General features: G+C 71.3%; 38 protein-coding genes and 2 riboswitches (1 of these 40 running past the window's edge). Of the genes, 25 read left to right on the forward strand and 13 right to left on the reverse strand.

The window, feature by feature from the left end; genetic code table 11:
* Positions 1–219: 219 nt before the first annotated feature.
* Genes Vqi01_RS07765 through ccsA (Vqi01_RS07785) form a run of 5 tightly spaced genes read right to left on the reverse strand, consistent with a single transcriptional unit; the run spans position 220 to position 4,828 of the window.
* Complete coding sequence (locus Vqi01_RS07765) at positions 220–1,188, reverse strand: cytochrome c-type biogenesis protein CcmH (RefSeq protein ID WP_204033919.1); 969 nt, start codon at positions 1,186–1,188, stop codon at positions 220–222.
* Complete coding sequence (locus Vqi01_RS07770; protein ID WP_204033920.1) at positions 1,188–1,736, reverse strand: TlpA family protein disulfide reductase; 549 nt, start codon at positions 1,734–1,736, stop codon at positions 1,188–1,190. Before Vqi01_RS07770 ends, Vqi01_RS07765 begins: the two co-directional genes overlap by 1 nt.
* Positions 1,733–3,652 (reverse strand): cytochrome c biogenesis protein CcsA, encoded by a 1,920-nt coding sequence (gene ccsA, locus Vqi01_RS07775; RefSeq protein WP_204033921.1) that lies wholly within the window; start codon positions 3,650–3,652, stop codon positions 1,733–1,735. The genes Vqi01_RS07770 and ccsA (Vqi01_RS07775) overlap by 4 nt, the downstream gene beginning before the upstream one ends.
* Complete coding sequence (locus Vqi01_RS07780) at positions 3,642–4,049, reverse strand: cytochrome c maturation protein CcmE (RefSeq protein ID WP_204033922.1); 408 nt, start codon at positions 4,047–4,049, stop codon at positions 3,642–3,644. The genes ccsA (Vqi01_RS07775) and Vqi01_RS07780 overlap by 11 nt, the downstream gene beginning before the upstream one ends.
* On the reverse strand, positions 4,046–4,828 hold the full coding sequence (ccsA, locus tag Vqi01_RS07785; protein ID WP_204033924.1) for a cytochrome c biogenesis protein CcsA: 783 nt from the start codon (positions 4,826–4,828) through the stop codon (positions 4,046–4,048). The genes Vqi01_RS07780 and ccsA (Vqi01_RS07785) overlap by 4 nt, the downstream gene beginning before the upstream one ends.
* Positions 4,829–4,955: 127 nt before the next feature.
* Between ccsA (Vqi01_RS07785) and coxB the strand changes: the two genes are divergently transcribed.
* The 12 genes from coxB to Vqi01_RS07845 all read left to right on the forward strand — a co-directional run bounded on the left by coxB (position 4,956) and on the right by Vqi01_RS07845 (position 19,715).
* Complete coding sequence (gene coxB, locus Vqi01_RS07790) at positions 4,956–5,972, forward strand: cytochrome c oxidase subunit II (protein ID WP_204033926.1); 1,017 nt, start codon at positions 4,956–4,958, stop codon at positions 5,970–5,972.
* A 16-nt stretch (positions 5,973–5,988) separates the two neighbouring features.
* A complete protein-coding gene (ctaD, locus tag Vqi01_RS07795) occupies positions 5,989–7,917 on the forward strand; it encodes a cytochrome c oxidase subunit I (protein ID WP_204033927.1) in 1,929 nt (642 codons plus the stop codon).
* On the forward strand, positions 7,914–8,534 hold the full coding sequence (locus Vqi01_RS07800) for a cytochrome c oxidase subunit 3 (RefSeq protein ID WP_204033928.1): 621 nt from the start codon (positions 7,914–7,916) through the stop codon (positions 8,532–8,534). The genes ctaD and Vqi01_RS07800 overlap by 4 nt, the downstream gene beginning before the upstream one ends.
* On the forward strand, positions 8,534–8,929 hold the full coding sequence (locus Vqi01_RS07805) for a hypothetical protein (protein WP_204033929.1): 396 nt from the start codon (positions 8,534–8,536) through the stop codon (positions 8,927–8,929). The genes Vqi01_RS07800 and Vqi01_RS07805 overlap by 1 nt, the downstream gene beginning before the upstream one ends.
* Positions 8,917–9,807, forward strand: a complete 891-nt coding sequence (locus Vqi01_RS07810; RefSeq protein WP_204033930.1) for a cytochrome c oxidase assembly protein — start codon at positions 8,917–8,919, stop codon at positions 9,805–9,807. The genes Vqi01_RS07805 and Vqi01_RS07810 overlap by 13 nt, the downstream gene beginning before the upstream one ends.
* A complete protein-coding gene (locus Vqi01_RS07815) occupies positions 9,804–10,193 on the forward strand; it encodes a c-type cytochrome (RefSeq protein WP_204033931.1) in 390 nt (129 codons plus the stop codon). Before Vqi01_RS07810 ends, Vqi01_RS07815 begins: the two co-directional genes overlap by 4 nt.
* A gap of 57 nt (positions 10,194–10,250) precedes the next feature.
* On the forward strand, positions 10,251–11,030 hold the full coding sequence (gene qcrC / locus Vqi01_RS07820) for a cytochrome bc1 complex diheme cytochrome c subunit (RefSeq protein ID WP_204033932.1): 780 nt from the start codon (positions 10,251–10,253) through the stop codon (positions 11,028–11,030).
* Positions 11,027–11,893: a QcrA and Rieske domain-containing protein gene (locus tag Vqi01_RS07825; protein ID WP_204033933.1), complete on the forward strand. Its 867-nt coding sequence runs from the start codon at positions 11,027–11,029 to the stop codon at positions 11,891–11,893. Before qcrC ends, Vqi01_RS07825 begins: the two co-directional genes overlap by 4 nt.
* Entirely contained in the window at positions 11,890–13,635 is a 1,746-nt protein-coding gene (qcrB, locus tag Vqi01_RS07830) for a cytochrome bc1 complex cytochrome b subunit (protein ID WP_204033934.1), read from the forward strand. The genes Vqi01_RS07825 and qcrB overlap by 4 nt, the downstream gene beginning before the upstream one ends.
* A gap of 154 nt (positions 13,636–13,789) precedes the next feature.
* Positions 13,790–15,556, forward strand: a complete 1,767-nt coding sequence (locus tag Vqi01_RS07835) for a thiamine pyrophosphate-binding protein (RefSeq protein WP_239098251.1) — start codon at positions 13,790–13,792, stop codon at positions 15,554–15,556.
* A complete protein-coding gene (locus tag Vqi01_RS07840; RefSeq protein WP_204033935.1) occupies positions 15,553–18,630 on the forward strand; it encodes an FAD-binding and (Fe-S)-binding domain-containing protein in 3,078 nt (1,025 codons plus the stop codon). Before Vqi01_RS07835 ends, Vqi01_RS07840 begins: the two co-directional genes overlap by 4 nt.
* Positions 18,627–19,715 carry an enolase C-terminal domain-like protein gene (locus Vqi01_RS07845; RefSeq protein ID WP_239098252.1) on the forward strand — a complete coding sequence of 363 codons (1,089 nt, stop codon included), beginning with the start codon at positions 18,627–18,629 and terminating at the stop codon, positions 19,713–19,715. Before Vqi01_RS07840 ends, Vqi01_RS07845 begins: the two co-directional genes overlap by 4 nt.
* Positions 19,716–19,726: 11 nt before the next feature.
* Here the strand turns inward: Vqi01_RS07845 and Vqi01_RS07850 are convergent, their stop codons facing one another.
* Positions 19,727–21,514, reverse strand: coding sequence for a glycoside hydrolase family 15 protein (locus Vqi01_RS07850; protein WP_204033937.1), 1,788 nt, complete (start codon positions 21,512–21,514; stop codon positions 19,727–19,729).
* Positions 21,515–21,712: 198 nt separating this feature from the next.
* On the opposite strand from Vqi01_RS07850, the gene Vqi01_RS07855 reads away from it, so the two are divergent.
* The 3 genes from Vqi01_RS07855 (at position 21,713) to Vqi01_RS07865 (ending at position 26,318) form a co-directional block, all read left to right on the forward strand.
* Complete coding sequence (locus Vqi01_RS07855) at positions 21,713–22,720, forward strand: SDR family oxidoreductase (protein WP_372444328.1); 1,008 nt, start codon at positions 21,713–21,715, stop codon at positions 22,718–22,720.
* A 596-nt stretch (positions 22,721–23,316) separates the two neighbouring features.
* The gene (locus tag Vqi01_RS07860) at positions 23,317–24,093 is read left to right on the forward strand and encodes a hypothetical protein (RefSeq protein WP_204033940.1); all 777 of its coding nucleotides are present in this window, start codon (positions 23,317–23,319) and stop codon (positions 24,091–24,093) included.
* A gap of 164 nt (positions 24,094–24,257) precedes the next feature.
* Positions 24,258–26,318: an NACHT domain-containing protein gene (locus Vqi01_RS07865; RefSeq protein WP_204033941.1), complete on the forward strand. Its 2,061-nt coding sequence runs from the start codon at positions 24,258–24,260 to the stop codon at positions 26,316–26,318.
* 12 nt (positions 26,319–26,330) lie between these two features.
* Here the strand turns inward: Vqi01_RS07865 and Vqi01_RS07870 are convergent, their stop codons facing one another.
* Entirely contained in the window at positions 26,331–27,098 is a 768-nt protein-coding gene (locus Vqi01_RS07870) for a hypothetical protein (protein ID WP_204033942.1), read from the reverse strand.
* A 171-nt stretch (positions 27,099–27,269) separates the two neighbouring features.
* Positions 27,270–28,268 (reverse strand): class 1 isoprenoid biosynthesis enzyme, encoded by a 999-nt coding sequence (locus Vqi01_RS07875; RefSeq protein WP_204033943.1) that lies wholly within the window; start codon positions 28,266–28,268, stop codon positions 27,270–27,272.
* A 173-nt stretch (positions 28,269–28,441) separates the two neighbouring features.
* Positions 28,442–28,649: riboswitch (cobalamin riboswitch) on the forward strand.
* A gap of 131 nt (positions 28,650–28,780) precedes the next feature.
* Here Vqi01_RS07875 and Vqi01_RS07880 point away from each other — a divergent pair.
* From Vqi01_RS07880 to metE, 3 genes are all read left to right on the forward strand, one after another.
* A complete protein-coding gene (locus Vqi01_RS07880; RefSeq protein ID WP_204033944.1) occupies positions 28,781–31,156 on the forward strand; it encodes a ribonucleoside-diphosphate reductase subunit alpha in 2,376 nt (791 codons plus the stop codon).
* The gene (locus tag Vqi01_RS07885) at positions 31,153–32,187 is read left to right on the forward strand and encodes a ribonucleotide-diphosphate reductase subunit beta (protein ID WP_204033945.1); all 1,035 of its coding nucleotides are present in this window, start codon (positions 31,153–31,155) and stop codon (positions 32,185–32,187) included. Before Vqi01_RS07880 ends, Vqi01_RS07885 begins: the two co-directional genes overlap by 4 nt.
* 106 nt (positions 32,188–32,293) lie before the next feature.
* A riboswitch (cobalamin riboswitch) is annotated at positions 32,294–32,504 on the forward strand.
* 111 nt (positions 32,505–32,615) lie between these two features.
* Positions 32,616–34,853, forward strand: coding sequence for a 5-methyltetrahydropteroyltriglutamate--homocysteine S-methyltransferase (metE, locus tag Vqi01_RS07890; RefSeq protein WP_204033946.1), 2,238 nt, complete (start codon positions 32,616–32,618; stop codon positions 34,851–34,853).
* An 82-nt stretch (positions 34,854–34,935) separates the two neighbouring features.
* Here metE and Vqi01_RS07895 read toward each other — a convergent pair whose 3' ends face one another.
* Together Vqi01_RS07895 and Vqi01_RS07900 are read right to left on the reverse strand one after the other, a co-directional pair.
* Entirely contained in the window at positions 34,936–35,127 is a 192-nt protein-coding gene (locus Vqi01_RS07895; RefSeq protein WP_204033947.1) for a DUF397 domain-containing protein, read from the reverse strand.
* Complete coding sequence (locus tag Vqi01_RS07900) at positions 35,120–36,001, reverse strand: helix-turn-helix domain-containing protein (RefSeq protein WP_204033948.1); 882 nt, start codon at positions 35,999–36,001, stop codon at positions 35,120–35,122. The genes Vqi01_RS07895 and Vqi01_RS07900 overlap by 8 nt, the downstream gene beginning before the upstream one ends.
* Positions 36,002–37,143: 1,142 nt before the next feature.
* On the opposite strand from Vqi01_RS07900, the gene Vqi01_RS07905 reads away from it, so the two are divergent.
* Positions 37,144–38,547, forward strand: a complete 1,404-nt coding sequence (locus Vqi01_RS07905; protein ID WP_204033949.1) for an alpha/beta hydrolase-fold protein — start codon at positions 37,144–37,146, stop codon at positions 38,545–38,547.
* A 106-nt stretch (positions 38,548–38,653) separates the two neighbouring features.
* On the opposite strand, the gene Vqi01_RS07910 is transcribed toward Vqi01_RS07905, so the two are convergent.
* Positions 38,654–39,412 carry an IclR family transcriptional regulator gene (locus Vqi01_RS07910; protein ID WP_204033950.1) on the reverse strand — a complete coding sequence of 253 codons (759 nt, stop codon included), beginning with the start codon at positions 39,410–39,412 and terminating at the stop codon, positions 38,654–38,656.
* Between the two features lie 146 nt (positions 39,413–39,558).
* On the opposite strand from Vqi01_RS07910, the gene Vqi01_RS07915 reads away from it, so the two are divergent.
* From Vqi01_RS07915 to Vqi01_RS07940, 6 genes are all read left to right on the forward strand, one after another.
* On the forward strand, positions 39,559–40,806 hold the full coding sequence (locus tag Vqi01_RS07915; protein ID WP_204033951.1) for an ABC transporter substrate-binding protein: 1,248 nt from the start codon (positions 39,559–39,561) through the stop codon (positions 40,804–40,806).
* A 66-nt stretch (positions 40,807–40,872) separates the two neighbouring features.
* Positions 40,873–41,832, forward strand: coding sequence for a carbohydrate ABC transporter permease (locus Vqi01_RS07920; RefSeq protein WP_204033952.1), 960 nt, complete (start codon positions 40,873–40,875; stop codon positions 41,830–41,832).
* Complete coding sequence (locus tag Vqi01_RS07925) at positions 41,829–42,659, forward strand: carbohydrate ABC transporter permease (protein ID WP_204033954.1); 831 nt, start codon at positions 41,829–41,831, stop codon at positions 42,657–42,659. The genes Vqi01_RS07920 and Vqi01_RS07925 overlap by 4 nt, the downstream gene beginning before the upstream one ends.
* Before the next feature lie 6 nt (positions 42,660–42,665).
* Positions 42,666–43,847 carry a mandelate racemase/muconate lactonizing enzyme family protein gene (locus Vqi01_RS07930; protein ID WP_204033955.1) on the forward strand — a complete coding sequence of 394 codons (1,182 nt, stop codon included), beginning with the start codon at positions 42,666–42,668 and terminating at the stop codon, positions 43,845–43,847.
* Positions 43,844–45,037, forward strand: a complete 1,194-nt coding sequence (locus tag Vqi01_RS07935; protein ID WP_204033956.1) for a fumarylacetoacetate hydrolase family protein — start codon at positions 43,844–43,846, stop codon at positions 45,035–45,037. Before Vqi01_RS07930 ends, Vqi01_RS07935 begins: the two co-directional genes overlap by 4 nt.
* On the forward strand, positions 45,034–46,551 hold the full coding sequence (locus Vqi01_RS07940) for an aldehyde dehydrogenase family protein (RefSeq protein ID WP_204033957.1): 1,518 nt from the start codon (positions 45,034–45,036) through the stop codon (positions 46,549–46,551). The genes Vqi01_RS07935 and Vqi01_RS07940 overlap by 4 nt, the downstream gene beginning before the upstream one ends.
* A 68-nt stretch (positions 46,552–46,619) precedes the next feature.
* On the opposite strand, the gene Vqi01_RS07945 is transcribed toward Vqi01_RS07940, so the two are convergent.
* Positions 46,620–49,994 (reverse strand): endo-1,4-beta-xylanase, encoded by a 3,375-nt coding sequence (locus tag Vqi01_RS07945; protein WP_204033959.1) that lies wholly within the window; start codon positions 49,992–49,994, stop codon positions 46,620–46,622.
* Positions 49,995–50,228: 234 nt separating this feature from the next.
* Positions 50,229–57,671 carry the 3' portion of a non-ribosomal peptide synthetase gene (locus Vqi01_RS07950; protein ID WP_204033960.1) on the reverse strand. 4,323 nt of this gene lie beyond the right edge of the window, so the window shows 7,443 of its 11,766 coding nt (coding positions 4,324–11,766); its start codon lies beyond the right edge, outside the window; the stop codon is at positions 50,229–50,231.

A 57,671-nucleotide genomic window follows, 5' to 3' on the forward strand; every position in this document is an offset into this window, starting at 1 on the left:
TCTCAACCGGCCCGGAAACCCCGATATGCGGGAACCCGTGCCACCCAAGGGGCCGGACACGGCAACATGCCGCAACCCGCGCCTGCCCTGGGCGCCCGAACAGCCCGACATGCCGTAACTCGCGCCGACCACATCCGCAGGCACCGAGCCCTCAGGCACCGGGCCCACCGCGCCTGTACCCACCCGCCTCGCTCCCTGTTGTCCGTTTCCCAAGGCTGATCAAGGGTCGAGCAGCCGGCGGATCTCCGTGGCGGCGGGGTGCGCCGGCGCGACGGCGAGGAACCGCCGCAGCGTCGCCGCCGCGTCCGCGGGCCGGGTGGTCCGCTGGGCCAGCCCCAGGACCAGCAGCCCGTCGGGTGACTCGGGCGCGTCGTCGAGGACCTCCCGGGCGATCTGCTCCGCACCGGCGGCGTCCGAGGAACGCAGCAGGGCGAAGGCGAGACGCAGCCGTACGCCGTCATCGGGCCGCTCCCGCAGCGCTTCCCGGTACATCTGGGCGGCGGCCTCGTAGTGTTGCCGTCCCTCCAGGTCCCGGGCCAGTCGCAGCGCGACGGCCGCCGGGTCGGCGGGCGGCCCAGCCGGTGGCGCCAGCCCGTCGGCGGCCACGGCCACCGTCGCCACCAGCGCGATCAGCCCGGCCGCGGTGAGCGAGCAGACCGGCCGTGGCGACCATCGCGAGGTCGCGCCAGCGACCCGTCGGGCGCTGCCGGCGTGCCCGGGTCGCTGGGCCTGCCTGCCGGACCGGCGGGCGCTGCCGGGGCGCCGAAGCCACAGGATCCGCCTGCCGGACCGTCGGGCGCTGCCGGGCAGCCCGGGCCGAAGGGTCCGCGCGGCGGCGACGCCGGCACCGAGCAGTGCGATCGCGGGCACCACCCACAGCAGGAGTCCCGGGCCCCGCACGGGCGGCTGTGCCAGCACCTCGTCGCCGTAGCGCGCGACGAACCACCGCCGGATCTCCTGCGGGCTGCGGCCCTGCGCCAGTTGGTCGGCGATCACCTGCCGCATGGAGGTGGCGATCGGGGAGCGGGAGTCGGCAACCGACTCCCCCTGGCAGGCGGGGCAGCGAAGCGCGGCGGCGGTGGCGGCGACCGGGTCCGTGCGTCCGGCCGGTCCGGTCGAGCGGAGCATGCCGGCGACCGCCAGCGCGAGTAGCGCGGCCAGACCCGGCAGGACGATCAGGCGTCGCATCAGGCCGCCGCCAGCAGGGGCGACAGCTGCTCCTGAAGCCACTGCCCAGTGACCACGCCGGGCTGGTACGCGACGATCCGCCCGTCGCGGTCCACCACGAAGGTCTCCGGCACGCCGCGTACGCCCCAGTCGATCGCCCGCGTGCCGTCCGGGTCGGGAAGCACGGTGAGCTGCTCGGCCTGCGTCTGTTTCAGCAGGGCACGTACCGCCTCCGGCCCGTCGCGCAGGTTGAGCCCGACGACCTGCAGCCCTTGCGGTGACCAGCGTCGGGCGGTCTCGGCCAGCAGTGGCAACTCGTCGCGGCAGGGACCGCACCACGAGGCGAAGACGTTGACCAGCACGACCTGCCCGCGCGCGGCCGCCAGGTCGAACCACGTGCCGTCGAGGGTGGCCCCGGCCAGCGCCGGTGCGGCCACCGCCGGCCGGCTGACGTCGCCCGGACCGGAGCGGTGTCCGGTGACGAGGACGGCCCCGAAGCCGACGGTCAGCAGCAGGACGGTTGCCGGGGCCAGCCGGACCCGCCGCCACCACGACCGCCGGGGGTTCATGCCGGCGTCCTGGTCGTCGCGGGGGCAGGCCGTGCGGCCGGTTGGGGTTGCCGCCGTCGACCTGCGCGGGCCGCCTCGGCCAAGGCGAGCAGCCCACCGGCCGTGCCGACCGCGCCGCCGGCCCAGACGAGACCGACGAGCGGGTTCACCGCCAGGCGTACGGTCGCGCTGTCGCCGTCGGCAGCCACCGAGAGCAGGGTGAGGTAGACGTCGCGGCGGAGGCCGGTGTCGATCGCCGGGACCGCGACGGCGATGTCCCGCACCGGGTCGTAGCGCATGGCCGGGGCAGCGGTGTGGGTGTCACCGGCCGAGGAGACCGCCAGGCGGGCGCGTACCGTCATCCGGCCGACGGGTGCGGCGCGGTGCACCGACTCCAACCGCGCCCAGACGTCGCCCACCCGGATCGTCTCGCCCACCCGCAAGGTCCGTTCGTCGACCTGCTGGTAACTCGCGGAGGCCGCGACGCCGACGGCGAGCAGCGCGAGCCCGGCGTGCCCGAGCGTGGCTGCCCAGCGTCGGGCCCGCCGGTGGCCGCCTCGGGCGCCCGCGGCGAACAGGCCGGTGAGGACGAAGGCCGCCGCTCCGAACGCGGTGAGCGCGGCCGGACCGGGCCGGCTGAGCAGGCCGACGGCCGCCACGGTGGCCAGCGCCGCCGCGCCGGGCAGGGCGAGCTGGCGTACTGCCTCGTGCCGGTTCCGGCTGCGCAGCGCCGGTGGCAGCCCGGCCAGCAGCAGCACCACCACGGCCAGCGGCACGGCGGTGCGCTGGTAGTAGCCGGGCCCGACGCCGATTCGGGCCCCGGTGAGCGGCTCGGCGAGCAGCGGCAGCACGGTGCCGATCAGCACGGCGGCGGCGACCGTGCCGAGCAGGACGGCGTTGACCAGCACAGCGGTGGGTCGGGACCACAGCGGCGGCGCGGTCGCCTGAGCGGCGGCCGGTCGGTGGCGGCCGGTGATGGCGGTGGCGGCCAGCGCGGCCAGCAGGACGAAGCCGAGCAGGAGCGGCCCGAGCGGCGATTCGGTGAAGGCGTGGACGCTGGCCACGGCACCGGACCGGGTCAGGAAGGTGCCGAGCAGCACCAGCAGGAATCCGGCGCAGGCCAGGACGCTGTTCCACCGCTCCCGGCCCCGGCCGCCGCCGAGGCTGGTGTGCAGGAAGGCGGTGGCGGTCAGCCAGGGCAGCAGGGAGGCGTTCTCCACCGGATCCCAGGCCCAGTAGCCACCCCAGCCGAGGACGGCGTACGACCACCAGGCGCCGAGGACGATGCCGGCGGTGAGCGTGGACCATGCCAGCAGTGCCCAGGGGCGGGCCAGGCGCAGCCACTGCCGTCCGGCCGGACCGGCCAGCGGGGCGGCCAGCGCCAGCGCGAACGGCACCACCATGCCGAGGTATCCGGCGTAGAGCAGCGGCGGGTGCACGCCCATCGCCGGATGCTCCTGCAGCAGCGGGTTCGGACCCGGCCCGTCGAACGGCACCGGGTCCACGGCCCGGAACGGGTTCGCCGCGAAGGTGGAGAGTGCGAAGAAGAACGTGGTGACCACACTGACCACGACCATCGCGTACGCCCGCAGCCGGTCCGGCCGTCCCCGCGCGAACAGAGCACCGTACCCGCCGAGGACGAGCAGCCAGAGCAGCAGCGACCCGTCCATGGCGGACCACAGGCTGGTCGCCGTGTAGTAGCCGGGTACGTGCCGGCCGCCGTTCTCGGCCACGAAGCGCACGCTGAAGTCGTGGCCGAGGAGCGCTGCCTCCAGCACCACGCAGGCCGCGGCGGCGGCGAGCAGCGCGCCGGTCGAGGCCAGCCGGGCGGGTCGGGCCGGTGCCCCGGCCAGGGCCACCCGCAGCCAGAGCAGCGCGGCGAGGGGCGCGGCGAGCAGCCCGACGGCGAGGCCGGCGGTACCGAGGTCACCGAGCATCCGACGGCTCCGGTGCGGGCGCGGAGGGCCGGTACTCGTTGCCGTGCCGCACCACCACCTGGTCGGCGTCGAACACCCCGTCGGTGCCGAGTCGCCCCTCGACGACCGCGTCCTCGCCCTCGCGGAAGGTTTCCGGCGGCATCCCGCGCTGCCGGACGGCCACCTCGTGGCCGCCGTCGCTGAGCCGGAACAGCACCAGCCCGCCGTCGTGGCGTACCGATCCGGGTACCACCTCGCCGCCGAGCCGGATGCGCTCGCCCGCGGCGGTCGGGTGAGTGAGCAGTTCACCGGGGGTGCGGTAATAGGTGAGGGTGTCGCGCAGGGCGCCGGTGATCAGCAGGCCGCCGCCGGCGAGCAGCAACACGAGCAGGGCCAGGCGGCCGGGACGCCGGATCATCCCACCGGCGCCGGCCGGCGCGGGTCCGAACGGACAGGTCGGCGCCCTTGCGCGGCGCGGGCCGCGTCGAGCCGACGCTGCAGCCGTACCACCCGGTGGGCCAGCAGCCAGGTCGCGCAGACACTCGCTGCCGCGACGGCCAGCAGTAACGCCAGCGCCATCCGGGGATCGATCGGCGGCTGTTCCGGTGCCAGGAAGGTGGCCTGCTGGTGCAGCGAACGCCACCAGCGCACCGAGAAGTGCACCACGGGGACGAGGACGAAGCCGCCGATCCCGACCACCGCCACGGGGCGGGTGACCCGTGGGTCGCCGTACGGCGGCACGCCGGCCCGCTCGGCGAGGGCCCGGCGCAGGGCCAGCGCGGCGGCGTACACCAGGAACAACAGTGCGGTCCCGACCAGCCGGGGGTCCCAGGCCCACCAGGTGCCCCAGACCAGGTGGCCCCAGAGCGAGCCGGTGGCGAGGGTGAGCGCGGTGAGGACGACACCGATCTCGGTGGCGGCCAGGGCGAAGCGGTCGCACCGGGCGTCGGCCCGCAGGAGGTGGGCGCCGCTGGCCACGAGGACGACGGCGAAGGCCAGGTAGGCCACCCAGGCGGCCGGTACGTGCAGGTACATGAGGCGTTGCGCCGGCCCCTGCATGGCGTCCGCCGGTGCGAGCAGGCCGCCGGCGAGGCCGGCCCCGGCGGCGAGCCCGGCCGCGGTCCAGCCGGTCGTGCGCCGGGCGGCGGCGCCCTGGGGGGAGTCCACGGTCAGTTCCACGATGGAGGTACGCATCATCGTCCCGTCCGCGCCATCGACGCTCGCCTACTACTGCCGGATCCGACTCTATCCGTCATATGGACGCAATGCCCTCAATTCGCCTAATAAGCCTCATGCCCTGCCGAAGTGGTTAGGGTCGGTTCCGGTGGACACGCGAGCTGACCCGACGACGCGCTCCCGGCGCCTCGCCCCGGTGGCGGTGCTGGGGGGCGTGCTGGCGCTCGCCGGCTGCTCCGGCCAGGCACCGTCCGCCCTCGACCCGGCCGGCTCCGGCGCCGGGCGGATCACCGACCTGTGGTGGGTGCTGTTCTGGATCTCCATGGCGGTCTTCGTCGAGGTCATGGTGCTGCTGGCCTGGGCACTGCTGTTCCGCCGCCGCCGGGACGCCCGGGTCCGGCACGGGCAGCCGCTGCGCTTCGTGGTCGTCGCCGGCGCCGGAGTGCCGCTGGTGATCCTGGTGACCGTCTACGCCCTCGGGCTGCGTGACCTCGCGGCGCTGGGTGACGGCCCGGAACCCGGGGCGACCACCATCGAGGTGACGGGCCACCAGTGGTGGTGGGAGGTGCGGGTGCCGGGTGTCGCCGGCGCCACCGCCAACGAGCTGCACATACCGGTGGGGGAGAAGGTCCGGATCCGGTTGCGTACCGCCGACGTGCTGCACAGCTTCTGGGTGCCGCAGCTGATGCCGAAGACCGACCTGATCGCCGGGGAGGTCCGGGAGACCTGGTTGCGGGCCGAGCGGGCCGGCACCTACCGGGGACAGTGCGCCGAGTACTGCGGCACCCAGCACGCCCACATGTCGTTCCTCGTGGTGGCCGAGCCCCGCCGCGACTTCGACGCCTGGCTGGCCCGGCTCGGCTCACCCGCCCCCGGACCGCAGACCGACGCGCAGCGACGCGGACAGCAGGCGTTCGTGCAGGGCAGCTGCGCCGGCTGCCACGCGGTCCGGGGCACCGGGGCGGACGGTCACATCGGCCCGGACCTGTCCGACGTCGGCGCCCGGTGGAGCATCGGCGCGGGAGCGGTGCCCAACGACGGCGGCCACCTGGGCGGCTGGATCGCTAACTCGCAGACGGTCAAGCCGGGCAACCGCATGCCGCCGCAACCGGTGCAGGCGGCCCAGTTGCCGGACCTGATCGCGTACCTGCAGTCGCTGAAGTGAGCGAGGGGAGGGAGGAATGTCCACAACCGCCGCACCGGTGCCCGGCGCCAGCCGGGAGCAACTCGGCCGGCTGGAGGAGCACTGGGGGGAACGGCCCTCGCTACGGGCCTGGTTGACCACGGTGGATCACAAGAAGATCGGCCGACGCTACCTGGTCACCGCGGGACTGTTCTTCGCCCTCGCCGGCCTGAGCGCGCTGGCGATGCGGACCCAGCTGGCCCGGCCGGAGTCGCGACTGCTCTCCCCACAGGAGTACAACCAGCTCTTCACCATGCACGGCACAGCGATGATCTTCCTGTTCGCCACCCCGATGCTCTTCGGGTTCGGCAACTTCCTGGTGCCGCTGCTGATCGGGGCACGGGACATGGCCTTTCCCAAGCTGAACGCGCTCGGCTACTGGATCTTCCTGTTCGCCGGCCTGTTCATGTGGGCGAGCCTGCCCTTCGGGGCCGCGCCGAACGCCGGCTGGTTCGCCTACGTGCCCCTGACCGGCCAGCAGCACACCCCGGGCCTGCACATGGACGTCTACAGCCTCGGGTTGCTGTTCCTCGGGATCGCCACCACGGCCGGCTCGATCAACTTCATCGTCACCGCGCTCAAGCTGCGGGCTCCGGGCATGTCGCTGAACCGGGTGCCGTTGTTCGTCTGGGCGATCGTCGCCACCGCCTTCATGGTGATCTTCGCGTTGCCGGCGCTGAACCTCGACAACGCCATGCTCTTCCTCGACCGCCGGTTCGGCACCCACTTCTTCGACCCCGCAGCCGGCGGCAACGTCCTGCTCTGGCAGCACCTGTTCTGGATCTTCGGTCACCCGGACGTCTACATCATCGTGATGCCGGCACTGGGCATCGTCTCGGCGGTGCTACCGGCGTTCACCCGGCGCGGCGTGGTCGGCTACGTGCTGGTCGTGTTCGCCATCGTAGCGATCTCGATCATCTCGTTCGGGGTGTGGGTGCACCACATGTTCGCCACCGGCCTACCCCGGCTGTCGTACAGCTTCTTCAGCGCGGCCAGCACCATCATCACGATCCCGTCCGGGATCCAGATCTTCGCCTGGCTGGCCACCATGCTGCTCGGCCGCCTGGTGGTCAGGGTCCCGCTGCTGTTCGTGATCGGCTTCATCGTCACTTTCGTGCTCGGCGGTTTCACCGGCACGATGTTCGCCCTGACCGCCTTCGACCAGCAGGTCACGGACTCCTACTTCGTCGTGGCCCATTTCCACTACGTGCTCATCGGCGGCGCGGTGTTCCCGATCCTCGCCGCCATCTACTACTGGCTGCCGAAGATCACTGGCCGGATGTACCACGAGGGCCTCGGCCGGTGGGCGTTCTGGCTGGTCTTCGCCGGCATGCATGTGACGTTTTTCCCGATGCACCTGTACGGCCTGTTCGGCATGCCGCGCCGCGTCTACACCTACCCGAGCGAGCCGGGCTGGGACGGCTGGAACCTGGTCAGCACCATCGGCTCGTACCTGTTGGCGGTCGGGTTGCTCCTGGTCGTTGTCGGGGTGGTGCACGCGATCCGGCGCGGTCGTCCGGCACCGCCGGACCCGTGGGGCGGCGACACCCTGGAGTGGTCCACCGACTCGCCGCCGAAGTCGTACAACTTCCCGGTCCTGCCGCAGGTGCACAGCCTGCACCCGAACTGGGACGAGTCGAGCCGCGAGTCGATGGGGGCCGGCGCCGAGGCCGATCGGATCCTGGCCGACGGCCGCACGACGCTGCTCACCAGCGAACTCGACGGCCGGCGGGAGCGGGAGGTGGAGATGCCGGGGTCCTCCTGGCAACCGTTGCTGCTCGCCCTGGTGATGCTGCTCTTCTTCACCGCGATGCTCTTCGCCTGGTACCCGGTGGCCGCCGTGGCCGCCGTCGCGGTGGCCGGCACTGTGGCGACCTGGCTCTGGCCGCCGCGCCGGCCCGACCGGGAACTGGGGGTGAGCGCGTGAGCGGCGGCGTGCGGGCGGCCACCGGTACGGCGGCCCTGACCACCGAACTGCCGGTCGGCCGGTCGACGGGCTGGTGGGGCATGGTGATGTTCGTCGTCACCGAGGCCACCCTCTTCGCCTGCCTGCTCGGCAGCTACTTCTACCTGCGCTTCCAGTCCGGCGACCAGTGGCCGCCACCGGGAATCGCGCCGCCGACGCTGCTGAAACCGCTGGTGATGACCGCCGTGCTGCTGCCCAGCAGCCTGCCCGTGATCTGGGCGGAGCACGGCATCCGCAAGGGGCAGCGCTGGCGGCTGCGCGCCGGGCTGACCGCCACACTCCTGCTCGGGTTGACGTTCCTGGCCCTGCAAGCCAGCGAGTACGCCGAGAAGCTGCACGAGTTCACCCTGACCACCAACGCCTACGGCTCCCTGTTCTACGTCATCACCGGCTTCCACGGCCTGCACGTGCTGGTCGGGTTGACCATGATCGGATGGCTGCTGGCCGCGTCCCTGCGCGGCGGCAGCTTCGGCGCCCACCGGCACGACCGGGTGCGCAACGCCGCCATCTACTGGCACTTCGTCGATCTGGTCTGGGCCGCCATCCTGTTCACCATCTACCTGTCCCCGAGGCTGTGATGAGCGCGCATCCCGGCCCTCGGGCCCGTCTCGCCGGCGGGCTGCTGTTCTGGTACGCCGTGCTCGGCGGCGCGGTCGCCTGGGCGGTGCACCTGTTGGCCGGATGGGGTGTCGACGAGCTGACCTGTGCCAGCGGGTCCGACCACATCGGCGGCGTCCCGTTGCGCGCCGCTGTCGGTGCCGCGGTGGCGCTGCCGGCACTGGCCACCGTCGGCGCCCTGCTGGCCGCCGTGCTGCTCTGGCGACGTACCCACCCGCCGTCCGAGGGCGAGGATCGGTCGGTGGGGCGGGGCCGGCTGCTCGCTGTCGTGGGCTTCTGGTCCAACCTGCTGTTCCTGACCATCATCGTGCTGGGCGGGGTCGCCCTGCTGGTGCTGCCGCCATGTCAGCGGTGACCGCCGTCGGTTCCGCCGGCGGAACAGACGTCGCCGACGGGATCGTCGCCATGCTGCTGGCCGCCGCACTGGCCCTGCTCGCCGCCGGCTACGGCCGGGGCGTGCACGAGTTGTGGGCCCGGCGCGGCGTCGGCGACGTCCTGCCGGGTCGGCGAGTGGCCGCCTTCGGAGCCGGCCTGCTCGCCGTGGTCGCCGCGCAGACCGGGCCGGTCATCGCGCTGGCGGAACGCGGACTCGCCGGGCACATGACCCAGCACATGCTGCTGCTGCTCGTCGCCGGACCGCTGCTCGCCGCCGGGGCCGCCGGCCTGCCGCTGACTCTCGCGTGCCCGGCGGCGCCGCGGCGGCGACTCGCTCGCCTGCGGGTCAGCGCGCCCGGCCGGTGGCTGCGCCGCCCCACCGTCGTCGCGCTGGCCGCCGGCGGCATCCAGACGGTCGTGCTCTGGTGCTGGCACCTGCCCGTGCCGTACCTCGCCGCCGAGCGGCACCCGGTCCTGCACGCGGCGCAGCACCTCTGCTTCGTCGGGTCGGCCTGGTTGCTCTGGGCGCCGCTGCTCGGTGCGGACCGGCACCGGTTGCCCGCGCCGGCGGGGATGCTGCTCCTGGTCGGCACCATGCTGCCGGCGTCCGCGCTGGGCGCCGTGCTCACCTTCGCGCCCCGGCCGGTCTACCCGGCCGAGGTCCTCGGCGTCGACCCGCTGGCCGATCAGCAACTGGCCGGGCTGCTGATGTGGGCCCCGATGGACGTGGTGGCGCTGCTCGCCACGCTCGCGATGTTCCTGCGCTGGCTGCTGGCCCTGCAGCGGCACCGCCCGGAGCGGGTGACCTCGCCGGATGCCGAGGGCCGGCGGGTGGCCACCGAGGGGGCGGCGCCATGAACCGTGGCATCCGGGGGCGGCTGGCCCTGCTGCTGGCGCTGCTGTCGCTGCTGACCGCGTCCGGCTGCGCCAGCACCGGTCCGCCTCCACCGCCGGAGGTGCGCACCGGGCAGCCGGAGCGCGGGGCGGCGCTCATCGCCCAGTACGGCTGCGGCTCCTGCCACACCATCCCCGGCATCGACCGCGCCGACGGGCTGGTGGGGCCCCCGCTGATCCGCTTCGGGTCCCGCTCCTACATCGCCGGGGAGTTGGTGAACAACGCCGACAACCTGCGGCACTGGATCTCCGACCCGCAGGCGGTCGAGCCCGGCACCGCCATGCCGAACCTGGGGGTCAGCCCGCTCGACGCGCAGGACATCGCGGCCTACCTGTACACCCTGGACTGACGCGTGCCTACCCGGGGGGACCGATGGAGCCACGTCACGCGGGCCGTGACGGTGGGAATGGTGGTCGCACTGGCCGCCGGACCCGCCGCCCTCGCCGCTCCCGCACCGAACGCCCCGCCGGGATCGAACGCCCCGTCAGGACCGGCCGCCCCGCCGGAAACGGCCGCCCCGAGCGCCGGGCCGAGCGCGTTGGCCGGGGCGACGCAGGGACGGGAACTGTACCGGCAGAACTGCGCGAGCTGCCACGGAGACCAGGGGCGGGGCAGCCAGCGCGGCCCCTCGCTCGTCGGGGTGGGTGCCGCGTCGGTGGATTTCCAGGTCGGCACCGGCCGGATGCCCATACCGGACGAGATGCAGCAGCCGCGCCGTGGCCGGCCGGTCTTCTCCGCCGACGAGATCGCCGCCCTGGTCGAGCATGTGACCAGCTTCGGCGGCGGCGGCCCGGGCATCCCCCGGGTGACCGAGGGCAGCCTCGGCACCGGACGGGAACTCTTCGCCGCGAACTGCGCCCCCTGCCACGGCGGCACCGGCGCGGGCGCGGCGCTGACCAACGGCTGGAACGCCCCGCCGCTGTACGAGGCGACCCCGGTGCAGGTCGCCGAGGCGATCCGGGTCGGCCCCGGGCTGATGCCGGTTTTTCCCAGTCAGGTTCTCACCGACCAGCAGGTGAGCGACCTGGCCACCTACGTGCAACGGCTGCGCAGCGAGCGCCTGGACCGCGGCGGGAACCCGCTCGGGCGGCTCGGCCCCCTGGCCGAGGGGGTCGCCGCCTGGGTGGTCGCCCTGGGCCTGCTCGTCGCCGCGGCCCGTTGGCTGGGGCGGAGGGCTGGCGAGTGAGCCGGCGGCCACGGGTGGCACCCGCCCCGTCCGGGGTCAACCGGCGGATCATCCTGTCCTTCCTGGTCAGCGCCGCCGGCGCGATCGGCTTCGCGGTCACCTACGGTCTCGGTGGGCACACCCAGTGGGAGGGGGCGTGTCTGGCGGTGGCTTTCGTCGGCCTGGCGACCGGCCTGGCGATCTGGGGCCGGCGGCTGGTTCCCGTCGGCGGCTACGTCGAGGAGCACGAGGGCTTCGTTCCGCCGCCGGACGAGCAGGCGCTGACCGCCGCCGCCCTGAGCGCGCCGGACAGCCCGATCCGCCGGCGTGGCCTGCTCGCCGCGCTCGGGCTGGCGCTGACCGCGCTCGGCGTCGCGGCCCTGTTCCCGCTCCGGTCCCTGCTTCCGTGGGACCGTGCCCGGCCCCTGCGGGCTCGCAGGGACACCCCCTGGGGGCCGGGGGTGCGGCTACTGACCGCCGGTGGCCAGCCGTTGCGCCCCGGTGATGTGCCGGCCGGCGCGCTGGTCGGCGTGTTTCCCGAGGGCGGGACCGACGCCGGGGACGCCCCGGCCTTCGCCGTGCGGCTGCAGCCGGAGCGGTTCACCCGGCCGCCGTCGGCCGGCCACCTCGACGGGCTGGTGGTCTACTCGCTGCTCTGCACCCACGCCGGCTGCCCGGTGCGGCTTTATCTGAAGGGCACCGGCCGGGTGCTCTGCCCGTGCCACCAGTCCTCCTTCAATCTGTTCGCCGACGCCGCGCCCGTCGCCGGTCCGGCCGCCCGGCGGCTGCCCGGCCTGCCGGTCGCGGTCGACGCCGACGGCTACCTGCGCGCGACCGGCGACTTCACCGCACCACCGGGCGCGGGTTTTTGGAGCCGGCCATGATCATGGACAGGCTGGCCCGCGCGTTCGACGACCGGTTGCGGCTGTCTCCGCTGACCCGCAGGGCGCTGGCGAAGGTCTTTCCGGACCACTGGTCGTTCATGCTCGGCGAGATCGCGCTCTACTCCTTCGTCGCGCTCGTGCTCACCGGCGTCTACCTGACCCTGTTCTTCGACCCGAGTTCCGCCGACCGGGTCTACCAGGGCTCGTACGCGCCGCTGGACGGCACCGCCACCTCGGCCGCGTACGCCTCGACGGTGCGGTTGAGCTGGGACGTACGGGCTGGCCTGCTGATCCGGCAGACCCACCACTGGGCGGCCCTGATCTTCGTCGCCGCGATCCTGGTGCACCTGGTACGGATCTTCTTCACCGGCGCGTTTCGCAAGCCCCGGGAGACGAACTGGCTGGTCGGTGTCACCATGCTGATGCTGGCCCTGGCCAACGGGTTCACCGGCTACTCCCTGCCCGACGACCTGCTCTCCGGCCTCGGGCTGCGGATCATCGTCTCGGTGGTGGAGTCGATCCCGCTGGTCGGCTCGTGGCTGGTCTTCCTCGGCCTCGGTGGCGAGTTCCCCTCCGACGAGATGATCCCGCGGATGTTCGTCAGCCATGTGCTGCTGGTGCCCGCGGTACTGGTCGCGCTCGTCTCGGTGCACCTGGCGATGATCGTGCGGCAGAAACATGCCCAGTTCCCCGGCCCCGGCCGCACCGAACACAACGTGGTCGGTTCCCGGCTTTACCCCAGCTACTCCCTGCGGTCGCTGGCGCTGTTCGCGTGGGTGCTGGCGGTGCTGTTCGCCCTCGGCGGGCTGGTGCAGATCAACCCGGTCTGGCTGTACGGCCCCTCCGCGCCCGGCCAGGCCACCTCGCCCGCCCAGCCGGACTGGTACGTCGCCTGGGGTGACGGAGCGCTGCGGCTGTTCCCGCCGTGGGAGATCCACATCGCCGGACACCTGGTGCCCGCACCGTTCTTCCCCGGGGTGGTGCTCGGCGGTGTCACCTTCCTCGCGCTGTACGCCTGGCCGTTCCTGGAGCGCTGGTGCACCGGCGATCGCCGCGCCCACCAACTGCTCGACCGGCCCCGTGACCACCCGGTTCGCATGGGCGTCGGGGTGATGGCGTTGACCTTCTTCGGGGTGCTGGTGGTGGCCGCCGGCGACGACATCATCGCCCGGCTGCTGCGGGTGCCGGTGTACGACGTGCTCTACGTCCTGCGCGTACTGGTGCTGGTCCTGCCGGTGCTCGCCGGTGCGTTGGCGTTCCTGCTGGCCCGGGCGTTGTGCCGCAGCGACGCGGCGCGCCTCGGCGAGCTGACCCGCGCCGATCTGCGCGCGGCCGGGCAGGGGGCCGACCGGCGCGCGGGTGGCCGGCGGGTGCGCGCCGGCGAGGCGCGGGCGGTCGACGAGCCGGAGCTGCCGACGCCAGACCGTCCGGGACAGCGGATCGAGCTGTGGCCGGACGGCGGGGTGTGGCGCTGGCGCTACCGCGACGAGCCGGCCGGCGTCACGCTCCTGAACAACCGGGCCATGCTGACCGAGCGGGAGGCGGTGGACTCCGCCCGACTTGCCTACCCCGGCGTCGACCATGTCGCGGTGCCGGGCCCGCCGCCGCCTGCGCCGCCCGGGCGGGTGCGCATCGCGCTGCGCCGCTGGGGCAACGCAGCCCTCGGTGTCTCGTTGCTGGTGGCGGCCCTGCGCCAGCGACGACAGCGGCATCCCGACGGAGACGGGCCACGGCCGGAATGAACGCCGGTACCCCACTCGGTTTGGCGGCCGGATGACCGGGTATTTGCCGGCCCGTCCAGCTCCGCCTTATATGTCCGTAAACTGCGGCGAGGTGAACAGCACAGGGGCATGAGCGAGACGAGGTCGGGCGAACCGGCGGAACGAGGAGGACGACGTGCAGGAGATCGTGGGCGAGAGCCTGGCCCGACGGCTGGTGGAGTGGGGGGTCGACACCGTGTTCGGCCTGCCCGGCGACGGCATCAACGGCCTGATGGAGGGGTTCCGCCGACAGCGGGAGAAGCTGCGGTTCGTGCTGGTGCACCACGAGGAGGCCGCGGCCTTCATGGCCACCGGCTACGCCAAGGCCACCGGCCGGCTCGGAGTGTGCGCGGCCACCTCGGGACCGGGGGCGATCCATCTGCTCAACGGGCTCTACGACGCCAAGCTCGACCACGTGCCGGTGCTGGCGATCACCGGCATGCAGGAGACTTCGGTGCTGGGCGCGCACTACCAGCAGGAGGTGCACACCACCCACCTCTACCAGGACGTGGCCGGGTACAACCTGATGATCACCAACCCGCAGCAGATGCCGGCGGTGGTGGACCTGGCGATCCGCCACGCGCTGAGCAAACGGACCGTGGCGCACCTGACCTTCCCCAACGACGTGCAGGTCGCACCCGCCGCGCAGGATCCGTACCGGCACGTCAGCCCGGGCAAACCGCCGATGAGCGCGGCGGAGATGTGCCAGCCGCCGCTGGCCCCGCACCAGCAGGAGCTGGTCAAGGCGGCCGAGGTGCTCAAGGCCGGCCGGAAGGTGGCCATGCTGGTCGGGATCGGTGCCCGCGGCGCCCGCGCGGAGGTGCTCGCGGTGGCCGAGGCCCTCGCCAGCCCGATCGTGAAGACGCTGCCGGGCAAGCAGGTGGTGCCCGACGAGCACCCGCTGACCACCGGCGGGCTCGGTCTGCTCGGCACCGCGCCGAGCGAGGAGCTGATGGAGGAGTGCGACACGCTGCTGATGGTCGGCACCTCGTTCCCGTACGGGAAGTACCTGCCTTCACCCGGGCAGGCGAAGGTGGTGCAGATCGAGGTCGACCCGAGCCTGCTCGGGATGCGGTTGCCGGTCGACGCGCCGGTCTGCGCGGACGCCCGCCTGGCGCTGCGTGAGTTGCTGCCGATGCTCACCCACCACCCGGACCGCTCGTTCCTTGAGAAGTACCAGCGCAAGATGGACGGCTGGCGCTCCGAGATGACCAGGCTGGTGGACCCGGAGCGGGTGCCGATCGCCCCGCAGTACCTGATCGGCTGCATCGACGCCGCCGCCGCCGACGACGCCATCCTGACCTGCGACTCGGGAACCATCGCCACCTGGTCCGCCCGGCATTGGACGATCCGCGGCGACCGGGAGTTCTACCTGTCCGGCAACCTGGCGACGATGGCGCCGGGTCTGCCGTACGCCATCGCCATGCAGCACGCCTACCCGGGCCGGCAGGTGATCGCGTACGTCGGTGACGGCGGCTTCGCCATGCTGATGGCCGAATTCCTCACCGCGGTCCGACACGAACTGCCGATCAAGGTGGTGATCAACAACAACAACTCGTACGGCCAGATCCTCTGGGAGCAGATCATCCTCGGCTACCCGGAGTACGCGGTGCGGCACCGGCAGCCGGAGGCGGACTTCTCCTCCTGGGCACGTGGCTGCGGCGCCTTCGCCATCAAGGTGACCGACGCGAAGGCCGTACCGGGTGCCATCCGGGGTGCCCTCGCGCACCCCGGCCCGGCGCTGGTGGACTGCGACGTCAACCCGAACGAGCCACCGATGCCCGGCAAGGTCAAGTACGAGCAGGCGAAGAACTTCACCGAGGCGTTCCTGCGCGGCCAGCCGCACAAGGTCGCCACGCTGGCCTCCGTCGCCCGCGACAAGATCAACGAGTTGCGGTCATGACCCGGGTGCTGCCCGAAACGGTCCTGCACCCGCCCGAGCCGGCCCACGACATCGACCTGGCCGCCCTCGCCGCGCAACTGCGGGCGGAGGTCGACGGCGAGGTCCGCTTCGACGCCGGCTCCCGCGCCGCCTACTCCACCGACGGCTCCAACTACCGGCAGGTGCCGCTCGGCGTGGTGGTGCCCCGCACGGTGGAGGCGGCGGTGGCCGCCGTGGCGGTGTGCCGCCGGCACGGCGCCCCGCTGACCTCCCGCGGCGGCGGCACCAGCCTGGCCGGCGAATGCACGAACACCGCGGTGATCCTGGACTGGTCCAAGTACTGCCACCGGCTGCTGGAGGTCGACGAGCAGGCCCGCACCTGCCTCGTCGAACCCGGCATCGTCCTCGACGAGCTGAACGCCCGGCTCAAGCCGACCGGGCTGGAGTACGGACCTCGGCCGGCCACCCACAGCCACTGCACCCTCGGCGGCATGCTCGGCAACAACTCCTGCGGGGCCACCGCGCAGCGCGCCGGCAAGGTGGTGGACAACGTCGTCGAGCTGGAGGTGCTGCTCTACGACGGCACCCGGATGTGGGTGGGGGAGACCAGCGACGAGGAGTACGCCCGCATCCAGCGCGACGGCGGCCGTCGGGCGCAGATCTACCAGCAGCTGCGCGCGTTGCGCGACGAGTTCCTCGTCGACATCCGCACCCGCTACCCGGACATTCCCCGCCGGGTCTCCGGTTACAACCTGGACAGCCTCCTGCCGGAGAAGAACTTCCACGTCGCCCAGGCGCTGGTCGGCTCGGAGAATACCCTGGTCACCGTGCTGCGGGCCCGGCTGAAGCTGGTGCCGGTGATCCCGGCCAAGGCATTGGTCTTCCTCGGCTACCCGGACATCGCCACCGCGGCCGACGACGTGAAGCACATCCTGCCGCACAACCCGATCGCGCTTGAGGGGATCGACGACAAGCTGATCAACTTCGAGAGGCGCAAGCATCTGCACCCCGCCGCCCTGCACCTGATGCCCGAGGGTGGCGGCTGGCTGGTGGTCCAGATGGGCGGCAACACGCTCGAGGAGGCGGAGGAGGCCGTCGTGCGGATGCTGCACGCGTTGCGGCGCGACGGCGGGCCGACCGTGCACCGCTTCGACGACGAGGCCCACGAGAAGCAGATGTGGGAGGTCCGCGAGTCCGGTCTCGGCGCGACTGCCCGGGTACCCGGCGAGGCGGACACCTGGGAGGGCTGGGAGGACTCGGCCGTGCCGCCGGAGCGGCTGGGCGACTACCTCCGTGACCTCGATGCGCTCTACCGGGAGTACGGCTACGAGCAGGCGTCGCTGTACGGGCACTTCGGGCAGGGGTGTGTCCACACCCGGATCCCGTTCAAGCTGACCACCGCCGACGGCGTACGGCAGTTCCGCTCGTTCATCGAGCGGGCCGCGGACCTGGTCGTGTCGTACGGCGGCTCCTTCTCCGGCGAGCACGGCGACGGGCAGTCCCGGGGCGAGTTGCTGCCGAAGATGTTCGGCGACCGGTTGATCCGCGCCTTCGGCCAGTTCAAGGTCATCTTCGATCCGGACAACCGGATGAACCCGGGCAAGGTCGTCGCCCCCTACCCGCTCGACAGTCACCTGCGCATCGGGGTCGACTACGACCACGGCGACGTGCCGACCCACTTCCGCTACCCCGACGACTCCGGCAGCTTCGGCCGGGCCGTGCTGCGCTGCGTCGGCGTCGGCAAGTGCCGGCGGCAGCACGGCGGGGTGATGTGCCCGTCGTACATGGTCACCCGGGAGGAGGAACACTCGACGCGGGGCCGGGCCCGGCTGCTGTTCGAGATGCTCGACGGCACCGCCCGGGGCGGGGTGATCGGGAACGGCTGGCGCTCCGGCGCCGTCCGGGACGCCCTGGACCTCTGCCTGGCGTGCAAGGGCTGCAAGCGCGACTGCCCGGTCAACGTGGACATGGCCACCTACAAGGCGGAGTTCCTGTCCCACCACTACGCCGGCCGGCTGCGCCCCCGCCCGCACTACTCGATGGGCTGGCTGCCGGCGGTGGCCGCGCTGGCCGCGACGGCGCCCCGCGCGGTCAACGCGCTGGCGCAGGCCCCCGGGCTGGACCGGCTGGCCAAGACGATCGGCGGCATCGACCAGCGCCGCGACATACCGGTCTTCGCGCCGGAAACGTTCCAGCACTGGTTCGCCCGGCACACCCCCACCGGCGACGGCACCCGCGGCGAGGTCGTCCTCTGGCCGGACACCTTCACCAACCACTTCCACCCGGGGGTGGCGCGCGCGGCGGTGGAGGTGCTGGAGTCGGCCGGCTGGCGGGTACGCGTGCCGGGCCGGCCGGTCTGCTGCGGCCTGACCTGGATTTCCACCGGTCAGCTCGGCGTCGCCAAGCGGGTGCTGCGCCGCAGCGTCGACGTGCTGCTCCCGTACCTGCGCGCCGGCACCCGGATGGTGGGGTTGGAACCCAGCTGCACCTCGGTGTTCCGGTCCGACGCGCACGAGTTGTTTCCCGACGACGACGATGTCACTCGGCTGCGGCAACAGACCGTCACCCTCGCCGAACTGCTGCACGACCACAGCCCCGGCTGGCAGCCGCCCCGGATCGACGCGCACGCCCTGATCCAGACCCACTGCCATCACCACGCGATCCTCGGCACCACCGCGGATCAGGCCGTGCTCTCCGCAGCCGGCGTGGATCCCGAGTTCCTCGACTCAGGCTGCTGCGGGCTGGCCGGCAACTTCGGGTTTGAACAGGGGCACTACGAGGTGTCCGAGGCGTGCGCGGAGCGGGTGCTGCTGCCCGCTGTGCGCGACGCCGCCGAGACCGACGTGATCCTCGCCGACGGGTTCAGCTGCCGTACCCAGATCGAGCAGGGCGCCGCCGCCGGCCGATCGGCGATCCACCTGGCCGAGCTGCTGCGCGCCGGCCTGCACCACGACACCGTGCCCCGCCGCCCCGAGCGCGGCTGGGCAGACCGGCCGGCGCCGCCCGGGATGATCTCCCGCGGGGCAGCGGCCGGTCTGGTGGCGGCCACCGGGCTGGCCGCGGTGGCTGCGCTGGCCCGCCGGTGGACCCGGTGACCGGGGTGCGACTCACCGCCGAGGCGTACCGGATCGACACCGACGCCCCCGAGGGCGACGGCACCCTCGCCTGGAGCAGCACCACCCTGGTGCTGGTCCAGGCGCTGGCCGACGGGCACACCGGGATCGGCTGGACGTACGGGCCGACGGCCGTCGTCGCGGTGGTGGCGGACCTGCTCGCGCCGGTCCTCGCCGAGCTGCACCCGGACGATGTGCCGGCGGCCTGGACGGCCATGCAACGCCAGCTACGCAACGCCGGTCGCCCCGGCGTCGCCGGGCTCGCCCTGTCGGCGGCCGACTGCGCCCTGTGGGACCTCAAGGCTCGCCGGCACGACCTGCCGCTCGCCCGGCTGCTCGGCACCGCCCGCCAGCAGGTGCCCGTCTACGGCAGCGGCGGCTTCACCACCTACGACGCGGACCAGCAACATCGGCAGCTCGCCGAATGGGTGCACGAGCAGGGCATCCCCCGCGTCAAAATCAAGATCGGGGAGTCCTGTGGCAGCGAGGTGGCACGGGACCTGGCCCGGATGGCGGCGGCCCGGCGCACCATCGGGGACCAGGCCGAGCTGTTCGTCGACGCCAACGGCGCCTACCAGCGCAAGCAGGCGGTGCGGGTGGCGCATGCCGCGGCGGACCTGGACGTGCGCTGGTACGAGGAGCCGGTCAGCTCCGACGACCTGCCCGGCCTCGGCCTGGTCCGGGATCACGTCATGCCCGACGTGACGGCCGGGGAGTACGGCTTCGACCTGGTCTACTTCCACCGGATGGCCCCGTACGTGGACTGCCTGCAGATCGACGTCACTCGCTGCGGCGGGATCACCGAGTTCCTGCGGGCCGCCGCGGTGGCCGACGCCGCCGGGATCCAGGTGTCCGGGCACTGCGCCCCGCACCAGCACCTGCCGGTCGCCGCCGCCGTCGCGAACCTGCGGCACCTGGAGTGGTTCCACGACCACGTCCGCATCGAGGCGATGCTCTTCGACGGCACGCAGCCGACCAGCGGCGGCACGGTCGGAGTATCGCTGGACCGGCCCGGCAACGGCCTGGAGTTCCGCGCCGAGCGGGCACAGCGCTACCGGGTGGCCTGAGCCGGCGCTGATCACTCGCCCGAATCCTGGTAGCAGGGTTCGATCTGGCCCAGGGTCGCCGCGGTCTCCAACATCAGCGCGTGCACGAACGCCTGCGGCAGGTTGCCGCGAAGCTGACGCTGCTGCACGTCGTACTCCTCTGTGTAGAGGCCCGGCGGGCCGCACGCGGCCCGGTTGCGTTCGAACCACCGGTTGGCCGCCACCGTGTCCCCGGCCTGCCAGCAGGCCAGCGCGGCGGCGAACCCGCAGAGCAGGAAGGCGCCCTCGGCGTCACCGAGCGGCCGTCGGTCGGGGCGGAACCGGTACAGGTAGCCGTCCTGCGTGAGCTGCCTGAGGACCGCCCGGCGGGTCCGCTCGACCCGGGGATCCTGCGGCGGGAGCGCCCCGCGGATCCCGGGCAGCAGCAGCGCGGCGTCGACCCGGTCGTCGTCGTAGGCCCGCCGCCAGTGCCCGTCGGCGGCCAGGCCCTTCGCGGCGGTCTCCGCGAGGATCCGGTCGGCCAACGCCGACCAGGTGGCCGCCAGACGTGGCGGGGCGCTACCGGCCGCCGCTCGCAACCCGGCCACGCAGGTCAGCTTCGAATGCGTCCAGTGGCGCGCCGGCAGCTCCCAGATCCCGGCGTCCGGCTGCGACCAGCGCCGCTCGATCGCACCGACGGCTACCCGCATGGCTTGCTGGCCGTCGCTGTCGAGCCGGTCGTGGCGCTGCGCCGCGGCCAGCACCATCAGCACCTCGCCGAAGCAGTCCAGCTGGAACTGGCTGCCCACCCAGTTGCCGGTACGGACCTCGGAACCCGGGTATCCGGGCAGGTCGCACTGCGGCTGTTCCCGTGGCACCGGATTCCCGTCGACGGTGTATGCCGGCGCGAGGCGGTCCCCGTCGGCCAGCACCCGGTCGCTGAGGAAGGTGACGGCGTCGTCGAGCAGGTCGTACCGGCCGACCAGCGCGGCGGCCTGACCGGCGAAGGACTGGTCACGGAGCCACGCGTACCGGTAGTCGTAGTTGCGCCCGGCCATCGCCCGCTCGGGCAGGGCGGTGGTCGCGGCGGCGACCATGCCGCCGCCCGGACGGGTCATACCCCGCAGTACGGCGTAGGCCAACGTCGCATCGCGTCGCGCCGGTCCCGCCAGCGACGGGACCACCCCGGCCCAGTGGTGCTCGGTGGTCCGCCACAGCTCTCCAGATGACTCGCCCGGCTGCTGATCATGCGGGCTGGTGGCGAGCTCCAACACCAGGTCATGCCGGCCACCCGCCGGGACCGTCAGCTCACCGGCGAGGAAACCCTGCCGGTCCCGGCGCAGCCCGGCGCCGCCCCGGAACCGCAGGTGCAGCCCGCCGGTGCGGGCCAGCCACCGCTCGCCGTCGCGGGCCACGTCCTGCACCGGCTCCCGGCCGAAGTCGGCCCGTGGGTCCAGCACCACCCGTACCCGCGCCGGCCGTTCCAGCGCGCGGACCTGGCGCAGCAGCACCAGCCGGTCCGCCTCGCCGGGGAAGACCAGGGCGTCCCGGGACTCGATGATCCCGTCCTCGGTGACCCACCGGCTGCGCCAGACCAGTGATCCCGGCTCGTAGTGCCCGCCCCAGACGAAGCGGCCGGCCGCCGGGGCGACCAGGAACCGGCCCGCCCCGCCGAGCAGCGCGCTGAACACCGCCGGGTCGGACCAGCCGGGGGCACACAGCCAGGCGACGTTCCCACCGGGGCCGATCAACGCGCCGCGGTGCCCGTCGGCGAGCAGGGCGTAGGCACGCAGCACGGCCGGCATGCTGCCGGTGGTCGGGCCCGTCTCCGTTCCGGACATCGTCGCCTCTCGGCCTCGTTGGCGTACATGCCGGCGTACCCGCTCATCCTCGCCCGACACGCCGGCCGGCTGGTGTTGCGGTGCGCCGCCGTCACCCCGCCTTCGGGGTCGCTGCACCATTCCGGGCACCGGGGCGGTGACTGGCCGGGCCGCTGACGGGTAGTGCGGCAGCAGGAGCGGACGACAGGAGGCGTGGGTATGCGGCGACAGGACGTCCAGGTGGCGGTGGTCACCGGCGCGAGCGCGGGAGTGGGCCGGGCCACCGTGCGGCTGCTCGCCCGCCGCGGAATCGCCATCGCCCTGCTGGCCCGCGGACGCGTCGGGCTCGATGCCGCCGCCGAGGAGGTACGGGCCGCCGGCAGTCGCGCCCTGCCGATCGAGGTCGACATGGCCGACCACGACCAGGTCGTCGCCGCCGGCCGGCGGATCGAGGCGGAACTGGGCCCCATCGACCTGTGGATCAACAACGCGTTCAGTTCCGTCTTCGCGCCTTTCCAGCAGACCCGGCCGGAGGAGTTCCGCCGCGCCATGGAGGTCACCTACCTCGGCTACGTGCACGGCACCCGGGTGGCGCTGTCCCACATGAGCCCTCGCGATCGGGGCACCATCGTGCAGGTCGGCTCCGCGCTGGCCTACCGGGGCATCCCGTTGCAGGCGACCTACTGCGGGGCGAAACACGCGATCGTCGGGTTCACCGAGGCACTGCGCTGCGAACTCCTGCACGAGCGCAGCAAGGTGCAGTTGACGATGGTGCACCTGCCGGCGTTGAACACCCCGCAGTTCGACTGGCTGCTGTCCCGGCTGCCCCGGCATGCCGAGCCGGTGCCGCCGATCTACCAGCCGGAGGTGGCCGCGCGGGCGATCGTCGGCGCGGCCGACCGGCCCGGCCGCCGAGAGTACTGGGTGGGCGCTTCCACGGTGCTGACCATCCTCGGCAACCGCATCGCCCCCGGACTGCTCGACCGCTACCTGGCCCGCACCGGCTACAAGTCCCAGCAGACGGATCGCCCCGCCGACCACGACCGGCCCAACAACCTGTGGCATCCCCTGGACGGTCCCGGCGGGCACGACTACGGCGCCCATGGCGGTTTCTCTGCCCGCTCGCACAGCCGCAGCCCGCAAGCGTGGCTGTCCCGCCACCGCCTCGTAACGGCCGCCGGGCTGGCCGGAGCAACCGTCGGCACCCTCGCCTGGCTCCGGCGCTGAGCCGGAAGCGGCACGAGACGCCGCAAGTCGGGGCCTGGGCACGAGACGCCGCAAGTCGGGGCCCCGCCCACAGGACACCGCAAGTCGCGGTCTCAACCGGCCCGGTCACCCCGACTTGCCGCGACCCGTGCCACCCAAGAGGCCGGACACCCCGACCTGCCGCATCCCGCACCTGCCCTGACCGCCTCAACACCCCGACCTGCCGCAACCCGCGCCATCCACCCTGCCGGGCGCCACGTCCCCAGGGGCCACGTCCCCAGGGCCGCGCGCCCCCAGGCACCCGCGGCCACCACGCCCGAGCCCACCTCGCCGTTATCCATTACCGCTGTTTCGGACCTGCGCAAGCTGCTCAGCCGCGCGCTGACGGGCCTCCCGGAGAAGGTCTGCCGATGACCGGGAAGGCGCGACGCATCCAGCATCTGCTATGAATGGGAACGCTTCCACGGGAGGGTGGCGAAGGTGGATCGCAACGGAGCGACCCGACTACCAGGACGTATCGCCAGCCCGCCCGGGACTTCACCCGCCAGGCGGCGTGACGCCGCATTCCGCCCCGTGCCCCGCCAGCGTGGTGGGGGACCGAGCCATGGAGGAAAGCCATGCGTACCCTTCTTGCCGCGTTGACCGCCGCTCTGACGCTCGGCGCCGCGGCTGGCAGCGTCCCGTCCGATGCCGCGGCTGCCTCCCAGCGCGGATCCTGCACCCGCCACCTGCTCTTCTGCGAAGACTTCGAACGCCTGCCGCGCGGCGGCCCCAGCACCCTCAACTGGGGCGTCGACACGCGTAACGGCACCCTCACCGTGGAGCGTGACCGCCGAGGCAACCAGGTGCTGCACATCCACACCGTCGACAATGGACGTGCTTTCCTGCGCGTCGACGACTTCGCCGCACCGGGCAACCGCTTCTACGGCCGGATGCGGCTGCGCGTCGACGCCTTCCCCACCGCCCCCGACTGGGCTCACTTCACGCTCGTCGAGGCGACCGGCACCGGCAGCTCGGAGATCGTCCGTCCGATCGGCGGCCAGTACGCCCCCACGGTTCCCGGCATCTTCTGGGGTGTGGGCGCCGACGGCGGGCCGACCGGCGACTGGACCAACTGGCGGGAGTCCGCCCCGGTCGTCGAGGACACCTGGCAGTGCTTCGAGTGGAAGCTCGACCCGGCGGACAACCGCGTCGCGGTGTGGATCGACGGAGTGGCGAACCCGGAGCTGTCCGCCTCCACCAACAAGCACGGCGGTAACGACGTGCCGTTCATCCTGCCCACGGTGAACACCGTGAAGATCGGCTGGCAGCTCTACCAGGGCGGCACCACGCCGGGCGCCTTCGACCTCTGGATCGACGACATCGCGCTCTCCACCAAGCGCCTCGGCTGCTGACCCGCCCGGCCTGGTGACCCTGCCCGCAGGCGGCAGGGTCACCACCGTCGAGGAGCGCCTTTACCACTTGCTCCCGGCGTGGCACGCTTCGTAATGCCCCTCGATGTGGTCCCGGCGCGGTCCAGCGGCGTGGACGGGTGCGATGACAGGGAGCCGACAACGACATGTGGCGACGTGGGACGGCCTATCCGTTGCTCCTCTGGCTGGTGCTGTCCGCCGTCATCGCGGGCGCCTGGATCCGATTCGGCAGCTCCAACCTCACCACGGTGTTGACGATCGTCTCCACTCTGGTCGCCCTGCTGCCGGTGCTGAAGGTCGGCCCGCTCAGCTGGTCGACGCCGAGCCGACAGAGCACCCAGGAACAGATCGACCAGGCGGTGCAGGTCCTGGCGGTCGAGGTACGCAACCAGTGGGACGAGGAGGCCCGCCGGCGGCAACTCCAGGAAGCACGGCAGATGCCGGTCCGCTGGGAACTGACGGAACGGCGCAACGACCGGTTCCCCGCGACCGGAGAGCTGCCACGCCTGATCGACGAGTACGTCGGACAGCCCCGCCCGATGGTGATCATCGGTGAACCGGGTTCGGGGAAGACCGGCCTGTGCGTCATCCTCACGCTGGACCTACTGAAGGAGGCTTCGCCGCGGCTGCCGGTCCTGTTGCAGATCGCATCGTGGGACCCGGAGGAGAATCTCGACGACTGGTTGGTCCGCAGGCTGGCGGAGGACTACCCGTTCCTGGGCAACGAGGCGCGGTTCGGCGCCACCGCCATTCGAAAGATCGTGACACAACGCCGGGTGCTGCCGATCCTGGACGGCCTCGACGAGTTGCCGCCCGAGCAGCGACCGGTGGCGTTGCGGGCGCTCGACGAGGACTGGTCGAGCGACCGGCCGTTCGTGCTGACCTGCCGCACGGACGAGTTCACCGCGGCCAACGCCCAGCGGCTGTTGATGGGGGTGCTGGTGGTCCGGCTACGCCCACTGGAGCCACAGGCGGCGGCGACGTTCCTCCTGGACGCCAGCGCGGACGTCCGGCTCGACGAGTGGGAGCCGGTCCTGGGTAACCTGGTTGACAGCCCGTCGGGCGAGCTCGCACAGACGCTCACCAAACCGTTGATGCTCGCGCTGGCCCGCACCGTCTACGGCGCGGAGGGCGCGTCGCCCGGGGAGTTGCTGGACCGGAACCGCTTTCCCGGGCAGCACGACATCGAGGAACATCTGCTCGACCGTTTCATCCCGACGGTCTTTCACACCCGCCCGCACCGGGCGGTGCCGAGTCCGACCCGCGTCTCGCGTCGCTGGGATCCCAGCGTGGCGCAGCGGGCGCTGGTGTTCCTGGCCGAGCACCTGGACAAGCTGGGCACCCGCGACCTGGCATGGTGGCAGATCAGACGGGCGCTGCCCCGACCTCTACCGCATCTCGTCCGGGTGCCCCTCGGCACGTTGAGCTGCGGGCTATTGGGCTGGATGATGTTCGGCCTGTTCGGTCGGCCGCACCTCGGTGTGGTCTTCGGGCTGCTGGTCGGCTTCCTCGCCGCGCTGCCGCTGGGACTCTTCCAGGACAACCGGCCCCGGCGGTTCGCCCCCCGCATGCTGCGGCGGGTGGAACTCGCACCGGAGTTCCTGGTGCGCGACATCGGGTTCGGCATCGTCGGCACGCTGGTCGGAGGGCTCATCGTGGGCCTGCTGTTCAGCGTCGGCTACGGGCTGTTGATCGGCTTGTTCTTCGGGCTGGTCTTCGGGATGGTCCGCCGATTCACCGAGCCCACCGAGCCGCGGGAGCCGGCCAGCCCGGACAACGTGCTCACCAGCGACCGCAGCACGGTCCTGTACGGCACGGTGCTGGGCGGGGGCGCGGGCGGGCTCGTCGGTGGCTTTCTTGGTGGCGTGGTCGGTGCCGAGCAGTACGGGTTGATCTTTCAACTGGACCCGCTCCGGGAAGGGCTGCTCGGCGCGGGCGTCGGGCTACTGCTCGGTGCGGCTGGTCTCGGCATGATGGTCTACACCACCAGCGCCTGGGCTCAGTTCGTGCTGGCGCGGCTCTGGTTGGCGGCGCGTGGCAGAACCCCGCTGCGGCTGATGACGTTCCTTCGGGACGCCCACAAGCTCGGCGTGCTCCGGCAGGTGGGACCGCTCTACCAGTTCCGGCACGCGTTGCTGCAGGAGCGGCTCGTGCGGCCCGGATCGGCAGCGCAGCCACGATCAACAGAGGAGATCGTTCCCCTGTGACCCGCGTCCGGGTCACGTCGCCGGTGCCGGCCGGGCGGTGGTGAGCAGCACCGGCCCGATCAGTGACCAACTCGCCACCCGGCCGGGCCAACGGCTACCCGAACCACTGTCTTCGGCGACGGTGACATACCGAGCCTGCGGAAAACGTACGCGTGCCCGGCCGAGTGGCACGTCCACCGGGTGCACCTCGAGGTCAGTCAGTCCTCTGCGCACGCTGTCGCTGCCCCGGCCGAAGCTGTCGGTGGGCCAGTAGCCGAACTCGATCCGGGCCTGCAACGAGGAAGCCGATTCGCTGTCGGCCTGCCGGGCGAGCAGCCACTCGACGTCCGCCGGATTGGTCAGGTCGAGGATCCGCACCGCGGATCGACTGTCGTCGGCGGTGATCCGGACCCGAAACGCGATCACCTCGAAGGAGTGCCGCCGCAGCAGGCGTGACTGATCGGCCAGCCACCGCCACTCGAAAACATTTTGCCGCCGTTCGACGATCACCAGGGCGGCGACGCGCGCGATCGCGTATCCGACCAGCACGACGGCGACGCAGCTCGTCACGAGGTGGGCCACCAGCAGGCGGTCGACGATCACGGTCAGTGCCGCGGCGGCAAGCCAGCCGAGGGTGACGTTTCGGGCGCGCTGGAAGGAACGACCAGGGCCGAACGTGAGCCGACGCAGCAGCCCGGCGGGGCTCTCCAGCGGCGCGAGCGGTATCGGCAGGTCGGGCCGTATGCTGCCCGGTTCCGCCGAGACCACCGCTGTCGTACGCAACTGCCTGCCATCCTCCACGCGCCGCCGACTCCGGGCCGGGCCTGGCCGTGGCGGCGTATGCCCGGGGTCGTCCGGCTGGTCACCATCTGGTTGAAGCGCCGGGAGCAGAATTCCTGTCTGGCTCACTGTACCCATTGCCCTCGAAGCTTCACCCAACGTGAAGCCTGCCAGGTGGCATGATGCGCACAATCAGCCCGTTCCCCGATCCGAGGCCGGGTGGATGTTGCCGGCCGGATGCAACAGCAGCCGGTGGGGTGTGCAGTCGTCCAGATCCGGGATGGGCGGGACGGACCGGCCTGCCGGCTTCCGGTGCCGGTCGTGCCGGTGGCTGACCAGAGCGCCGACCAGCATCATGAACAACATGCCGAACAGCCGGTCGCGGCGACACCGGGGCCAGCGCGCCCGAAACTCTGCCCGTAGCCACCCGATCCGCTCGGCGACCTCGGACAGGGTGATCGTGCCGGCGGTCACCTCGGTGGCGATCCCGTTGGCCCGGTCGAGGGACACGTCGTGGTAGTCGTCGAGCACCTGTAGCACGTCGCCGAGTTCCAGGAGCAGCCGCCGGTCCTCCGGCGACAACCCCGGCCGGAGCAACCCGAACAGAGCCGTGGTGCCGAGCCCGCCCTTGCCGCGGGTGATCTGGCGCAGGTCCGACCTGGAGAGGACCGAGGAGCGCTGCTGTCGAGAGCGGACCTGGAACGTGTGCATGTCCCGCAGGGCCGAGAAGACCGGCTCGCAGTCCTCGCCACGCAGGTCGGCGTCGATGGTGGCGTACAGGGCCAGCAGCAGCGATTCGGCGTCTGACCGGGGCTGGAAAGGGCCGCCGTGGAACAGCACCGTGAGGCGCTGGTCCATGTCGGGGCTGTCGTAGTTGTCGAAGAGGTCGTCGTACACCCGAGTGAACGAACTGCCGAGCACCGCCCGGTGAGCCTGGAACGCGACATTGGTGGCCTGTGCGTATCCGGACATGGCGAGACACACCTTGACGCTGGTGCTGAGCAGTATCCGGTACACCTCCCGCCGCCGGCGCGTTCCCGCGATGCTCCGATCGATCAGCGGCCCGATCGTCAGACCGAAAACCTCGGTGATCTCGTCGACATCGCGCCGCAGGTACCGGTACACGCTCGGCCACCCGATTGCCAGCGGCGTGAGCCGCAGCACGGCGAGAAGCTCATGACGCTCGGCCATGCGCCGACAGTATCGAAGAACATCACAGCGAGTGCTTGGGCGATCACGTTCGCCAAAGCCTTCGGCGGATGGAGCTGGCACGGCAAAGGACCGGCGCTGATTCTCGGGTGATCCCGCGCCTCGACACGCCCGGCACACCATCTGGTGTTGCCGGCTCGGCATCACGCCCATATATAGTGGCTCTCGCAGCTGGTTCGGCCACCAACCCGTGGTGGTCGAGGCAAGAGGGAACCCGGTGTGAGTCCGGGGCTGCCCCGCAGCGGTGAGTGGGAACGACCGCCGTCAACGAAGCACTGGGCCACCCGGTCTGGGAAGCGACGGCCAGTAGGCACGCGTACGACGCCCACGAGTCCGAAGACCTGCCAGCGTGCCGCACGCGCCGCGTGCGGCGGTCGAAGGCCGCGTGGGACGGCCGATGCCATCGCTGGTCGGTCACGGCAGGGTGCCGTGGATGGCCGGTGGCGTCCTCCCGCGCGCCCTCGATCTCGGGGACAGGCGTGAGGAGAGGACGCATGACGGTCACCCAGGAGCAGGCGGAGCCGGAACAACGCCGGCACGCGATGCGGGTGCGTAAACGCAACGGCGACACCGAGCCGGTGGACGTCAACAAGATCGTCAAAGCGGTGGAGCGCTGGGTCGCCGACCTGGACGAGGTCGATCCGCTGCGGGTGGCGACGAAGACCATCAGCGGCCTGTACGACGGGGCGAGCACGGCCGAGCTGGACAAGCTGTCCATCCAGACCGCGGCGGAGCTGATCGGCGAGGAGCCGCAGTACTCGAAGCTGGCGGCGCGGCTGCTGGCGGCGTACGTGGACAAGGAGGTCCGCGGGCAGCAGGTGGCGAGCTTCAGCCAGTCGATCCGGTACGCCCACGACCTGGGGCTGATCGGCGACGCCACCGCCGCGTTCGTGGCCGCCAACGCGCGCAAACTGGACGACGCGATCGACCCGGACGGCGACCTGCGGTTCGAGTACTTCGGCCTGCGGACCGTCGCGGACCGGTACCTGCTGCGGCATCCGCAGACCCGGCTGGTGGTGGAGACGCCGCAGTACTGGCTGCTGCGGGTCGCGTGTGGGCTGTCGCAGACGCCGGGCGAGGCGATCGGTTTCTACCGGCTGATGTCCAGCCTGGCGTACCTGCCGAGCTCGCCGACGCTGTTCAACTCCGGCACCCGGCACACCCAGATGTCGTCGTGCTTCCTGGTCGACTCGCCGCGCGACGAACTCGACTCGATCTACGAGCGCTACCACCAGGTCGCGAAGCTGTCGAAGTTTTCCGGCGGCATCGGCATCTCCTGGTCCCGGGTACGCGGCCGGGGTGCGTTGATCAGGGGGACCAACGGCAGGTCCAACGGCATCGTGCCGTTCCTCAGGACGCTGGACGCCGGGGTGGCGGCGGTCAACCAGGGCGGGCGGCGCAAGGGCGCGGCCTGCGTCTACCTCGAACCGTGGCATCCGGACATCGAGGAGTTTCTCGAGTTGCGGGACAACACCGGTGAGGAGGCTCGGCGTACGCACAACCTGAACCTGGCCAACTGGATCCCCGACGAGTTCATGCGGCGGGTCGAGGCCGACGGCGACTGGTCGCTGATCGACCCGTCCGACGCGCCGGAGTTGCCCGACCTGTTCGGCGAAGCCTTCGACGAGGCGTACCGGGCGGCGGAGAAGAAGGCCGTCCGGACGGTCAAGGCCCGCGACCTCTACGGGCGGATGATGCGTACGCTCGCCCAGACCGGCAACGGGTGGATGACGTTCAAGGACGCGGCGAATCGACTGTCCAACCAGACCGGTGTGCCGGGCAACACGATCCACCTGTCCAACCTGTGCACCGAGATCCTTGAGGTCAACAGCGACACCGAGACTGCGGTCTGCAACCTCGGGTCGGTCAACCTGGCTGAGCATGTCACCGCCGACGGCGTCGACTGGGAGAAGCTGCGCTCGACCGTACGCACCGCTGTGGTGTTCCTCGACCGGGTGATCGACATCAACTACTACCCGGCCGAGCAGGCGGCGGCGTCGAACCCGCGCTGGCGCCCGGTTGGGCTCGGGCTGATGGGTCTCCAGGACGCCTTCTTCACCCTGCGTCTGCCGTTCGACTCGATGCCGGCCCGGGAGCTGTCGACCCGGGTGCAGGAGGAGATTTTCCTGACCGCGCTGGAGACCTCGGCCGGGCTCGCCGAGCGGTTCGGCCCCCATCCGGCGTACGCGCAGACCCGCGTCGCAAAGGGCGAGCTGCATCCCGACCTCTGGGGTGCCGAGGTGGCCCAGGTCGAGCGGTGGGCCGCGCTGCGGGAGCGGATCGCCGCCCACGGCCTGCGGAACTCGCTGCTGGTCGCGATCGCGCCGACGGCCACCATCGCCTCGATCGCCGGCTGTTACGAGTGCATCGAGCCGCAGGTGTCCAACCTGTTCAAGCGGGAAACGATGTCCGGCGAGTTCCTCCAGATCAACACGTACCTGGTGGACGAGCTGAAGGCACGCGGGCTCTGGACGGCGCCGATCCGCGAACAGATCAAGCGGGCCGAAGGGTCGGTGCAGGACATCGCCGAGCTGCCGACGGACGTACGCGAGCTGTTCCGCACCGCGTGGGAGCTGCCGCAGCGGGCGCTGATCGACCTGGCCGCCGCCCGCGCTCCCTTCGTCGACCAGTCGCAGTCGCTGAACCTGTTCCTGAGCGCGCCGACCATCGGCAAGCTTTCCTCGATGTACCTGTACGCCTGGAAGTCCGGGCTGAAGACCACCTACTACCTGCGCTCGCGTCCCGCGACCCGCATCCAGCAGGCCACCGTCGCCGTCACCCCGGCCGCCCGGCCGACCGTCGCGGTGACCGACGATGAGGCACTGGCCTGCTCCCTGGAGAACCCCGAGACCTGCGAGGCGTGCCAATGACCACTGTTTCCGAACCCGGCACGGGCCAGCGACACATGTTGCTCGACCCCGGCATGGACCTGACCCTGCGGCCGATGCGTTACCCGCAGTTCTTCGACCGGTTCAAGGACGCGATCAAGAACACCTGGACCGTGGAGGAGGTCGACCTGCATTCCGACCTCGCCGACCTGGCCAAGCTCTCCCCGGCGGAGCAGCATCTGGTGTCCCGGCTGGTCGCGTTCTTCGCCACCGGCGACACCATCGTCGCCAACAACCTGGTGCTCAACCTCTACCAGCACGTCAACTCACCGGAGGGTCGGCTCTATCTGTCCCGGCAACTGTTCGAGGAGGCGGTGCACGTCCAGTTCTACCTGAACCTGCTGGACACCTACGTCCCCGACGAGCGGGAACGGTTCGCGGCGTTCGCGGCGGTGGAGAACATTCCCTCGATCGCCCGCAAGGCGGAGTTCTGCTTCAAGTGGATCGACTCGATCTTCGAGCTGCGCGAGTTGAAAACGCGCGAAGACCGGCGGGCGTTCCTGCTCAACCTGATCTGTTTCGCCGCCTGCATCGAGGGGCTGTTCTTCTACGGCGCCTTCGCGTACGTCTACTTCCTGCGCTCCCGGGGGCTGCTGCACGGCCTGGCTTCCGGCACCAACTGGGTGTTCCGCGACGAGTCGATGCACATGGCCTTCGCCTTCGACGTGGTGGACACCGTACGCGCCGAGGAGCCGGACCTCTTCGACGCCGAAATGGAACGGCAGGTCAAGGACATGTTGGCCGAGGCGGTGGAGTGCGAGGTCCAGTTCGCCGCCGACCTGCTGGAGCAGGGTGTCTCCGGAATGTCCCTGGACGACATGCGGGAGTACCTCCAGCATGTGGCTGACCGGCGGCTGGCCGTGCTCGGCATCGAGCCGATGTACGGCTCGACGAACCCGTTCGCCTTCATGGAGTTGCAGGACGTGCAGGAGCTGTCGAACTTCTTCGAGCGGCGGGTGTCGGCGTACCAGGTCGGGGTGACCGGCTCGGTCACCTTCGACGACGACTTCTGACGCGCGCGCCGTTTCGGCGGTATGGCGGTCACCCACCCACCCGGACACCGCCATATCGCCGAAACGGAGCCGATGTAGGGGCGGCCGGCATTCCCGCTCGACCCGTACCATGGCGGGTGGTGCTGGTTCGACCATCGGTCCACGGTGGTCGAGGCAAGAGGGAACCCGGTGCGAGACCGGGACTGCCCCGCAGCGGTGAGTGGGAACGACCGCCGTCAACAAAGCACTGGACCGCGAGGTCCGGGAAGCGACGGCCAGTAGGCGACCTTCGGGCCACGCCCACGAGTCCGAAGACCTGCCAGCGCTGCGCACGCCGCCGGTGTGCGCCGCCGGCGGTCTCTCGGGAGGGCCAGGGCGGGAGCCGGTACGCTCCGCGTACCCGCCTTCCCTTCCGTGCCCGCCGGGCACTTCGAGGGAAGGACACCCTGATGAGCACCCCATTCGGGCAGAGCACCGTGCTCGGCTATCCGCGCATCGGCGCGAATCGTGAGCTGAAGAAGGCCGTCGAGGCCTACTGGGCCGGCACCGTCGACGCGGACGGGTTGGCGAGCACCGCCGCCCGGCTCCGCGCCGAGGTCTGGCGTACGCTGCGCGACGCCCGCCTCGACGCGATCCCGTCGAACACCTTCTCCTACTACGACCAGGTCCTCGACACCGCCGTCGCCGTCGGCGCGATCCCCACCCGCTTCGCCCGGCTGGGCCTCTCCGCGCTGGACACCTACTTCGCCATGGCTCGCGGCGTCGACGCCGAGCCGGCGCTGGAACTGACCAAGTGGTTCGACACCAACTACCACTACCTGGTGCCGGAGATCGACGAGGACACCGTCTTCACGCCGGATCCCGCCAAGGCGCTCGGCGAGTACGCCGAGGCCCGCGACCTCGGCATCCCCACCCGGCCGGTGCTCGTCGGCCCGGCCACGTTCCTGCTCCTGGCCAAGGGCGACGATCCGCTCGCCCGCCTCGACGACCTGGTCGAGACGTACGCCGAAATCCTCACCGCGCTGGCCGGGGCGGGCGTGGACTGGGTGCAACTGGACGAGCCGGCCTACGTCGCCGACCGCAGCCCCGCCGAGATCGAGGCGCTCCGCCGGGCCTACCTCCGGCTCGGCCGGCTCGAACACCGGCCGCAGATCTTCGTGGCGACCTACTTCGGTGAGCTCGGCGACGCGCTGCCCGCCCTGCTGGACACTCCGGTCGAGGCGATCGGCCTCGACCTGGTCGCCGGGCCCGACAACGTCAGACGGCTCGCCGCCGCCGGTCCGCTGGGTGGCCGGACCATCGTCGCCGGCCTGGTGGACGGCCGGAACGTCTGGCGTACCGACCTGCGGGCCGCCGTGGCAGCCGGGGCGACGGTCGCCGGGCTGGCCGACCACGTCGCGGTGTCCACGTCCTGCTCGCTGCTGCACGTCCCGGTGGACCTCTCCGCCGAGACCCGTCTCGACCCTCAGCTGGCTGAGCGGCTTGCGTTCGCTCGGCAGAAGATCGACGAGGTTGTTTTGCTCGGCCGCGCGCTGCGCGACGGCACCACCGCGCTCCCCGCGCCGCCACCGGCCGCCCCGGTGGCCTGGCGCCACGACGACGTACGCGGACGCCTCGCCGCGCTGCGCCCCACCGACCGGCAGCGTGGCGACTACCCCATTCGGGCTGCCCGCCAGCAGGAACGGCTGGGGCTGCCGGAGCTGCCGACCACCACCATCGGATCGTTCCCGCAGACCACCGAGCTGCGCCGGGCCCGCGCCGCACACCGGGCCGGCTCCCTGGACGACGCCGGTTACCGCCAGCGGATGCGCGCGGAGGTCGAGCAGGTCATCCGGCTACAGGAGAAGCTGGGGCTGGACGTGCTCGTGCACGGCGAACCGGAACGCAACGACATGGTCCAGTATTTCGGGGAGCAGCTCGACGGCTTCGCCGCCACCGAGCACGGCTGGGTGCAGTCCTACGGCTCCCGCTGCGTCCGCCCGCCGATCATCTACGGGGACGTGGCCCGCAAAGCGCCGATGACGGTCGACTGGTCGACCTACGCGCAGTCCCTGACCAGCAAACCGGTGAAGGGCATGCTGACCGGCCCGGTCACCATCCTGGCCTGGTCGTTCGTCCGTACTGACCAGCCGCTCGCGGTGACCGCCGACCAGGTCGCGCTCGCCCTGCGCGACGAGTGCCGTGACCTGGAGGCCGCCGGGATCCGGGTCATCCAGGTCGACGAGCCGGCGCTGCGCGAGATGCTGCCGCTACGCAGGGTCGACCAGCAGGCGTACCTGGACTGGGCTGTCGGCGCGTTCCGCCTGGCCACCAGCGGTGTCGCCGACGACACGCAGATCCACACCCACCTGTGCTACTCGGAGTTCGGCGAGGTGATCACCGCCATCGACGCGCTCGACGCCGACGTCACCAGCATCGAGGCGTCCCGCTCGAAGATGGAGGTGCTCGACGACCTCGCCGAGACCGGCTACGGCCGGGGTGTCGGCCCCGGCGTGTGGGACATCCACTCGCCCCGGGTGCCGCCGCGCGACGAGGTGGTCGAGGCGCTACGCCGGGCCGTCGCGGCCGTCCCGGCGCGGCGGCTCTGGGTGAATCCGGACTGCGGCCTGAAGACGCGCGGCTACCCGGAGGTCGAGGCGTCGCTGCGGCACCTGGTCGCCGCTGCCGCCGAGGTGCGCGACAGCTGACCGGTCCCCGGTGGGCGGCGTAGCGCCCAACTTGGTACGGGAGCGCGCCCGGCGTCGTCGGGCGCGCTCCCGTGCAGCAGGTTCAGGGCCGGGTCGCCCGGATGAAGTTGGTCCAGGCGGTGGGGGAGAAGGTGAGCGCGGGCCCGCCAGGGTCCTTGCTGTCGCGTACGGCGACGAGACCGGGCAGATTGTCGGCGACCTCGACGCAGTTGCCGTTGTTGTCGCCGCTGCGGGTGCTCTTGCGCCACCGAGCGCCGACCAGGTCGTCAGCCATGATGGACCTCTTCCTTGATCTTGCTGATCAGTCTCCTTGATTGTTCCTCATCGAGCGCCAGGCTGAGGAGGCTCGCCCACACCTTCTCGTAGACTGCGAACTCTTCCGGTCTGTCGAGGTAGAGTGCCCCGGTGACCGACTCGCTGTATACAACAGACGGGTCAGGGTGAACTCGGTTGCCGAGCGGAAAATCGAGCATGACGAAGGCTCCGGCCAATGCGCCATAATGAGCGCCTGCCGAGAGCGGCACGACGCGGATCGACACATTGGGCAAGATGGTGCGACCGAGGAGTCGGTCAAGCTGCTCAGCCATGATCACCGGACTGCCGACGCATCGAAGCAGCACCGCCTCCGACAGGACCCACTCGAGCTTCGGTGCCTTTGGCAGGCGCCGAACCAGGATCTCCTGCCGTCGGCGGCGGACCTCCAAGACCTCTTCCAGTTCTTCGGGAGGCATGTTGGGGCGATTCTGGTACACGCCACGGGTGTAGCCGGGAGTTTGAAGAAGCCCAGGAATCAGGGTGTCGTCGTGCTCGCGTAGTCGGGAAGCAGCGGATTCCAGGCCGACGTACATCTCGAACCAGTCGGGGATGGCCAGGCCGTAGGCGTGCCACCAGCCCTTGGCCTTGGTCTCGCCGGCCAGGGCGGTGAGCGCGCCGGTCAGCTCGGGCGTCGCGGCGTACAGCTCGCACATGGCCCGGACGTCGACGGCGCGGGCCGGGCCGAGGCCGCTCTCGATGCGCCACAGCTTCTGTCGGCTGAACTGCATCGCCTCGGCCACCGCGTCGAGTGTCATGCGCGCCTCGGTGCGCAGGTCCCGCAGCGCCCGCCCGAGCTGCCGCCGCGGAACTGTCGATCCCATGTCGTCGGCCATCCGCCCACCCCTCTCCGTGTTGCTTTTTGTTACATCACGACGCTCGTGGTGAAACACGCGATGGTTGCTCGCTGAGCAATTCCTCCGGGCAATTTTCGCGCCTCGTCGGATACGCTTCGACCATACCGGACCAACTCGATCGCCTCCATTAAGCAGCCGACCAGATTTCCTGTCGCCAACAGGCGACCCGCCAGCGCTGCCGCTGTCTATCCGCAGCGTCACCGACAGAGTTTTTGGCCGGATGCTTAAGCAGATTTCCGATGATCCTGATCGGGAATGATTTACTTCGCGGCTAAACGCCGAGCCCGGGGGGCGAGCGACAAGGGTTGCGGTATCTCGGGGTATCCGGCCCCGTGGGAGTACGCCGAGTTGCGGCATGTCGGCGTATCCGGGCCGGTGCCCGACACGAGTTGCGGGATGTCGCGGCATCCGGGCCGGTTGAAGGCGCGGGTTGCGGCATCTCGTGCGGCGATCACGAGATGCGGCCGAAAGGCGTCGGTCCTGTTGGCTCCGTTCCGTCGGTACGGCGGTGTCCGGTCGGTCGGGATGCCGCCATCACTCCGAAACGGCGTTCGGTGCTGATCAAGCGCCTGGAGTCGGGCCCAGGCGTGGTGGCCGTGGTGCCCGGGGTGCGTGCCCGGGCAGGTGATTGGCGCGGGCTCGCGGCGGCGCCGAGCGATCTGCCACCAGGAAGCTGACCGCCGCCGGCGTTCGCGGGGTGTCGGCTCGACGTAGGAAGCTGACCGCTGCCGGCGTTTGCGGCGTGTCGGCTCGACGATCGCGCGAGCGGGGAGACGCCCGCCGGGGGTATCGCGTTGCAAATCCTGCAACGCATCGCATTGTGATGTGCAATCCACCCTTGACACTGTTGCATATGTCACTACGATCGTTGCAACTGCGTTAACGGTCTGGACAGTTTGGTTCGTCCGACCGCCGACTCGATGGAGGGAAGGCGCATGTCCGTGGCACGTCCCCATCGCACATCCTGGTCAGGTAGCCGGCGAACAAGGCCGGTCCTGGCGGGCTTGACGGTTGCCGGAATGCTGGCGGCCGTCGCGGTCTCGGCCCCCGCAGCAGCGGCACCGGCCGCGCCCCTTGGGCCTGAGGTGATCAAAACCGACCAAGCGCCGGGCGGATACGCGGTGAAGTTCCGCTACGAAGCGCCCGCGGGCGTCGACGCCGTCCACATCTACGGCGACTGGTTCTACTCGCGGCCCGAAAGCGTCGTCTGCAACGACTGCGGCGATGGCCGCCACCCGGCACAGTGGCAGCCGGGCGACATCGCGGCCACCCCGTGGCACATCATCCCGATGGAGCGGGGTGGCGACGGGGTGTGGGAGACCATCGTTCCGCTGCCCGCCGGTACCTTCCGGTACGCCTTCACGCACGACTGCACGAACCAGTTGGCGACCGGCTGCACGCTGCACCACGACCCGGCGAACGCGTGGGAGATGATGCCGCAGTATCCGGGCGCGCCAGGTGCGGTGCGCAGCACCATCTTCGTCCCGAGCAGCAAGAAGTTCCCCACCTACGACACCGACTACCAGAAGCCGCCGCGTCCCGACCGGGCCGGGACGCTGGAGTCGAGGCGCTACCCGTCGCCGCTGTCGACCAACCCGGTCGGCGTTCACGACATCGTCGTCTACCTGCCACACGGCTACGATCCGGGCCGGGCGACGCCCTACCCGACGCTCTACCTGAGTCACGGCGGTGGCGACCACTCGACCGCCTGGACGATGCAGGGAGTAGCGCACCACATCCTGGAGAACGCGATCCAGGACGGCGCGGCGCAGCCGATGGTGATCGTCTCCACCGACTTCAACGGTCTACCGGGCGGCAACCAGGGCTACGCCAACGAGCTTCGCAACAACATCATCCCGTTCGTGGAGGCGAACTACCACGTTTCCACCCGCTCCGCGGATCGCGCCTTCGGCGGCTTCTCGGCCGGTGGCAGCCGGGCCTTCACCATCATGTACGACAACACCGATCTGTTCGGCTACCACGCTGCCTGGAGTTCGGGCGGGCCGGCGGCGTCCCAGGCGCAGATCGATCGCCTGAAGGGCGTGCCCGGTGGCATCTACATCGGCACCGGACTGCAGGACCGCCTGGGCAACATCGGGGAGAACTCCCAGTTGCGGGCGGCTGCCCTGCGGGCTGCCGGCGTCGACGTCACCGAGTACAACGTCGAGGGCGTACACACCTGGCATGTCTGGCGTCCGCTGTTGAACTACTACCTGCGTAGCCTGGCGTTCCGCACCACCACGACCGGTCTCGAGGTGGAGACCGCGTCCGCGGGCAAGTCCGGCAACGTGCGGGTGACCGCGACCGCGACGGTGGGTGCGGTGACCACCAACGCTGCCTCGCCGACGGGCAAGGTCGACTTCTATGCGGGCGACACCTACCTCGGGTCGGCGCCGGTCAAGCACGGCGTCGCCCGCTTCCACAAGGCGATTGCGGGTGCCACGCTCGACAGCCCAGTGGTCGCTCACTACCGCGGCGACAAGCTGTTCAACAGCTCACGGAGCACGTCGCTGGACGTCGGCTGACCGATCAGAGCAGCCACGCCGGCCGGCGCCGAGAGCGCCTGGTGGGCCGGGCAACTGCGGTGGCACCTGGCAGGAGCAGGTGCCACCGCAGTCCGCCTGCCGACGATCAGTTGGGCGCTGGCGTGTGGCCGAGTTCCTGGGAGATCGAAGCCGCCGCTTCGCGTAGGAGCGGAAGGCTCTCCTTGAGCTGCTCAAGGTTGGCGATGACTTCGATCGCGGTGATGGAGATCGCGGCGATGACCCGGCCTCGGGAGTCCCTGATGGGGGCCGCGACGCACATGACGTAGGCGTCGTGCTCGCCGTTGTCGGCGGCCCAGCCCTGCTCCGCGACGTGGACGAGCTCGGCTTCCAGCGAGTCGCGATCCGCGAAGGTTGTGTCGGTGTACCGCTCGAAGACGACGTGCGAGAGAAGGCGGTCGCGTTCCTCGCGGGGAAGGTACGCCAGTATCACCTTGCCGACGGCGCTCGCGTAGATCGAGACGGCCCTGCCGACGCGGGAGGGCAGCTTCACGGCGTCGAACGCGGGGCTGTCCACCTTGTCGATGTAGACGATCTCGTCTCCGGTGAGCTGCGCCAGGTGCACGGTGTGACCGGTCTGCCGTTGCAACTGACGCAGGTGCGCGGCGGCGAACTGGCGTAGGTCCATCGAGCCGAGTGCGAGCTCCGACAGCTCGATCAGCCCGCTACCGAAGACGTATGTACCGGCACCGGTCTTGCGTACGAACCGTGCGGATTCCAGTGTCTGAAGGATCCGCAGCGCCGTGGACTTGTGGACGCCGAGCGTCTCCGAAGCCTCTGTGAGTGTCAGCGGATGCTCCGCTGCCCTGCGGATCAGGTTGATCGCACGCTGGATCGACTGGCCCACCGTCGTACCTCCTCGGTTGCGCTATGTGCAATGTAGCTCATTGTGATGCGCAATGACCACTTGACACCGTTGCGTATGTCACTACGATCGTTGCAACTGCCTGAGAGTGCTCCGTCCCGCAAGCTGCGCAACAGGGAGTATTGACGATGAAAACTCTGCCCTTCCATCGCCGCGCGACTGCGGCGACCAGCATCATCGCCCTCACCGCCGCCCTCCTGGTTGGCTGCACCTCGGACAGTGGTTCCGAGGACGGCGTCACCACCGTCACGTTCGCCGCCTCCACCTTCGGTGACCCGGGACGCGGCCCTCAGCTGCTGGAGTGGCTCGACGAGTTCAACACCAGCCAGAATGCGATTCGCGTCGCCGCCGCAGCGGTGCCGTACCCGACCTTCGGGCAAACTGTCCTCACGCAGATGGGCAGCGGCCGGGGACCCGATCTGATCCGCTTCGACATGCCCGAGTTCGAGGCCGCCTCGGAGGCCGGCCTGATCGCTCCGCTCGACGATGTTATCGATGTCAGTAAGTACAAGCTGCTCGAGCAACCCGACAAGTTCATGATTCACGGCGGCGTACGGCACGGAATCATCTTCGAAGCGTCCAACTACGCCATGTTCTACAACGCCGATCTGATCCCGAATCCTCCGACGAACTATCAGGAGTTCTTCGATACCGCACGGTCCCTGACCAAGGGCGATGTCTTCGGCCTGGCGTTCCGTCAGACCGAGGCCGAAGAGGCCGGTGTGTGGCAGGACATCTTCAACTACGTCTACGGCTTCGGCGGGGCCTGGTCCGACGGCACCAACCTGACGATCAACTCGCCGAAGAATCTTGAGGGTCTGCAGGCGTACAAGGACCTCTACGACGCGAACGTGATTCCGCGTGGCGCGGACGCGGCGACCTTCCGCCGCATGTTCGCCGAAGGCAAGGTCGGCATGGAACTCAACAACGGCGGCTACGTGACGGCGACCCGCGGCCAGAACGCCGACCTCAACTTCAGTGTGGCCCCGATCCCGTTCCCGGTCCGCAGCCAGGGCAGCATCCTCGCACCCATCGTGATCAACAAGGCGAGCCCGGCTCAGGATGCGGCGGCCACCTTCATCCGCTGGGCGCTGGAGCCCGAGAACCAGGTCAAGCTTCAGGAGATCCTCGGGGCGAGCAGCGTCGCGACGGTTACCGAGCGCAGCGCCGAGTCGCTTCAGGAAACACCGTTCCTGACGGTCTTCGACGAACTCACCCCGTCGAGCCTGCCGCAGATCGTCCTCGGCTTCGAGGCCAAGACACCGGACATCCGCAAGGTGGTCGTGCAGAACGTGATCGCCGCGCTGCAGGGCACGGTCGATCTCAAGACCGCGCTGGACCGTGCCCAGCAGCAGGCAACCGAACTGGTGGGCTGACCAGCGCCACCGCTGGCGCGAGAGCCCTCGCGCCAGCGGTGGACTACCTGACAAGGACCGAACCCGATGACTGTGGTGGAGCAGCAGACCAGAGCGCCAGGCTCCGTGTCCAGGCGTCGACGCGGCCGGCGTCGACCGAGCCCGCAGGGCAGCAGGTGGACGCCGTATCTCTTCCTGGCACCCGCGGCCTTGTTCATTCTCGTCTTCCAGGCAGTCCCGCTGGCACAGGAGATTTTCCTGAGCTTCACGCGGACGACACTGTTGAATCCCACCGAGAGCACCTGGGTGGGGCTGGACAACTTCGTCCGGATCTTCGGTGACGAGGACTTCCACCGGACTCTCCGCACCACCGTCGTCTACGTCATCGCGTGTGTGGTCGGTGCCGTCGGCGCCGGCCTTGCCGTCGCGCTGTTGCTCAACCGAAGCTTCCGGGGGCGGGGGTGGGCGCGAGCCCTCGTGACCGTGCCCTGGGCGGCGCCGGGCATCGCGGTCGCACTCATCGCGACGTGGATGCTCAACCCGCAGTACGGGATCGTGAACCGGTTCCTGGACGCGATCGGTCTCGGCGTGCCCGGCGGCGCGATTCTCGACAGTCCCCGCTACGCGCTGCCGGCGATCCTCGCCACGACCATCTGGCAGCTGTTCCCGTTCACCTCGGTGGTGCTGCTCTCGGCGCTGCAGTCGGTCCCGAAGGACCTGACCGAGGCCGCGATGGTGGACGGTGCCGGTCCGTGGTCGGCCTTCCGTGCCGTCACCTGGCCGGTCATCAGGCCCACGGTGGGGCTGCTCGCCCTGCTCATGACCATCTGGTCGTTGCGGCGCTTCGAGCTGATCTGGCTCATGACCAAGGGCGGGCCGGTGGGGGCGACCGAGACGCTCGTCATCGACCTCTACTCCCAGGCATTCGACTCCAAGGAACTCGGGTCCGCGGCCGCGATCGGCATGGTCGGCGTCGTCATCTCGCTCATCGTCATCGCGGGCAGCCGGTTCGTCGCCCGCGCCGCCGAGAAGGAGGACACCCGATGAAAGGGCTGCGCATCGGTCTGACCCTGCGCGTCGTGGCCGTCATCGTCGTGCTGGGGCTCGCCGTCTTCCCGCTGTACTGGATGTTCGTCACCGCGTTGACCAGCAACGCGGACCTCTTTGGCCAGGACGCCCGGCTCATCCCTGACTTCTCACAGTTCGGGGTCTTCGTCGACGCGCTGGCCGACGGCAAGGCAACCGGATGGCTGCTCAACAGCCTGACCATCGCCGCCGGTACGACAGTCCTCTCGATCGGTCTCGGCATCCCGCTCGGCTACGCGCTGTCGCGGTTCAGGTTCCGGGGCAAGGCGGTGATGACCATCGTGCTGCTGTTCACCCAGATGTTGCCCGAGGCGCTCATGGTGGTGCCGCTGTTCGCATTGTTCCGCCGGTTCGAGTTGCTCGACTCGCTCACCGGCCTCGTCCTGGCCAACTCGGCCTTCGTCCTGCCGATCGTCGCGCTCATTCTCAAGGGGGCGATCGACGGCATCCCGAACGAACTGGACGAGGCCGGCCGGGTAGACGGCGCGCGGCCGTTCACGGTGCTGACCCGCATCAACATCCCGTTGATCGCACCGTCCATCGCCGCCAGCGCGGTGATCGCCTTCTTCCACGCCTGGAACGAGTACGTCTTCGCGGTGACGTTCATCTTCAACCCGGAGATCCAGCCGGCCTCGGTCGGCATCGCGAATTTCATCGGCGAGCTGGGGACACCGATCCAAACGGTCATGGCGGTCGCCTTCATGTTCACCCTGCCCGCCGTCGTCTTCTATCTGTTCGTGCAGAGGTACGTCGTGGCCGGCATGACCGCTGGCGCGGTGAAGGGTTGATGAGGCATGAAAATCGTATCCGTCGACACGCTCGTCGTAGATTTCTACCGCACCAACCTCGTGATCGTCCGGGTGACCACTGACGAGGGAATCGTCGGACTGGGCGAAGCCACCCTGGAAGGCAAGGAGCGGGCGGTCCAGGGAGCGATCGCGGAACTCGCCGAGGCCGTGGTCGGGCTCGATCCCACCCGCATCTCGCGGGTCCTCTACGAGGTGGCGCGGGACTGGTACTGGCGGGGCGGCCCGGTCATCATGACCGCACTGAGCTCACTGGAGATGGCACTGTGGGACATCTCCGCACGAGACCTCGGCGTTCCCGTCTCTCGGATGCTCGGCGGCGCCACTCGCGACCGAGTGCGCGCCTACGCGAACGGTTGGTTCTCCCGCGCCGTCACACCGGAGGACTACGCCGCCGCCGCGACGAGAACGGTGGAGAGCGGCTTTCGCGGCCTCAAGTGGGATCCGTTCGAGAACTACGATCTCACCATCACCACCCGGCAGATGGACCGGGTGCTGGCCCAGATCGACGCGGTCCGCTCCGCCGTCGGGCGTGACGTCGAGCTGTTCATCGAGGGCCACGGCCGATTCGACGTCCGCCACGCGATCAAGATCGCAAGGGAGATCGCGCAGTTCGATCCCGTGTGGTTCGAGGAGCCCTGCCCACCGGACAACCTCGACGCCCTCGTCGACATCCGACGCGCGTCGCCGGTACCTGTCGCCGCTGGGGAACGCTGGTTCGGCCGGCAGGGGTTCGCACCGGCGCTCGCCCGCCAGGCAGTCGACTTCGTCCAGCCCGACGTCACCCACGCTGGCGGGATATCCGAGCTCGCTTTCATCTCGACACTTGCGGCGACCAGCTACGTCGGGTTCGCTCCGCACAATCCCAGTGGACCGCTGAGCACGGCGGCGACACTCCAACTCGGGGCGGCCCTACCCAACTTCCGCTACCTGGAAATCATGGCGACCGATGTGCCCTGGCGTCCGGAAATCACCAACGAACGACTGGTACTGACCGAGGAGGGCGACATCCTCATCCCAGACGGCATCGGCCTCGGCATCGAACTCAACCTCGAGGCAATCGCGGAGCACCCCTTCACACCGCACCCGATGCGGATGTTCCAGGACGCCGTCTACGTCATCCGTCCAACCGACGAGCGCTCCTTCTTCAACCTGGGAGCCGGTGCATGAGCAGGCCCGGCGAACCCGAGTGGTTCGGCACGGCCGCCGACGCGCTGCCGGAGGACTCCGAGGACAGTGTCCTGGTCGGGCGGATCTGGCACCCCGCCGCCGGCGGGCCGTCGCCGGTGATCGTCCGTGACGGCGACATCTTCGACGTCAGCGTTCACTTCCCAACCGTGTGCGACATCTGTGAGCTGCCGGATCCGGCTGCGGTCGTCTCCGTGCTCGACGGAGAGTTCGTCGGCAGTCTCGCCGACATCCTCGCCAACACGGGCGCGGCGATCCGCGACCGCACCCGTCCCTGGCTTCTCGCGCCCGTCGACCTGCAGGCGCTCAAGGCAGCCGGGGTGACTTTCGCGGTCTCGATGCTGGAACGGGTCATCGAGGAGCGGGCGCGCGGCGACCTGTCACTCGCCGCGGACATCCGCCAGCGGATGCTCGCCGACGTCGGCGCGGACCTCCGCGACCTGGCGCCCGGATCCGAGGAGGCGGCGCGGCTCAAGACCCAACTCGTCGCCGAGGGAATCTGGAGCCAGTACCTGGAAGTGGGAATCGGCCCGGATGCCGAGATTTTCACCAAGGGGCAGATCCTCTCCGCCATGGGCACCGCCGTGCCGGTCGGGGTCCTCGCCGCGTCGGCCTGGAACAATCCTGAGCCCGAGGTGGCGCTCATCGTCGCGTCGACCGGTCGAATCGTCGGCGCGACCCTCGGCAACGACGTGAACCTGCGCGACGTCGAAGGCCGCTCGGCGCTGCTGCTTCCGTTGGCGAAGGACAACAACGCGTCGTGCGCGCTCGGCCCGTTCATCCGGCTCTTCGACGACCGCTTCGGCCTCGATCGCGTACGCGGGCTGGAGATCGAGCTGGACATCCGCGGCGAGGACGGCTTTCATCTCAACGCCGTCTCCGAAATGGCCCAGATGTCGCGCGAGCCGGAGGCACTGGTCCGGCAGTTGATCGGCCCGCACCACCACTATCCGGACGGCGCGGTCCTCATGCTCGGCACCATGTTCGCGCCGATCCAGGACCGGGACCATCCCGGCGAGGGGTTCACTCACAAGGTTGATGACGTGGTCAGGATCAGCGCCCCCGCCCTCGGCACCCTGGTCAATCGCGTCCGCCATGCCGAGGAGTGCGAGCCGTGGGACTTCGGGGTACGCGATCTGATGCGCAATCTGGTGAGAAGGGGACTGTTGTGAACGTCGTCAGCACGCTCGACCCGAGGAACGGCCAGCGCCGGGAGACCCACCTGCGTGAGACCAGCGACGCGGAGCTGGAGTCGCTCGCCACCCTCGCGGCCACCGCCGGACAGTGGCTTGCCGACCTCGGGAGGTCCGGTCGCGCCCGCCTGCTCGACGCGGTCGCCGATGCACTCGATGCCGACCGCGCGGACCTGGTGGCGACGGCCGACTCGGAAACCGGCCTCGGTCTCGCGCGGCTCGACGCCGAACTAACCCGTTCGGCCACCCAGTTTCGAATGTTCGCCGATGTCCTGCGCGACGGCGGGTACCTCGAGGCGGCGATCGACCACGCCGCCGAGACAGTGCTCGGCCCGGCACCGGACGTTCGACGCATGCTCGTTCCGTTGGGTGCGGTCGCTGTCTTCGGCGCCAGCAATTTCCCGTTCGCCTTCTCGGTTGCCGGCGGTGACACGGCGTCCGCACTCGCCGCCGGTTGCCCCGTCATCGCGAAGGCCCACCCATCGCATCCGCTGACCTCCCACGCGTCATCGCAGGCGATCCGGCGGGCCGTGCGAGACATGGACGGGCCTGACGGGGTGTTGACCGTCGTGTACGGAGAGGAGGCGGGGCGGTCGCTGGTTCGCCACCCCGCCATCCGGGCCGCCGCCCTCACCGGCTCCGTCGGCGCGGCCCGCGCCATCCAGGCGGCGATCGACGAGCGCACCGACCCGATCCCGCTCTACGGTGAGCTGAGCAGCGTGAACCCGATCGTGGTGCTGCCGTCGGCGGCCGCCGAGCGAGGCGGGCGGATCGCCGAAGGGCTGTTCGCCTCGTTCACCGGCTCCGGTGGCCAGCTCTGCACCAAGCCGGGGCTGGCGTTCATCCCGGCCAGCCCCGTGGGCGACCAGCTCGTCGATGCGCTTCGGGAGCAGGTCGCCGCCGCCGCCGGCGTGGTCCTGCTCAACGAGCGGATCCAGGATGCCTTCCTCGCCGAGGAGGCAGCCCTCGAAAAGGCTGGCGCCCGGGTGCTCGCCCGACCCCGGATCGCCGCCGCCGACGGTCTCACCGTGGCACCGGTGCTCCTGGAGGTCGACCTCACCGAGCTGTCCGCCACCCTGGCCGACGAGTGCTTCGGCCCGGCCATGGTCGTGGTCCGTTACCGGCAGGCCGGCGACCTCGACGCGGCGCTCGCTGTCGTACCGCCGTCGCTGACCGGGGCGATCCACGCTGGCCCCGATGACGACCGGGCGACCGTACGCCGGCTTGCCGACCTGCTCGCCGCCCGCTCGGGACGGCTTGTCTTCGACGGCTACCCGACCGGGGTGCGGGTCTCCTGGGCGCAGCACCACGGCGGCCCCTGGCCGTCGACCAACTCCCTGCACACCTCCGTCGGCGCCACCTCCATCCGGCGGTTCCTGCGGCCGTTGGCCTGGCAGGGGGCGCCGGACTGGCTGCTGCCCGAGGAACTGCGGGACGGCTTCACCGGAATCCCGCGCCGGGTCGACGGGCTACTCGACCCGGGTCGCCCCTGAGACTCGCCCACCGACAGCGAAGGAGGGCACATCCGGCCGATGGATGTGCCCTCCCGTCGTGACTGCCGTTACAGGTTCGCGCAGTACCCGATGCTGAAGGTGCTGGCGCCCGGTGCCAGGGTCCGGTTCCAGTCCACACCCCGGATCCGGTAGCTGCCGTCGGCCAGGCGTTCCCGCTTGAAGTTCCACGCGTCGTAGATGTCACCCTCGAGGCTCACCACGGCGCTCCACTCGACGGCCTTGTCGCCGGTGTTGGTGGCGGTGATGGTCGAGCAGTAGCCACCGCCGCTGTCGGAGTTCCACCGGGCGATCCTGGTCACCGTGACGTCCACGTTGGAGCCGGCCACCAGCCGGCCCACACCCCAGCGGGCGGTGTTCTGGTAGCCCACGCCCTCCTGCTCGGCCCAGTTGCGGATCGAGGTACGGGCACCGTCCGAGGCGTCGTTCACCTGGAAGTCCAGGCCGTGGAAGGTGTCCAGGCCGCCGTACTCGAGCAGGCTGATCGCCGCCTCGACGGTGTAGCCGGTCGCGGTGCGTACGGCCGCGCTGTTCAACCGGCCCGCCTGGAACGCCTCGTCCCCGGTGCCGAACGACACGCGGTTGTCGGCGTTGATCCGAATCTGCGTGTCGTCGTAGCGGAAGCTGCCGTTCTTGGCGTTGCCGGCGTCGACGTAGATCTCGACCGAGTCCTGGGTCCACGGGTCGGAGCCGGAAACGTCCACCACCGGGTCGGTGACCTCGGCCAGCACGTAGAGCGTCTGGCCCCGCCAGAGGGTGCGGACGTTCGCGGTCGCGCCGCCGGTGCCGGAGACCTGCTTGGTCGTGGTCACCGCGCCCGCCTGGGCCCAGACCGCGTCCACCGTACCGTCGATGACCGGCGCGGTGCCGGCCTGCCGCACCTCCAGGTACGACAGTTCCTCCACCAGGGTGAGGGTGCCCACCGCCCCGGGGGTGTTCCAGCCCGACGTGGTGCCGTTGTCGCGGACCTGCACGTCCAGGGTGAGCGTGTCGCCCTGGGCCGCGCCGGTCAGCGGCAGGTGCGCGACCAGGTGGTAGCCGCCGTCCCGGGTGGCCGCCACGGCCGGCACGTCACCCTTGCCCTTGCGGTTGACCTGGTACGTCTTGTCGCCGAGGACGAAGCTGACCCCGTCCTTGCCGGAGACCGTGGCGTCGTCGACCGTGACGTACGCGGTGAGGTGATCCGGCGCCCAGCGCAGCTGGAACTGCGCCTTGTCCTCCACCGGATGCAGCGGAAGCTTGCGCCAGGTCAGGTCCTTCGGCGCGGCGGCGGTGAGGGCCACGTCACCGGCGAAGACGTTGGCGGTACGCAGCCGGGCGGGCAGTTGCCCGTCCACCGCCCCGTGGTAGGCGGGCTTGGCCCGCAGGCTGTCGTCGAACAGCAGCGGGGCGCCGTTGCCGGAGCGCCACGAGCGGCCGTCGGTGAGCCCCCAGACCGTGACGGCCAGCAGGTCGTCGCTGTGTGCCCGGAAGATCCGGAAGGCGTCCCGGTAGTAGTAGCCCTGGTCGATCAGCTTCGCCTGGGTCACCGGAGTGCCGGTGGTGACATCGAGTTCGGTGACGGCCTGGGTCACCGGCAGGTTCGCGAACGCCTCCAGCGCGGTCTCCAGGCTGCTGACCGGCGTGGCCAGCGAGACGTGGAACTGGTGACCCACCCCGTCGATCGGCACGCCGCGCGCGATCAGGCGCTGCACGAGCGCCCGGTAGCGGGCCAGCTTGCCGCTCTGCTCGGTGTTGTAGTCGTTGATGAACAGGGCCACCGGGTCGCTGCCCTTGACCGCATGGACATCGTTGAACGCCTCGTCGGCGTACTCGAACGTCAGGTCGATGAAGCTCTCGCCGAGGATCCGGTACCACTCGCTGCGGCGCAGACCGTCGGCGTACTCGCCGCTGTCGCTGACCACCTCGTTGACCGCGTCGAAGGCGTACAGCGGGTTGGTGGCGGAGCCGAACTTGCCGTACCGCTGGGCCAGCGACTCGGCGACGGCGAAGATGTGCGTCCGCAACCGCTCGCGCAACAGCTGCTGGTGGGCCGCCGAGGTGGTCAGCGGCTGCCCGGCGGCGTCCTGGAAGAACCAGTCCGGGGTCTGGCTGTGCCAGACCAGCACGTGACCGTAGACGCGCAGGTTGTTGTCCCGGGCGAAGTCCATCATGGCCAGCGCCTGGTCGTGCGGGCGGAAGTTGCCCTCGTCGTCGTACCAGGCCTCGGGCTTCATGTGGTTTTCCGGCGTGATCTGGTTGAAGTGCCGGGTCAACAGCTCGGCGCCGCCGCCGACGGTCTCGCGGCTGTCGATCGCCACGCCGACCGGGAAGTCGGTGGTCTCGTGGATGCCGGTGAGGTCCTCGATCACCGGGGGTGCGGGCACCCGTACGACGATGTCGTCGACGAGGAAGTCACTGGTGTTGCCGGCCACGTCCGCGCCCTGCCAGCGGGTTTCGAAGTAGAGCAGTGCGTCGTCCGCCGCCGGCATGGTGAAGCGGGCGCTCACCTGCGTCCATCCGGAGTTGGTGACCGTCTCGAACTGGGCGAGGGTGCTGAACGACTGGCTGCCGCCGCTGGTGCTGGCCAGGCTGAGCCAGATCTGGTCGGTCGGCTGGCCTTCGGCGAACCGCAGCCAGGCGTCGACCTCGTAGGTCACCCCGGCCTCGAACAGGCCGGTCACGTCGCGGCCCAGGCCGGCGCCCTGGTTGACCCGGTCGGTGACCAGCGCCGCGGACGTACCGCCGTGCGCGACGTCGGTGAGCGTGACCCTCGGGGCACCCGGTCCGCTGTCGCGTGGGCCCCAGCCGTCCAGCCCGTCCTCGAAGTCGGTGTCGATGACGACGGTGCCCGGCTCCGGCCCGTTCCCGCCGTTGCCCTCCGGCGCGGTGATCAGGACGTCGTCGAGGAGGAACGGGATGTCCCCTTCCGCCTCCACATAGAGGGTGGCGGCGCTGAGCCCGGTGGGAAGGGTGTAATCGCCGCCGATCCGCACCCAGCCGTCGGCGGTGGTGGGGACGTTGCCGCCGATCCAGGTGTAGGTGTTGTCACCGCCGCCAGCCGGGGTCGCCTCGACGGTGAAGTGCACGCCGGCGGTGCCCTCGGTGCCGGCCGGAAGTTTCACCCAGGCGCTGACCGTGTACGGGGTGCCGGGCTTGAACAGCGCGGTCGCGCTGGTCGCCGGGCCCTGCCAGTTGGCGGTGCGGCCGGTGACCGACAGGCTGTTGTCGCTCTCGTGGCCCTCGTCGGCGATGGCGAGGGTGACGTCGCCGCGCGGCCCCCACGGGGCGTACGAGCCGGACTCGAAGTCGTTGGCGAGCACGACTTCCGCGGCAGCGGCCGGGGCGGCTGCGGCGGCGACGGCGGCGACGAGCGCGCCCGAACAGAGTACGGCGAGGGTTCGCGATCGGCGTCGTGATCGACGGGACAGGTTCCAGAGGCGCATCAATGGTCCCTTTGTGCAGGTTGGATGGAGGTGGGAATCCGCTGACGCGGGCTTCCCTGAGCTGATCCAAGCGCGTGCATGCTATGTCGAGCCGATCATTGTGGCCAGAACTTCCGGAAGTTATCGGAAAACGACGAGCCGTCGGTGGCCGTTAGGTGAGCCGGCTCGTGTCGTGACGGCCGTTGACATCGCCCGACCGATGGGCTCGCCGCGAGCGGGTCCGCACCACGAGATCTATCTCAGGTCCGGCTCGATCAGGTGATGCAGCAGGTGCAGGGGAGCGGCGGTGATCCCGGCCCCGGTGAGCGCCTGCGCGTACGCCGTCACGGTCGAGTCGTCCACCAGGCCGTGCACCAGCGGCAGGCCCGGAGTGGCCGTCCACAGCAGTGACTCCAGTCGGCAGGAGGCGATCGTGCCGGGCAGCCCGAGAATGCTGCCGTCCACCGGCACCGGCGGCAGGTCTCCTGGTATGTCGCGGCTGGTCTCGCCGACGTGCAGCAGCCCACCGCCGACCACCAGGATGTCGCGGTCGCGGCGCATGCGGGCCAGGGCTCGTCCGGTTTCCACGGCCGGCGGGAACGAGTCGTCCACCACGATGGTGCCCGGTGCCAGCCGGTCGACCTCGATCGGTTCGGTGGCGGCGCTGGTCGCCGCGATGATCACCTCCGCCGTGTAGCCGGCCGGGGCGATCCCGGGTGCCGACGGGCGCACCTCGATGCTGCCGGCGAAGCCCTCCGCTCGCAGCCGCGCGGCGTGCTCGGCCAGCCGGGACGCGGCCGCCGGGACGTCGCAGAGCACGAGCCGCGCGGGTGGGAGTTCCGTCCGAGCCAGCAGCAGCCGCAGCGCGGAGAACCCGATCGAGCCGAGACCGACCACGGCGAGGTCGCGGCCGGCCAGGCCCTTTCCGGTGGCGGCCACCGCGGCCTCCACCGTTGCGACGACGGAGACGACGGTGACCGCGTGACCGGTGGTGACCGCGACCCCGCTGCGGGTACGCCGCAGCACGCCGAGACCGTAGCCGGTGCGGGCCGGGATCATGCCGGCCAGCGACACACACCGTGCGCCGAGCCGGGCGGCCAGGTCGACCGCCTCGCCGACCTCGCTGGCGAGGGCGTCCCCGGCGGCGGCCAGCTCGTCGGCGAACCGGGGCAGGCAGACGAAGCCGGAGACGCCCAGCGGGGTGCTCAGCTCCTCCAGCAGCCGTGGGCGGCCGTCGGGAAAGAGCAGGTCGCGTAGCCACGCCCGGGGCAGGCTTCCGGCGGGCAGTCCGGTGATCGCGGCGAGCTGTGCCGGCGGCGGCAGGTAACCGACGATGGCCGAATCCAACCTGGTCCGTCGCCCCGGCCCGACCGTCGCCGCCGGTACGACCAGCTCCACCGCTTCCGGCCGCGCCGCGTCCGTGGTGTCGGAGATCGCGCCAGCGGTGCCGGTGGCTGCGGTGGTGAGGTCGGCGTGCAGCCAGTCCACGAGCCGGCCCAACTCGATCGGGCTCACCGCGTCGGGGGAGCCGCGCAGGGTCACCCGGAGGCCGTCCGGTCCCGGCCGTGCGGTCAGGAACAGGTCGGTGCCGAGCGGCGGCGGCGCCAACTCGCTCTCGGCGTCCCAGTCGAGGCTGAGCCGGTCGGCGTCGAGCGTCGCGGCCGGTGGCGCGTCGAGCATCGCGGCTGGTGGCGCGTCGGGCGTCGCGGTCGGTGGCGCGTCGAGTGCGGCGAAGTCCAGGAAGCTGAAGAAGAACTGGGCCCCGGCGGGCGTGCCGCCCGGCCCGGTGGGCACGGCCGCCGCGATCGATGGCGGATCGTCGTACCGCCGAGCGGCGGTGACCTCGGCCGCGACCCGGACGAGCTGCTCGGCGAAGCCGGACGATCCGCCCAGGCGCAGCGGCACCATCGCCGCACAGGGACCGAAGACCCGGTGCAGGTCCGGCAGCGGATGGTCCCGACCGGTCAACGCCAGGCCGATCACCAGATCGTCCTGGCCGGTGAGGCGGGCCACCGCCCGGTGGTACGCGGTCAGCACCGGGGCGTACAGGGTGCTCGCCGCATCGGCGGCCAGCCGGCGCAGTCCGCTGACCACGGCACCGTCCAGGGTGAAGCCGCGAACCTGCTCCGATGCACTGCCCGAGGCCGACCCGGTGCGGCGGGCGCGCAGCATCGGCGGGCGGTACGGCGTGGCGAAGCGCCCGGTCCACCACGTGTGGGCACCCGGCTCGGGCGAACCGGCGGCGCGGCGGGCCAGCAGCCCGACGTACTCCCGGAAGTGGGTGCGCAGCGGGGGCAGTTCGCCGGGGAGGTCCGCCAGCAGCCGGTGGTAGACCGCCGACAGTTCCTGGCCGAGCAGGGCGGCGCTGTAGCCGTCGCCGATCAGGTGGTGCGCGTGCACCAGCAGGATGTGATCGTCGGGGGCGAGCGCCAGCAGCCGCAGCCGCAGCAGTGGCCAGGCCCACGGTTCGAAGGGCCGGCGGCGTTCCTCGGCGACCTGGGCGGCCACCTCGGCGGGGTCGGCGACCGTCTGGTAGCCGACCGGCAGCCGCAGCGACGTGGGCAGCTCCTGCTGGACCGGGGGGCGGGCCCCGGCGGGGAAGACCGTACGCAGCATCGGGTGTCGGGCCACCAGCAGGTCGACGGCGCGCTGGAAGACCTCGCGGCGTAGCCGGCCGCGCAGTCGCAGTCGGCCCAGCCACGCGGTGCCAGCGCCCGGTGCGACGGCGTCGGCGAGCAGGAAGCCGCGCTGGGTGGCCGTCACCGGGTACGGTCCGCCCGGATCGCGGGTTATCGCCGTGCCGCTGGCCCGTCCCACGGCGTCGCTGGTGGGTCCTGCGGCGCCTGCGGTGGCGTCGATCGCGGCGGCGAGCTTGCGCAGGGTGCGGTGCTGGTAGATGACGGCCGGGCTCGGCGTGGCGGCGAACTGGTCCTGTGCGCGGGCGAAGACCTCCAGCACCAGGATGGAGTCACCGCCCAGGGTGAAGAAGTCGTCGTCGGGGGCGATCGCCGGTAGGTCGAGCAGCTCGCCCCAGATCCGCGCCAGCTTCGCCTCGGTCTCGGTGCGCCCCTCCGGATGAGCGTCAGTGCCGGCCTCGGTTGCGGCGGCCAGGACGGTCGGCAGCGGCGGCTCGGCCGGGACGGTCGGCAGCGGCGGCGGTGTCGGTGCGGCGGCCGGTGGGAAGCCGGCGTGCGAGCGGAGGCGGTCCCGGTCGACCTTGCCGGTGGGGGTCAACGGGAGGCTGTCGAGCAGGTGAATCCGGGCCGGCACCAGTTGCTCGGGCAGTCGGTCGGCGAGGAACCCGCGCAGCTGTGCCACGGTCGGCCCGGTCTGCGGTGCCGGCGCGACGAAGGCGTGCAGTCGTGGGTGCGGCTCGGCCTGGTGCAGCACCACCGCGGCGGCCACCTCCGGGTGGGTACGCAGCACCGCCTCGATCTCGCCCGGCTCCAGCCGGTAGCCGTGGATCTTCACCTGGTCGTCGAGGCGGCCGAGGAACTCCAGGCTGCCGTCCGGGGCGATCCGAACCCGGTCGCCACTGCGGTAGTACCGCTCGCCGTCGTGGTGGACGAAGACCGTGGCGGTCAGCTCGGGCTCGCCCAGGTAACCCGGGGTGAGGCCGACGCCGCCGAGGTGCAGTTCCCCGGCGGTGCCGGGCGGACAGGGGGCCCCGTCGGTGTCGACGACGCGGATCCGCGCACCGCCGACCGGCCGGCCGATCGGCAACCGGCGCACCGCGTCGTCCGGGCGGCGGTCGATCAGGTGCCAGGTGGCGTTGATCGTCGCCTCGGTGGGGCCGTACAGATTGGTGATCCGGCAACCGTCGCCGAACAGATCGAACCAGCGGCGTACCGGCACCGGCGACAACTCTTCCCCGCCGACGTGCACCCAGCGCAGGGCACTGAGGTCCGGCGGTACGCCGTCGCGCACCGCCCGTTGCTCGGCGGCCCGCAGGACCCGCTCCCACAGGGTGGGTACCGAACTCCACACGGTGAGCCGGTCCCGTTCGATCCTGGACAACAGCGCCTGCGGGTCACGCAGCACCGACCAGGGGAAGGTGACCACGGTGGCGCCGACCAGCAACGGCGCCAGGATCTGCCGGACCGAGGCGTCGAAGCAGGTCGACGAGGTCTGGGCCAGCCGGTCGCCGGGCCGGTAGCCGAACGTGTCGATCGCCCAGTCGAGGTAGTTGACCATCGACCGGTGGGTGATCGGCACCCCCTTCGGCCGTCCCGTCGATCCCGACGTGAAAATCACGTACGCGGTGTCGTCCGGCGTGGCGGCCAGCGCCTCGCCGGGGACATCGTGGGCGTCCGCCCCGAGCCGGATCGGCCGGGCCGTGCCGCAGAGCCGGGCCACGGCGACCGCGCAGTCGTCGTCGTGCAGCACCACCCCGGCCCCGGCGCGGCGCAACTGCTCGTCGAGGCGGGCCGCAGGATGGGCGGCGTCCAGCGGCACCCAGGCGGCCCCGGCGCGCAGGATCCCGACCACCGCGATGACCGCCTCAACGCCGGGCGCGGTGAGCATCCCGACGTGCTGACCGGGGCGTACCCCGTGGGCCACGAGCAGCGCCGCCACCCGGCCGGCAGCCCGGTCCAGGTCCCGGTAGGTCAGCGTCCGGTCGCCGTCGGACACGGCCGCCGCGTCCGGCGTACGCCGGCAGACCGCCCGGATCCGCGCGCTGACATCCCCGCCATCCACCTCGGCCCCGACCGGATCGCGGTGTCCGTGCCGTGGCCGCGCGGCGGCGCCGTGCCCGCGTTGCCGCGCGGCGGCGACGTCGACCAGTTCACGATGGTGTTCGGCGGCGAGCCGGGCCACCGTCTCGCGCCGGAACAGTCGCAGCGGGAAGTTCCAGGACAGCCGCAGCGTCGTGCCCGACTCCCACCACAGCAGACTGAGCCCGGTGGCCGCGGAACCGGAACCGGCCGCCGCCGGGACGACCGTCACCGGGCGGTCCGGGTCGGCGGTGACCGGGAACCGGGCGAAGCTGAACCCGGCCGGGCTGGCGGTACGCGGGCCGTCGCCGCTCGCCCGCAGCATTCGGGCCAGGTCGAGGCTGGACACCGATCCGTGCCGTTGGGCGGCGGCCCAGGACCGCCGGAGCCGGTCGGCGAGCCGCGCGGCGGGCTCGTCCGGATTCACCTCGACCAACAGCGGCAGGGTGTCGGCGAACGGGCCGACGATCCGCTCGATGCCGGGTAGCCGGGCCTCGCGGCCGGCCCGCGCCACACTCACCGGCACCCGCCGCTGCCCGCTCCACCTGGCCAGGCACCGAAGGTAGCCGGCGAGCAGCAGATGAAACAGGGAGACGCCGGCCTCGGCGGCCCGCTCGCGCAACCGCGCGACCAGCGCGTCGTCCAGCTCGTCCAGGTGCGTCACGGACGGCGGCGCGGGCAGGCCCGCCGGGTCGCCGTCGTACGGCAGCCGAAGCATCCATCCCGGATCGTCGAGGAGCCGGCGCCAGTACGTCAGGTCCGCCTCGCTGGGCGGGACGACGCCGAGGGCGTATTCGGCGAAGCCGGGGCAGGAGGGCGGTGCTCCAGGGGTGCGGCCCCGGGCCAGCGCGGTGTAGTCGGCCCAGAGTTGTTCGCTGAGCAGGTTGAGGCTGAACCCGTCTCCGGCCGCGTGGTGCAGAGCCAGCAGCAGGTGGGCACGGTCGGGGCGCTCCGGAGCGAGCACCGCCCGCAACGGCGGTTGCCGGGTCAGGTCCACCGGGGTGTTGCAGAGTGTTTCCTCCAGTTCGGCGAGCGGGCCGGTGAGCGGGCGCACCTCGTAGGGAATCGCGGCGGCGGACGGCGGCAGGACCAGTTGGCGCGGAGGGTCGGCGGCGGTGCCGGGAACGAAGCGGACCCGCAGCATCGGATGGTGGGAGGCGAGGCCGGCCAGGGCCCGACCGAGCAGGTCGGTGTCGAGCGGCCCGGTGACGGTCTGCCGGACGAAGGCGTAGCTGGCCACGGTGGGGTGCAGCCGTTCGTTGACGTACCACGCCCGTTGCACCGGGGTCAGCGGGAACGGCTCCCCGTCGGCAACCGGCACCGCCGCTGCCGGTGGTGCCGGCACCGCCTGGGCCATCGGGGCCGGGGGCGGATCCGGCGACGCGGACACGCCAGCCGGCGGTGCCCCCACGGTGCCGGCCGCCGCCAGGTGGGCGGCCAGCGCGGCGACGGTGGTGTGCTCGAAGAACAGGGTGACCGGCAGTTGCCGGCCGAGTTCGTCCTCCAGACGTTTGACCAGGTCCACGGCGGCCAACGAGTCCAGCCCGAGGGTGAGGAACGAGACGTCGTCGGCGATCTCCTCGCTCGGGCGGTGCAGCGGCTCGGCGAGCAGCCGGCGCAGCAGCCGGGCCAGGTCGTCCACGCCCAACCCACCCGGTGCCGGCTGCCCGCTGGCCGGGCCGGCGCTCGGAACGGCGGCTGGGCGGATGCTCGCCGGCGGATCGGGGGACCGGTCGGCGACGAGCAGGTGGGCGGCGTCGACAGCGCGGGCGGCCAGGAGAGCCCGCAGTGCGGCGTCGACGGTCAGGGCGCCGGAGCCCCGGCCGGTGCCGCTTCGGGCCGCCATGCCGGTATCGGTGACCGCGGCGAAACTGACCGCCTGGAAAGGGCGACCGGCAGCCCGCTGCGCGGCGGCGAAGGCGTCGAGGAACGCGTTGCCGGCCGCGTAGTCGCCGAGCGCCCCGGCCAGGCCCGGCAGCACCGCGCTGACCGAGGAGAAGCTGACCAGCGCCGCCCGCTCGTGACCGTGTTGGTGCAGCGCCCGCGCCAACAGGTGGCTGCCGCGTACCTTGGGCGCCAGCACGTCCAGGATGTCCGGCACGGACTTCGCGGCCAGGGTGCCGACCCGTACCGTCCCGGCGGCGTGCCAGACGACGTCCACCCGGGACACCCCGGCGAGCAGCGCATCGATGTCGCCCGGCACGGTCACGTCACAGCGGTGGTACGTCGCGCTGGCACCCGCCTCGGTCAACTCGTGCAGCAGGCCCTCCGGGGCCTGGTCTGACCGTCCGGCCAGCAGCAGGGTGGGGCGCCCCCGGCGGGCGAGGGTACGGGCCAACCCGGCACCGATCCCACCGCCACCCCCGATGATCACGTGTACGCCGTCGGGGAATGCGCTCTCCGATCCGCCGGACCGGTCGACGGGGCCCGGTGCCGGCACCAGGTGCCGCGCGAGCCGCCGCCCGGCTCGCCAGGCCACCCCGGCTACCGCGGGCCCGTCGGTGCTGTCTGCCGGGGCGGCGTCGTCGCGGCGCAGGTCGGACAACTCCCGGCACACGGCCTCCACCCGGAGCGTCACATCGTCCACAGCGGACAGGTCGATCACTCGGGCACTCAGATCGGGGCGCTCGTCGGCCAGCGCCCAGCACAGTCCGGTCAGCACCGCCTGCACCGGCCGGGGTCGCTCCCGGGCCCCGGTCACCTGCACGTCCTCGGTGAGCACCAGCAGCCGCCCGACCCGCCCGTCCGGCTCGTCGAGCAGGGCACGCACCACGCGTACCTGCCCGGCCACGGCGGCATCGAGGGCCGCCACGTCCGGTGGGTCGACCGCGGGCCCGGCCAGCAGCACGGTCGCCTCCGGCGGTGCGAGGTCGTCGGCCGGCTCGGGCATGACCTGGACCGTGACGCCGCGTGCGGTGAGCGTGGCGGCGAGCCGGGCGGCGAGGTCACCACCGACACCGGGACCGCGCAGCCGCACCCGGGC

It is taken from the genome of Micromonospora qiuiae (assembly GCF_016863555.1).
Taxonomy (GTDB): domain Bacteria; phylum Actinomycetota; class Actinomycetes; order Mycobacteriales; family Micromonosporaceae; genus Micromonospora; species Micromonospora qiuiae.

What these genes read in the sequence shown, in the direction of transcription:
- Vqi01_RS07765 (WP_204033919.1), bottom strand. Translation starts at nt 1,188, where the DNA reads ATGCGACGCCTGATCGTCCTGCCGGGTCTGGCCGCGCTACTCGCGCTG.
- Vqi01_RS07770 (WP_204033920.1), bottom strand. Translation starts at nt 1,736, where the DNA reads ATGAACCCCCGGCGGTCGTGGTGGCGGCGGGTCCGGCTGGCCCCGGCA.
- ccsA (WP_204033921.1), bottom strand. Translation starts at nt 3,652, where the DNA reads ATGCTCGGTGACCTCGGTACCGCCGGCCTCGCCGTCGGGCTGCTCGCC.
- Vqi01_RS07780 (WP_204033922.1), bottom strand. Translation starts at nt 4,049, where the DNA reads ATGATCCGGCGTCCCGGCCGCCTGGCCCTGCTCGTGTTGCTGCTCGCC.
- ccsA (WP_204033924.1), bottom strand. Translation starts at nt 4,828, where the DNA reads ATGATGCGTACCTCCATCGTGGAACTGACCGTGGACTCCCCCCAGGGC.
- ctaD (WP_204033927.1), top strand. Translation starts at nt 5,989, where the DNA reads ATGTCCACAACCGCCGCACCGGTGCCCGGCGCCAGCCGGGAGCAACTC.
- Vqi01_RS07805 (WP_204033929.1), top strand. Translation starts at nt 8,534, where the DNA reads ATGAGCGCGCATCCCGGCCCTCGGGCCCGTCTCGCCGGCGGGCTGCTG.
- Vqi01_RS07810 (WP_204033930.1), top strand. Translation starts at nt 8,917, where the DNA reads ATGTCAGCGGTGACCGCCGTCGGTTCCGCCGGCGGAACAGACGTCGCC.
- Vqi01_RS07815 (WP_204033931.1), top strand. Translation starts at nt 9,804, where the DNA reads ATGAACCGTGGCATCCGGGGGCGGCTGGCCCTGCTGCTGGCGCTGCTG.
- qcrC (WP_204033932.1), top strand. Translation starts at nt 10,251, where the DNA reads ATGGTGGTCGCACTGGCCGCCGGACCCGCCGCCCTCGCCGCTCCCGCA.
- qcrB (WP_204033934.1), top strand. Translation starts at nt 11,890, where the DNA reads ATGATCATGGACAGGCTGGCCCGCGCGTTCGACGACCGGTTGCGGCTG.
- Vqi01_RS07840 (WP_204033935.1), top strand. Translation starts at nt 15,553, where the DNA reads ATGACCCGGGTGCTGCCCGAAACGGTCCTGCACCCGCCCGAGCCGGCC.
- Vqi01_RS07850 (WP_204033937.1), bottom strand. Translation starts at nt 21,514, where the DNA reads ATGTCCGGAACGGAGACGGGCCCGACCACCGGCAGCATGCCGGCCGTG.
- Vqi01_RS07855 (WP_372444328.1), top strand. Translation starts at nt 21,713, where the DNA reads ATGCGGCGACAGGACGTCCAGGTGGCGGTGGTCACCGGCGCGAGCGCG.
- Vqi01_RS07860 (WP_204033940.1), top strand. Translation starts at nt 23,317, where the DNA reads ATGCGTACCCTTCTTGCCGCGTTGACCGCCGCTCTGACGCTCGGCGCC.
- Vqi01_RS07865 (WP_204033941.1), top strand. Translation starts at nt 24,258, where the DNA reads ATGTGGCGACGTGGGACGGCCTATCCGTTGCTCCTCTGGCTGGTGCTG.
- Vqi01_RS07875 (WP_204033943.1), bottom strand. Translation starts at nt 28,268, where the DNA reads ATGGCCGAGCGTCATGAGCTTCTCGCCGTGCTGCGGCTCACGCCGCTG.
- Vqi01_RS07880 (WP_204033944.1), top strand. Translation starts at nt 28,781, where the DNA reads ATGACGGTCACCCAGGAGCAGGCGGAGCCGGAACAACGCCGGCACGCG.
- Vqi01_RS07885 (WP_204033945.1), top strand. Translation starts at nt 31,153, where the DNA reads ATGACCACTGTTTCCGAACCCGGCACGGGCCAGCGACACATGTTGCTC.
- metE (WP_204033946.1), top strand. Translation starts at nt 32,616, where the DNA reads ATGAGCACCCCATTCGGGCAGAGCACCGTGCTCGGCTATCCGCGCATC.
- Vqi01_RS07895 (WP_204033947.1), bottom strand. Translation starts at nt 35,127, where the DNA reads ATGGCTGACGACCTGGTCGGCGCTCGGTGGCGCAAGAGCACCCGCAGC.
- Vqi01_RS07900 (WP_204033948.1), bottom strand. Translation starts at nt 36,001, where the DNA reads ATGGCCGACGACATGGGATCGACAGTTCCGCGGCGGCAGCTCGGGCGG.
- Vqi01_RS07915 (WP_204033951.1), top strand. Translation starts at nt 39,559, where the DNA reads ATGAAAACTCTGCCCTTCCATCGCCGCGCGACTGCGGCGACCAGCATC.
- Vqi01_RS07920 (WP_204033952.1), top strand. Translation starts at nt 40,873, where the DNA reads ATGACTGTGGTGGAGCAGCAGACCAGAGCGCCAGGCTCCGTGTCCAGG.
- Vqi01_RS07925 (WP_204033954.1), top strand. Translation starts at nt 41,829, where the DNA reads ATGAAAGGGCTGCGCATCGGTCTGACCCTGCGCGTCGTGGCCGTCATC.
- Vqi01_RS07930 (WP_204033955.1), top strand. Translation starts at nt 42,666, where the DNA reads ATGAAAATCGTATCCGTCGACACGCTCGTCGTAGATTTCTACCGCACC.
- Vqi01_RS07935 (WP_204033956.1), top strand. Translation starts at nt 43,844, where the DNA reads ATGAGCAGGCCCGGCGAACCCGAGTGGTTCGGCACGGCCGCCGACGCG.
- Vqi01_RS07945 (WP_204033959.1), bottom strand. Translation starts at nt 49,994, where the DNA reads ATGCGCCTCTGGAACCTGTCCCGTCGATCACGACGCCGATCGCGAACC.